Origin of the sequence: Brevibacterium sp. CCUG 69071 (assembly GCF_021023135.1) — a bacterium.
GTDB lineage: Bacteria > Actinomycetota > Actinomycetes > Actinomycetales > Brevibacteriaceae > Brevibacterium.
On the sequence record NZ_PGFV01000002.1, the window covers coordinates 574764 to 630793 of the forward strand.

Consider the following 56030-nt stretch of genomic DNA (forward strand, 5'->3'; position numbering starts at 1 on the left):
GTGCGAGGAGCCGGAATGGATGTTGTGCTCATGTCAGCCTCCGAACGTGTGCATCATCTGGCGGGGGATGAACGCGAGCATGATGATGAGCCAGATGATCATGACTCCCCAGAACAGCTTCTTCTGGTTCTTCGGGCCACTCTTCGAGAAGTCGACGAGAATGACGCGCAGACCGTTGAACGCGTGGAATGCGATCGCGGCGACGAGGGCGATCTCGCCGAATGCCATGACCGGTGTCTTATAGGTGCCGATCACGGCGTTGTAGGCCTCGGGCGAGACGCGGACGAGTGCAGTATCGAGCACGTGGACCAGAAGGAAGAAGAAGATTCCGACGCCTGTGACGCGATGCGCGACCCAGGACCACATTCCTTCGTTTCCTCGGTACAGAGTGCCCGTAGACGCTTTGGCCACGGAGCATCCTCCATCTTGGGTAATTCGACTGTGTACGTCTAGAAGCTACGCTCAACACCGCCTCGGTGCCAGTCGAGACACCGCCGAGAGCCGCGGATCACACCACAACCCTGGCAGTTCCCTCAAAATTGGGATTTGCGGTCTCATGGAATTTCATTTAGGGCACAGTCGTATTCGCTAATTCCGGGGTTCACGTGTGTGACCTGGGAGGTCGAAACGCCCGCCGAGGCGGGGGATCGTCGGGGGTCGTGGTTCGTCGACGATGTCGGGAAGTGGAGTTCCCCGTGACCGGAGTTCCGGTTCTCCCCACTCCGACACGGCGGACAACATCGGTGAACCCCTGCCCGAACTCTGAGACACTGATTTCGTGAACACCCACTTCCACGCCATCATCCCTGCCGGCGGATCCGGAACCCGGCTCTGGCCGCTCTCGCGCAAGGCATCCCCGAAGTTCCTCCACGATGTGCTCGGCACCGGACGCAGCCTGATCCAGTCCACCTGGGACCGCGTGGCACCCATCGTCGGTGACGAGAACGTCTGGGTCGTGACCGGACAGAGCCACCTCGAACAGGTCGCCGAACAGCTGCCGGAGATCTCGCCGACGAAGATCCTCGCCGAACCCTCACCCAAGGACTCCGCGGCAGCGATCGGCCTGGCCACCATGCTCATCGCACAGGAGGACCCCGAGGCGATCGTCGGCTCGTTCTCCGCCGATCACTCGATCACGAACGTCGACGAGTTCCGCCTCGTCATCGACCAGGCCTGCGTTGCCGCCGAGACCGGCGACATCGTCACCGTGGGCATCATGCCCCGCAATCCGGCCACCGCCTATGGCTACATCGAGACCGGTGAGCTGCTCGGCCTCGACGGTGCGCCGACGGCCAGGCGGGCCAGGGCCTTCGCCGAGAAGCCCGCCGCGAGCACCGCCCGCAAGTACGTCAACTCCGGCCGCTACCGGTGGAACGCCGGCATGTTCATCGCCAAGGCCTCGGCACTGCTCGACGTACTCGCCACCGAAGACCCCACCCTGTTCGCCGGGCTGAGCCGGATCGCCCGGGCCTGGGGCACCGAGTCTCATGAGGACACCCTCGCCGAGGTGTGGCCCGGCCTGGAGAAGCGAGCCATCGACTACGTCGTGGCCGAACCGGCTGCCGCAGCCGGCCGCGTCATCGTCATCCCCGGCGACTTCGGCTGGGACGACGTCGGCGACTTCGACTCCGTGGCCCGCCTGCGCCAGCCGGTGCCCGGCGAACCCCGCGGGGTCATCTCCATCGGCGGCAACTGCGACCTCCTCGAGGTCGACTCCTCCGGAGTCGTCTTCTCCGAACAGCCGCGCACCGTGGCCATCGTCGGGCTCGATGACCTCGTCGTCGTCGACACCGAGGATGTCCTGCTCATCACCTCCCGCTCGCACGCGCAGGACGTGAAGAAGGCCGTGTCTCTGGCCGGGGAGCGCGGACTCGACGACCTCCTCTGAGACGGAGCCTGCGGCTGGGCCTGAGTCGGAGCCAGCGGCGGGACGCGGTGTCTGTGTGTCGAATTTGGTCGCATTGCGCCCAAATATGACGGTGAGTGCCTAGCATGGCTACCAATGTTTGAGAAGACCGACCCTCGCCCCGACGGCGTTGCGCTCACCGAAGGACAAGACGTGATCAGCTCGAGAATTGCTGAGATCGGTGCAGAGCTCATCGATTTCCGCCGCGACATCCATGCTCACCCGGAACTGTCCTTCCAGGAGTACGAGACGACCGACAAGATCGTCTCCCGTCTCGAAGCCGCGGGGCTGAACCCGAAGCGCCTCGAGGGCACCGGAGTCGTCTGCGAGATCGGCGAGGGCCCCGTCGCGGTGGGACTGCGCGCCGACATCGACGCCCTGCCCATCGACGACCTCATCGACGAGGAGTTCCGGTCGACCGTGCCCGGGGTCGCCCACGCCTGCGGCCATGATGTGCACCTGACCGGCCTCGTCGGGGCCGGCATCGCGCTGCAGCAGATCCACGAGACCACCCCCGGCGGCCTCGGCGGCCGGGTGCGTCTGATCTTCCAGCCCGGCGAGGAAGTCACCCCGGGAGGCGCCCTGCGCGTGATCTCCCAAGGCGTCCTCGACGAAGTGCCCGAGGTCTACGCCGTCCACTGCGATCCGAACGTCGACGTCGGCAGGATCGGCTCGCGCATCGGCGCCATCACCGCAGCCGGAGACACCGTCATCATCCGCCTCTCCGGTCACGGCGGACACACCTCCCGGCCGCACCTGACCGAAGACCTCGTCTACGCCCTGGGCAAACTCGCCACCGATCTGCCCTCGACCCTGGGGCGTCTCATCGACCCCCGGCATGCGATCTCCCTGGTCTGGGGTGAGATCAGCGCCGGACACGCCGCGAACGTCGTGCCCAGCGAGGGGATCCTGCGGGGCACTCTGCGCTGTCTCGACGTGGACGGCTGGAATCAGGTCGCCGAGGTGCTGCCCGAGCTGGTCGAGCGCATCGCCGGCCCGTACGGGGTCGAGGTCGATCTCGAACACCGCCGCGGCGTGCCACCGGTCGTCAACACCGAGGACCAGGTGGCGCTCATCGAGACCGCCGTGCGCGAGGAGCTGGGCGAGAACTCGGTCCAGCTGACCCCGCAGTCCATGGGCGGGGAGGACTTCGCCTGGTACCTCACCCACTGTCCCGGCGCGCTGGTGCGGATGGGCACCCGCACCCCCGGCGGCCACACCTACGACATCCATCAGGGCGATCTGCTCATCGACGAGAGAAGCGTCGAGATCGCGGCCCGCATCTTCACTGCCACCGCCCTCAAGGTCCTCGACCGCTCGTGAGACACCCCCGCACCGCCCACTCAGGCTGAGCCGATAATCTTGGACGCATGAGAAGGAAGGTCACGTCGCCGGTACTCGGCGCCAAGCTCGGCGCGGGCCTCGGCGGGGGACTCGGCGCTGGCCTCGGTGCAGGTCTCAGCGCCCTGAGCCTGTTGGCCCTGGCCGGCTGTTCGGTGGCCGCCCCAGAGCCCGTCGAGGAGACGACCACCGGCTGCATGATCTCGGCACCGGCCGGATTCGACGATCACTCGGCCGGAGCACTCACCCTCGAGGAGACCGAACTGGCCCGCTCGGCCGGACTGTTCTCCGCGACCTCGAGTCAGCGCGTCTCGAACTCCTCGGCCACCTCGGCGGCCCTCAAACGGATGAACGGGCAGGACTGCGCGCTGACCACGGTCATCGGACCCGGCGGCGCCGATGAGCTCGGCGCCCATGCCAAGGCCCACCCCGACGCCGTGTTCCTCGGCGTCGCCAGCGGGCATGAGGATTTTCCGGACAATGTGCTCAGCATCGACTTCGACCTCGTCCCGCCGGCCTATATCGCCGGATACATCGCCGCCACGGCCAGCGAATCCGGGAAGGTTGGTGCCGTCGTCTCCCGCGGATTCCCACAGGCCGAGAAGATCCTCGCCGCCTTCGACGCCGGGGTCGAGCTCTACAACAAGGAGTCCGAGGACGACGCCGAGGAAGTGAAGTCCTACCGTGGCTCCTCGACGCTCGACCGGACGGTCGACGACACCGAAGGCGCCGGCCGGGACTTCTTCGACGCCGCCCACGATGACGATGTCGACGTACTCGTGCCCTTCGGTTCGGCGGCGGCCATGGGCGTGGTGAACTCCGCGACCGAGACCCGCCTCGAGCAGACGACGGCCGAGCCGGACGAGGACGAGGGCGAAGACGCGGACCCGATCCTGCCGAAGATCATCTGGTACGGCACTCCGGGCGCGTTCAGCAAGACGATCATCGCGACGATCGAGCCCAACGTCCGGCGCGGCCTGCGCAGCATGTTCCCCGAATGGCCGCAGAGCAAGAACCCCGACGAGGTGGCCGAGGCGTCGAAGGAGACTCCCGAAGATCTGGGCGGATTCCTCGTCGCTGACCGCCACTACGAAGGCACGATCGACAACGGCGGGATCCGGATCGCGGCCGAGGACGGATTCCTCAGCAGGGTCTCCGACGCCGGTCGCAGCATCACCGATCTGCGCGAGCGGATCAAGAGCGGAGACATCGACCCGGAGAAGTCCTGAGGATTGCATGGGCGCGGGGAAGTCAGCGCTGTCATGTCCCGGCGATCCGATAAGCTGGGGCGGTGATGAATACTCCCGCCGGCGTCGCATCGGACGACCCGATTCTGCAGCTGCCCAAAGTCTCCCTCCATGATCACCTCGACGGCGGTCTGCGCCCGGCGACGATGATCGAACTGGCCGAGCAGATCGGCCATGAACTGCCCGCCGGTGATGCCGAGTCGCTGGGACGCTGGTTCTCCGAATCGGCGAACTCCGGTGACCTCGTCCGCTACCTTGAGACCTTCTCCCACACGGTCGCGCTCATGCAGACCCGCGAGGGCCTGGCCCGGGTGGCCAAGGAATGGGTCCTCGACCAGGTGGCCGACGGCGTGTTCTACGCCGAGGCCCGGTGGGCACCCGAACAGCACCTCGAAGGCGGACTCGACCTCGATGCGGCCGTCGACGCCGTCCAGGAGGGACTCGAAGCCGGAGTCATCGAGGCGTCCGCAGACGGCAAGTTCATCCGCGTCGGCCAGATCATCACGGCCATGCGCCAGGCCGACAATGCCATGGCGATCGCCGAACTCGCCATCCGCCACCGCGAGAAGGGCGCCGAATCCGGCGTCGTCGGCTTCGACATCGCCGGCCCGGAGAAAGGCTTCCCGCCCTCGGCGCACCTCTCGGCCTTCAACGCCCTGCACCAGGCCTACGTGCCGGTGACGATCCACGCCGGCGAAGCCGACGGCAAGGAATCCATCCACGAGGCGATCACCATCTGCCATGCCCAGCGCATCGGCCACGGGGCCAGGATCGTCGAGGACATGGACATCGTCGAAGGCGAAGGACAGCTGGGCAGCCTGGCCGCCTGGGTCCTCGACCAGCAGATCCCGCTCGAGCTGTGCCCGAGCTCGAACCTGCAGACCGACATCGGCGGCACCATCGCCACCCACCCGATCACCGGGCTGAAGGACCTCGGCTTCGCCGTGACCATCAACCCGGACAACCGACTGATGTCGGGCACCTCGGTAACCCGCGAGATGCGCCTCCTCGTCGACGAGGCCGGATGGACGCAGACCGACCTCGAGTGGGCCACCGTCAACGCGATCACTGCGGCGTTCCTGCCGCTCGATGTGCGTGAGCGTATGCTCGACGAGATCCTCATCCCCGGATTCGCACGGGTGAACATTTGACGCAGAAGGGCAACGGCTCGGCCGATCGCGCTGGGGGAACCGGTGGCTCTGGGGGACCCGGTGGCACCGGGGGCGGCGACCGCGGGGGAGCCGGTCGAGGGCGAGCCGGTTCAGCCGGTCCCGATGATCACGGCGTTCCCGCGCCGCGGGCCATGCTGCTCGTCGTCACGGTCCTCGGTGTGCAGGTCCTCGTGCTCCTCGGCTCGGCCGTGACCTTCGTCGTCACGGCCTTCGGCGCCGGGTCTCTGGCGGGGTCACTGCTGGGCCTGGCCGTCATGTTCCTCATCTTCGCGGCCGGTGTGGCCGCAGCGGCACGCGGATCGTGGCGGTTGCATCGGTGGGCGCGGCCCGCGGCGATCGCCTTCGAACTCCTCGTCATCGTCTTCGGACTCAGCGTCATCGGCGGCTCCCTGTGGTTGGGCCTCGGCTGCCTGCTCACCGCCATCGCCGTGATCATCGGCTACTTCCTGCCCCCGGTCGTCGACGCCTACAACCGAGCCCTGGCCGACTGACCTGCCGCGGGGCAGCGGCGCAGAGAATCAGCACGCAGGGGATCAGCTCTCCGGCGGATCCTAGCGCTGGGTGCGCTCGGCTTCAGCGGCCATGAGCCTCGGTGGGGCGAGGCCGATGAGCGTATTGCGCAGAGCGATCAGCGGTGCGGATTCGAGCTGGAAGAGCGTGCCCAGGAGTCGTGACTTCGCCGCGATGGACTGCGTCCGACGCCGGCGCAGCCTGTCATAGCGCGAGAGCACCTCGGCAAGGTCCTCGTCCGCGGGCTCCGAGTCAGCCTGAGCGGCCAACAGCCGCACGAGCGTCGCCGCATCTTCGAGCGCCTGACCGCCACCCTGTCCGAGGTTCGGCGTCATCGCATGGGCGGCATCGCCGAGGAGGACGATCCGACCGGTGTGGAAGCTCGGCAGGTGCGCCCCGAGGTCGGAGATCGGCGTCCGGCCGATCGCCTCGGCCGCTGTCGCCGCGATGAGTTCGGCGATGGGGGAGTGCCAGCCGGCGAACATCTGCTCGACCGTGGTCTTCTCATCGGCGAACACGGCGCGCTCGGGCATATTCGCCACCGCGAACCAGTACACGCGCCCATCGGCCAGCGGTGCGATCCCGAAGCGGCGGCCGCGTCCGAGGGATTCCCCGGCCGCGCCTTCAAGATCCACCGGCACCGAGGTGATGCCCCGCCAGGCGGAATACCCCGAGTAGCGGATCGGCACCTGCCCGGCGACGGCCTCGCGGATCCGACTGTGGAGTCCGTCGGCACCGATGACGAGGTCGAAGGTCTCGTCGGGTCCAGACCGGAAGGTGAGCGTTCCCTCGGGACTCGCCGAGGTGACCTCCGCCGAGGTGCGTACAGTGCCCTCGGGGAGGTTGTCGAGAAGGATCCTGTGGAGATCGGCGCGGTCGACGATGCGCAGTTCGCCCACGGAGCCACTCGGCAGACGCGCAATCCACGTGCCGTCGGCCTTTCTCTGTCCCGCCGTGAGGGATTCGACCTTCTTGTCGGTGATCGCCTCGAATTCGCCGCGCAGTCCCAGGGCGTCGAGGGCGGTCAGTCCGTTGGCGAAGATCGAGAGCCCCGAGCCTCCTGCACGGACCGCCTCGGCGCGTTCGAACACTCTCACCTCGGCGCCGGCGCGGTGGAGTCCGACGGCCACGGAGAGACCTCCGATGCCGGCTCCGACGATGCCGATCCTCATGCCCTCACCTCCGGTGCTGTGGTGTCTCGGTCCGCGACTGCGCCATGTCGCCTGCTCGCAGCCGATGCCAGAGCTACTGCTGCAGGTATTCTCCGCAGGCTTCGGTGAGGAAGTCGCCGGCGACTTCGCCCTCTTCGCCGAGGCTGATCGCCGTCATCTGAATGCCCCACCAGACCTGGGGCGATCCGCCCCACTGTGCCCGGAAGTCTTCGCGCTTGTCGGGATCATCGGCGAGGTCGTCGGCGGCCAAGGAGATCCGGTCTTGGGCGTCATCGGCCGTGCACCGCGCCTCGTCATCGGGGCTCTGCGGGTCGAGTTCGGAAATGTCCTCGTCGTCGACGGTGGTCAGCGTGTATGCCGAGCCGCCGATCTCTTCGACCTCGAAGGTGCCGTGGATGAGCAGGAACGGGGATTTGTCCGCGTCGACGTTCTCGGCATCGACGGTGACGCTGACGCTGTCGGGGGAGTCTGCGGTCACGGTCATCTGACCGGAGTCGGGAACCTCGGGGTTGCCCGAGTGGACGTAGACCTTGAGGTAGGCCTCGGTCTTCTTCTCGGCCGCCTCGGCGAGGCCCTGCCAAAGCGGATCGGTCTCCTTCGCACCGCCGGGGGAGGAGTCGACGACGGAGACTTCGGGGGCGTCGTCCGGAGTGGCGATCGGGGTGACCTCTTCCTCGCTCACGGACGGCCGCGGCTGGGGGCGGGTGTCCTCGCCGGTCGACACACAGGCCGTCGTCGTGGCCAGCAGCGCGGCGGCGGACAGAAGGGCAAAGGGGCGAAGTCGCATGGTTCCTCGAGTGATCGTCGGGGGCGGTGACCGGGATCCGCGGATCCTCTTCTCAGACTAAAGGTCGCGAGCCCTCGGGCCTCGGCGGACGCGCTGAGACGGGGCTGATCCGATGCGCTTGGACCACAGCGATCGGACGCGCTGACCCCGGAACGGCCAGTGGCGTGGGCGGATCCGACGCGCTGACCCCGGCCCGACCGATGCGTGGGCGGGACCGAGGCGGTTCAGGAGTCGCGGTGCGCGGCGATGAGTTCGCGCAGACCCGCCTTCTGCACTCCGGCCTCGTCGAAGTTCGCCTCGTCGAGCCACTCAAGATAGGCGGCACGCAGGGCAGGCCATTCGGAGTCGATGATCGAAAACCACGCGGTGTCCCGGTTGCGGCCTTTGACGATCATGTGCCGGCGGAAGAGTCCTTCGAAGGTGAAGCCGAAGCGTTCGGCGGCGCGCTTCGAGGGGACGTTCTCATCGTTGCACTTCCACTCGAAGCGTCGATAACCGGCGGAGAAGGCGAGAGCGGCGAAGAGGAACAGGGCCTCGGTGGCCGCGCGGGTCCGCGACAGGGCCGGACCCCACAGGATGTTGCCGATCTCGATGACCCCGTTGACCGCGTCGATGCGCATGAGCGCCTGGCGTCCCTCAGCGCGTCCGGTGGCACGGTCGACGACGGCGAAGAACAGGGGATCGGGGGAGGCGGCCGCCTCGGCGATCCAGGGATCGAAATCCTCACGCCGCGTCTGCGGCTCTTCGGGCAGGTAGCGGAATCGGTCTTCGACGCCTTCGGCGGAGGTCGCGGCGAACAGGGTGTCGCCGTGTCGGGCCGGGTCGAGAGGTTCGAGGTCGATATAGCGACCGTGGATCGTCTCGCGCCGAGGTGGCTGAACCCCGGTCCAGGTGCCGAGCTCGCCGTCCTTGCTGGTGTCGGTCATCGTCCGTCCTTTCGTCGAAGGTGCAGTCTTTCGTCCGTGGTGTGGAAGCGGTGCCCCGCTGCCACGGCAGCGGCTCGTGCCGTCAGTCCTCAGGCCGTCAGTCCTCGTCGCTGTCGAAGCCGGTGGAGAGCTCGCGCAGCAGGGACGCGAGCTTGCGTCGACCGGCCGGGGTCAGACCGTCGAGGATCTCGCGCTCCTTGACGAGCAGATCGGCCAGAGCCGAATCGACCGTGGCGCGACCCGATGCGGTCAGCCGGACCAGCACGCCTCGGCGATCACCCGGATCGGGCAGACGTTCGACCCAGTCGCGAGTGACGAGTCGGTCGATGCGGTTGGTCATGGTGCCGCTGGTCACGAGAGTCTCCTGGAGCAGCGTCGACGGCGAGAGCTGGTAGGGCTCCCCGGAGCGACGGAGAGCGGAGAGCACGTCGAAGGCCCACCCCTCGATGCCGTAATCGGTGAAGCTCGTCTTCCGGGCCAGATCCAGTTGCCGGGACAGACGCGAGACCCGGGAGAGGATCTCCATCGGTGAGACATCGAGATCGGGGCGCTCGTGACGCCACGCTGCGACTATTCGATCGACCTCGTCCATGATCCGATTTTACGTCCAGATCAAGAATCTTGACGCCAAAGATACTTATTGACGAGAGATTCCTTACTCCTTCCAGGATTTGATCAGCACATTTGGAAGCTCGGGTGCCTTTGGGAATAAGGTGGTGCGTGGTTGTTGCATCCGTCAACGAACCTGCGGGGCCAAAAGACCCGGCAGCAGAAACGAAGGAATACACGTGGATCTTTTCGAGTATCAAGCACGTGACCTGTTCGAGAAGCACGGAGTGCCCGTGCTCAAGGCCCAGGTCGCGACGACACCAGAAGAAGCGAAGAAGGCAGCCGAAGAACTTGGCGGCGGAGTCGTCGTCGTCAAGTCTCAGGTCAAGATCGGCGGCCGCGGCAAGGCCGGCGGCGTCAAGGTCGCGAAGAACCCCGATGAGGCAGAAGCCCGCGCCAAGGACATCCTCGGCCTCGACATCAAGGGCCACATCACCGAGAAGGTGATGATCGCCGAAGGTGCGGACATCGCCGAAGAGTACTACTTCTCCGTCCTGCTCGACCGTTCCAACCGCACCTACCTGGCCATGTGCTCCAAGGAAGGCGGAATGGAGATCGAGCAGCTCGCCGTGGAACGCCCGGAAGCGCTCGCCAAGATCCCCGTCTCAGCCATCGATGGAATCGACGCCGCGAAGGCCGAAGAGATCGCCGAGGCCGCCGGCTTCGATGCCGACACCGCTGCGAAGGTCGCCCCCGTGCTGTCGAGCCTGTGGACCGTCTTCGAGTCCGAGGACGCCACCCTCGTCGAGGTCAACCCGCTGGTCAAGACCGGTGCCGGTGACATCCTCGCCCTCGACGGAAAGGTCTCTCTCGATGAGAACGCCGACTTCCGTCACCCCGAGCACGAGGAGCTGCGCGACATCAGCGCGGAGAACCCCCTCGAACTCAAGGCCAAGAAGCTCGACCTCAACTACGTCAAGCTCGACGGTGAGGTCGGAATCATCGGCAACGGTGCAGGACTCGTCATGTCGACCCTCGACGTCGTCGCCTACGCCGGTGAGAACCACGACAACGTCAAGCCCGCGAACTTCCTCGACATCGGCGGCGGCGCCTCGGCCGAGGTCATGGCCAACGGACTCGACGTCATCCTCGGCGATGACCAGGTGAAGTCCGTCTTCGTCAACGTCTTCGGCGGCATCACCGCGTGTGACGCAGTGGCCGACGGCATCGTCAAGGCCCTCGAGATCCTCGGTGATCAGGCCACGAAGCCGCTCGTCGTCCGCCTCGACGGCAACAACGTCGAAGAGGGCCGGGCCATCCTCGAGAAGGCCGCTCACCCGCTCGTCACCCTGACCGACACCATGGACGGTGGAGCCGACAAGGCCGCCGAACTGGCTGCTGCCAAGTAAGGAAAGGTCTTTACACCAATGTCTATCTTCCTGAATTCCGATTCGAAGATCATCGTCCAGGGCATCACCGGCGGCGAGGGAACCAAGCACACTGCGCGCATGCTCGCAGCCGGCTCGAACGTCGTCGGCGGTGTCAACGCCCGCAAGGCCGGCACCACCGTGACGCACACCGACAAGGACGGCAACGAGGTCGAGCTGCCTGTCTTCGGTTCGGTCTCCGAAGCGATGGAAGCCACCGGCGCCGATGTGTCCGTGGCCTTCGTGCCGCCGGCCTTCTCCAAGGACGCGGCCATCGAAGCCATCGACGCGGGTATCGGTCTGCTCGTCATCATCACCGAGGGCATTCCGGTCCAGGACGCCGCCGAGGTGTGGGCCCGTGCGCAGGCCGCAGACAATGCGACCCGCATCATCGGACCCAACTGCCCGGGCATCATCTCGCCCGAGGCTTCGCTGGCCGGCATCATCCCCGCCAACATCACGAAGAAGGGCAAGCTCGGACTGGTCTCCAGGTCCGGCACGTTGACCTACCAGATGATGTACGAGCTGCGTGACCTCGGCTTCTCCACCGCCATCGGCATCGGCGGCGACCCGGTCATCGGCACCACGCACATCGATGCCCTCGAGGCCTTCGAGAACGATCCCGAGACCGAAGCCATCGTGATGATCGGCGAGATCGGCGGAGACGCCGAAGAGCGTGCCGCCGCCTACATCAAGGACAATGTGTCGAAGCCCGTCGTCGGCTACGTCGCAGGCTTCACCGCTCCCGAAGGCAAGACCATGGGCCACGCCGGCGCCATCGTCTCCGGCTCCTCGGGAACCGCAGCGGCGAAGAAGGAAGCGCTCGAAGCTGCAGGCGTCAAGGTCGGCAAGACCCCGACCGAGACCGCCGAGCTCATGCGCGAACTCCTCGCCTGAGGTAAGCCCTCACCGTATAGCGGCGCGCTCGGCATCAGACGAGCGTTCGCGATAACAGCGCGGTCAGAGTGTCAATGTGCAGAACTGGTTCTGGACAATTGCACTTTGACCGCGCTGTTGCATGTCCAGAGGCTTCGCCCGGGACTGCCACTCGAGATTCGCCAGGTTCTCAGCACAGCTGAATCTTCCAGCGCAGCTGACCGACCCCTGACCGTGGTGACCGGCGAGAGGTGAAGTGGCGCTACGCTGTAGCTGTGAATGAGGACACACAGACAACAGCGCAGCCCAGCGGCGGCGAACCCGTGACCACGACACCGGCCGTCGACCCGAACTCGGAGGCGCACCCCCGCAACTTCGGCTCGGACAATTGGGCCGGGGCCCATCCCGAAGTCATCGCCGCGATCGCCGAGGCCAATGTCGGCCACACCCCCGGCTACGGCGGGGACCCCTGGACGGCGCGGTTCCACGAGGTGATGAAGGGCCACTTCGGCCCGGAGGCGCAGGCGTTCCCCGTCTTCAACGGCACCGGCGCCAATGTGCTCGCCCTGCAGTCGGCGCTGCCCAGGTGGGCGGCCGTCATCACCGCCGAATCCGCGCACATCAACTACGACGAGACCGGGGCCCCGGAGAAGGTCGGCGGGCTCAAGATCATCGGCGCGCCCACTCCCGACGGCAAGCTCACTCCCGAGATCATCGAGGGCGCAGTCCTCGGCCGCGGCAACGAGCACAACGCGCAGCCCCTGGCCGTGAGCATCTCCGAATCGACCGAGTGGGGCACGAGCTACACGCCGGCGGAGATCGCGCAGATCGCGGACTTCGCCCACGACCAAGGCATGATCGTCCACGTCGACGGCTCCCGGCTGGGCAATGCCGCCGCTTACCTCGATACGGAGCTCGGATCGCTGACCACGGCGACCGGCGTCGACATCATCAGCCTCGGCGGGACGAAGAACGGACTCCTCGGCGCCGAGGCGATCGTCGTCCTCAATCCCCAGATCGGCCAGGGTATGCGCTTCCTGCGGAAGATGAACCTGCAGCTGGCCTCGAAGATGCGCTTCCTCTCCGCCCAGCTCAATGCCCTCTACGATGGTGACTTGTGGCGGACCTCGGCGAACCACGCCAACGCCATGGCCCAGAGACTGGCCGAATCCCTCGCCGAGGTGGAGGCCGCCGGCCGTATCCCCGGACTGTCGGTGGTGCAGAAGGTCGAGTCGAACGTCGTCTTCGTCCGTATGCCCGCCGAGGTGGCGGCGCGGGCGCGGCAGCGGTTCGCCTTCGCGGACTGGCCCATGGAACGCGGCATCGTGCGCCTCATGTGCGCCTTCGACACGACCGACGAGGACGTCGCCGCCCTCGTCGCGGCGATCGCCGGGTCTACTTCTTCTTTCGGTCGGCCTTGACCGAGACGACGGGGACTTCGGAGTCGAGGATGATGCGCTGAGCGGTCGAGCCCATGATGAGTTTGCCGACGGGGGAGCGGCGACGCGATCCGATGACGATCATACGGGTGTCATCGGCCGCCTCGGCGAGGGCCAGAAGCTCTTCGACGGGATCATTTCCGCGGAGGAACTGGAGGATCTCGTGGGAGACCTCGGAGGCCTGCAGGGTCGACTTGAGCTCGTCGATGTCCTTGTTCGTCGCCACACCGCGTTCGTCAGGGGTCTCGCCGATTCCGGCATTGAGCACGATCACGGTGTCATCGAAGGCGCGAGCCTGTTCGATGCCGAACGCGACTGCGGCCTTGCCTTCGGGCGAGGGGGAATAACCGACGAGAATTGTCATGATCTCTCCTGGTACGACATCGGACGAAGCACTCTCAATTAGTAGCACATCACCCGGGTCGCAGGTGGCATCGGTGCACCTCCGAGACGAAGGATCCGCGCGTCGCTGACCGCTTACTGAACGATTGGTCGGCACTGGCTGAGAAGGAGTATGGTTACCTCCGGCACAAACTCAACTTGTCGTAGGGAAAGAAGAACAGCGCGTGGCTGAGAACAGACAGACATCCGGCGCCGGAACCGGCTCCACGGGGGCTCCGAAATCCGAATGGCAGACGGTGAAGTCGATCATCGCGGCCTCCTCGGGCAACCTCGTCGAGTGGTTCGACTTCTACATCTACGCCTTCTTCAGCGTCTACTTCGCCGACCAGTTCTTCGTCGCCGACAACCAGGCGCTCTCCCTCATGCAGGCGGCCGGTGTCTTCTTCGTCGGCTTCCTCATGCGCCCCATCGGCGGTTACGTCTTCGGCCGTGCCGCGGACCGCCTCGGGCGCAAGAACTCCATGCTCATCTCGATTCTGCTCATGTGCGCCGGATCCCTGTGCATGGCGATCCTCCCGACGAGCGACCAGGTCGGTTCGTTCGCGGCCATCCTGCTCCTCATCGTCCGCATGATCCAGGGCCTGGCCGTCGGCGGCGAATACGGTGCCACCGCCACCTACATGTCCGAGGTCGCCACCGAAGGAAAGCGCGGCTTCTACTCCTCCTTCCAGTACGTCACCCTCATCGGCGGACAGCTGCTGGCCAGCCTCCTCGCTGTCATCATGACCCACACGCTGGGCACCGAGGACATCGAGGCCGGCTGGTGGCGACTGCCGTTCGTCATCGGCGCCGCTGCCGCCGTCGTCTCACTCTGGCTGCGCCGCGGACTCGCGGAGACCACCTCGGCGGACACCCGGAAGAACGAGAACTCGGGCAGCTTCCGCGAGGTGCTGCGCCACCCGCGGGCGTTCTTCGTCGTCCTCGGCATCACCTGCGTCGGCTCGCTCGTCTTCTACGTCTTCACCACCTACATGCAGAAGTACCTGCTGCTGCAGAACGAAGGCACCCCCGGCGAAGAGATCTTCAACAAGGGCTCGATCGCCGACCTGATGACCATCTGCCTGCTCATCTTCATCGTCATGCAGCCCATCGCCGGTAAGATCTCCGACAAGATCGGGCGCAAGAACAACATGCTCATCTTCGTCATCGGCATGATCGCCCTGCCGATCCCGCTGCTGAACATGATCGGCAAGGCCGAGTCCATCGTCACCGCCGGCATCCTCATCGTCGTCGCGATGGCGTTCATCAGCATGTACACCTCGATCTCCGGCATCGTCAAAGCCGAGATGTTCCCCGCCCACATCCGCGGCATCGGCGTCGGCTTCACCTACGCGATCGGCAACTCCCTCTTCGGCGGATCGGCCGAGTACGTCGCCCTGTGGTTCCGCAACGCCGGCATCGGCCCCTGGTTCGCCTTCTACGTCGTCATCATCGCGATCGGCAGCTTCGTCGCCGTGCTCTACATGCATGACAACCGCAAACACTCGACGATCGACAACGCCGGCTCCTCGGCCTACCAGCGCATCAAGGGCTGAACCCGGGAGATCCGAACGCGCCGAACGATGACATCGGCACTGTGGAGGCAGGCATCCGGCCAGTCCGATTAGACTGTTCGGATGCCTGCCTCTCTGCTGCCTCCTGGTTCCCCCGCCGCCGAACGCAGCCGCGAGCTGACGGCAGATCTCGCCGACCGTCCCGGCCTGCCTCAGGCGCGGCTGCTGGCCGAATACGTGCTCGGCCGCCGCAGCGGTGACCTCGATGTCTCGGGTCGGGACACGGAAGGGATGTTCATCGACGCCGAGGCGGCCGCCGAGGTCCCGCACGAGATCATCGTCGTCGATGACGCCCAGGGCCTGCAAGCGGCGCTGCTGAGTGAATTCGTCGAGCTGAGGACGTACAACGACCGCATCGATGAAGCGCGCAGGGTCGCCGAGGTCGCCCCCAACGCCGAGGGGGTCGAGCGACTCTCGGACCTCGGTGCGCGAGTGACCGCGGCTGCACCGACAGACCGCGAGACCTGGGCGGTCGTCAACGCTCCGAAGGCGATGAACTCCCTGGCCGAGACCCTCGCCGCCCTCCAACCGCACGTGTCCACGCTCATCGTCATCGGCCGCAGCGAGACGATGAGCAGAGCGATCAACAAGGAACTTGCGCGCGGCTTCGCCCGGGTCGACGTCTCACCCGGAGTCGGCAAGCATCGGATGATCATCGGCAGCCGGCCTCTGTCCTCACCGAGCCTGTCCCGTTTCCCCAAGGCCGGGCGCATCGACCACCCGGCCACCGGGCCGCTCGAGGTGTGCGCCCATGGTGCCTGCTTCTCCGGGGTGAAGAACGACGAGGGTTCGGCGCTGCTGCTCGAGGCCCTGGCCGCCGAGGTGGCCGCCGGCGGGTTGACCCCCGACTCGGTGCTCGATCTCGGCTGCGGCAACGGCTGGCTGCTCAGTGCGGCCCTGCAGGTCACCGGGGCGGACACGGGAGTCGGGGTGGATGTGTCCAGGGCGGCGGTCGCCTCGGCGCGGGCGACAGCGGAAGCCAACGGTGCTGTGGAGCCGCAGGCGACCGCAGAGGTCGCTGCCGCGGCGGAGCCGAACACCGTTGATATCGCCCTCGGGGACGCCGCGGGCGACTCCGATCCGGCCGTGACCGGTCTGGGTCCCTTCGACCTCATCCTCCTCAACCCGCCCTTCCACCAGGGAACGACGATCGAGACGGACACCGCCGAAGACCTCATGCGCACCGCGTCCGCCCACCTAGCCGCGGGCGGACGCGTGCTCACGGTGTTCAACACCCACCTGCGCTACCGGGACCGACTCGACACACTCATCGGCCCCAGCGAGCAGTTGGCCCGGAATTCGAAGTTCACGGTCATCGCCAGCCGGCGGGGATAGCCGGCGGCCCTGAGCACTCTGCGCGGAGACCGACCGAACGGTGGGCACCGGCGACACTGCCCTCACACCTCCGGTTCGGCAGCCCCCGGCACGACCAGCCCCGATTCGTAGGCGAGGACGACCAGCTGCGAGCGATCACGGGCATCGAGCTTGCCGAGCAGTCGGCTCACGTAGGTCCGCGCGGTCTCCGGGCTGATGAACAGTCGGGCGCCGATCTCCTGATTCGACTCCCCGAGCCCGACCCTGGCGAGGACCTCCCGTTCGCGCTGTGTGAGAGTCTCGAGGAGCTCGGGGCGCAGGGTATGTTCCTGCATCCGGCTCAGCCGTTTCAGAACGGTGTTCGTCACCGCTGGTGAGAGCAGCGAATTTCCGGCGGCGACGGTGCGGATCGCCCGGCGCAGCTCGGTCGGCGAGATGTCCTTGAGCAGGTAGCCGCTGGCGCCGGCGGCAATCGCCGAGACGATGTCATCATCATCGTCGAAGGTGGTGAGCACGATGACACTGACCCCGGACAGAGCCGGGTCCGCCGTGATCTCCCTGGTCGCGGTGATTCCGTCCATGACCGGCATGCGGATGTCCATGAGCACGACGTCGGGACGATGCTGGCGGATGTGGCTGAGTCCGGCTCTGCCCTCGGCCGCCTCGGCGAGGACGTCGATATCGCCGTCGTGGACGGCCAGCTGACGCAGGCCTGTGCGCACGAGCTCCTGATCGTCGACGAGGATGATCCCGGTCATTCCGGCAGCCTCCTCGGCACTCGGGCTTCGAGTCTGAATCCCTGCCCCGGCCGCGCCGAGGTGGTCAGGCGGCCGCCCATCAGCCTGACCCTCTCGCGCATGCCCGGCAGACCGTACCCGCGGGATTGCGGTTCCCGGCCGTCACCATTCCCGCCGTCACCGTCACCAACACCAACACCGTCACCAACACCGTCGCCGTCGTCGACGACGGTGACGAGCACGTCGTTCCCGTTGACGCTGACGGCGACGTCGACCGCTCCTGCCCTCGCGTGTCTGAGTACGTTCGTGATGCCCTCCTGAATGATGCGGACGATGACGGTTTCGACCGGAGCGGGGACCTCACCGGTCTTCACGTCGATACGGGAATCGACCCGGAGACCCGCGGTGCGAGCGCGTTGAAGGAGGACGTCGATGCCGCCGAGGTCGAGCGCCATCGTGGTGTCCTCGCCCTCGGTGCGCAGCAGCCTGACCATCGACCGCAGTTCGGTCAGCGATGCGGCGGCCTCGGTGCGAACCCGCTCAAGCGCCTCGGACGCATCCCTCTGACGCACCTCGTCGGCAAGCGGTGCGTGAGTCGCGACGGCGTCGCCGCCGCTCTCGAGCGCCTCGATGCCAACATTGGCATGGAGGGAGAGCACGGACAGACGATGGCCGATGGTGTCGTGGAGGTCCCGCGAGATCTCCACGCGTTCGCGCTGCCGGCGGACGTCGGCCTGATGGGTCAGCCGCTCGTCCTGGAGTCGGAGCACCTCGGTCTGCCCCGCGACGAATCGGCGGTGCGTGGCCACGGCATAGCCGAGCGCGACGGCGGCGGAGAGGAGGGCGATCGTCGACAGCGATTCGGCCCCGAGCAGCCTGCCCAGCGGCAGGGAATCATCGCGGATCCGGAAGGCGGTGGCGACAACGACGACGATGATGCCCGAGATGATCGCAAACCGGGTCAGCCCCACCTCGGCGAGGGAATACAGGGCGGCGACCACGGGCAGGGCCACCCCGATGGGGGTGAGATCGAGACTGTAGTAGGCGAAGGTGCCGAGCACGCTGAGGACGGCCACGGTCCGGGGCATGCTGCCTCGCAGCAGCAGGATCGCTCCGAAGCCTGCGGCGAAGACAAAGGACAGCGGTCGGATCGCGGCGTCCGCATCGGTCTGGGCGAGGGCGATGATGAGGCTGAGCGCGACCGCGACCGCCACGCCCAGGATGATGTCGGTTCTCCGCGGTGCCATCCCACCAGCTTAGGGATCGGAGACCGGCTTGGGCAGGCCCCGAGGCGGATGGCGATGTCGCTTCTCGACGTAGCCGCAGACTCAGGCCGGGCCGAATCGCGCCTTGAGCACCTCGGCCGTCGCACCGATCCCGGCCGCGGCCACCTCGTGTGGGGTGCCGGCGGCGACGATCCGACCGCCCTCGGGGCCTGGCCCGGGGCCGATGTCGATGAGCCGGTCGGACCCGGCGGCGAGCTCCATATTGTGATCGGCGATGAGGATCGTATCGCCCTCGTCGACGATCTGACGGAACAGCTGCCCGAGCACCCGAGCATCGTCGGGATGGAGACCGTTGGCCGGTTCGTCGAGGATGAACAGGGTCGACTCGCGTGTCTTCCGCGCCCGCATCACAGCGGCCAGGCGCAGGCGCTGGGCCTCACCTCCGGACAGCGTCGCCGAGGTCTGGCCGAGCAGGAGCCCGCCGAGGCCGACCCGCCGCAGGATCTCGAAATGCGCTTCCAGGCCGAGCCGATCGGCGAACACGGCGGCGGCTGCGTCGATGGAGAGACCGAGCACATCGGCGATCGTCAGGTCATCGACTCTCACCTCGAGGGTCTCCGGGGTGAAGCGCTGACCTTCGCACTCCGGGCAGGTGCCGCTAGCCGCGGGCAGGTGGACGAGGTCGATGGTGATGATCCCCAGTCCCTCGCAGCGCGGGCAGCGACCGCGCGCCGTGTTGAAGGAGAACTGGGAGGAGGTGAAGCCGCGCGCCCGGGCGAGGTCGGTCTTGGCGAAGAGGCTGCGGACCTTGTCGAAGATGCCCAGATACGTGCCGATGACCGACCGGGGCGAACGGCCGATCGTCGACTGGTCGAAGCTGACCACCCGGTCGAAGGCCTCGAGCCCGCTCGCGCTCGCCCCGGCCAGACCGTGGCGTGCCTCGGCGTGGGCGTCGGCCTGCCCGTCTTCGTCGCCGTCGAGCGGGGCCGCCCCGGACCGGCGCGCCAGCGCGGCGACCGAGCGCAGGATCGAACTCTTTCCGGCCCCGGAGACGCCGGTCAGCGTCGTCAGCGCGCCGACTGGGAAGGCCACGTTCAGATCGTCGAGGGTGTTCGCCGAGAGGCCCTCGCAGCGCACCCAGGTCTCGAAGTCCTGCGGCGGCCGCCACGGATCGGTCGGGGCGGCATTGCGCAGCCGCACCGCCGTCGAGCTCTCACCCTCCAGTGCCTTCGCGACGGGACCGGAGAACATCAGCTGCCCGCCCTGTGCCCCGCCGCCGGGACCGAGTTCGATCACCCAGTCGCAGCGGCGGACGATCTCCATGTCGTGTTCGACGAGGATGACGGTGTTGCCCGCATCGCGCAGGGCTTCGATGTGAGTGAAGAGGTGATCGGTGTCCTGGGGGTGGAGACCGGTCGAGAGCTCGTCGAAGACGTAGACCATGCCGTGCAGGCCGCTGTGCAGGTGGGCGGCCAGGCGCAGACGCTGGAGCTCCCCGGGGGACAGGGTCGCCGCCGAGCGGCTGGGCGGCAGGTAGCCGACGCCGAGGCGCTCGATGACGTCTGTGCGCTTGTCGAGTTCGTCGAGGAGGACCTGGGCGGCCTCATCGGCGGCGCCGGTGAATCGTTTCGCACCGCTGGGCCCGGCCGCGAGATCGGCGGTGATCGAACGGTGGACCGTCCGGGCCAGATCGGTGAGGCTGCGCGCGGCCACCTCGGCGATGTTCGCGCCGTCGATGGTCACCGCCAGAGCCGCGGGGTTGATGCGGCTGCCGTGGCAGTCGGGGCAGGTCTCGTTGCTGAGGAATTCCTCGGTGCGTTCGCGCACCGTCGCACTGCCGGTGGTGACCATGGTGTCGAGGAGGTAGCGGCGGGCGCTGCGGAACTTGCCCGTGTATTCGCGGGCGACGTGGTCGGCGATGTCTTCGGGCTTGACCGTCACCGACGGCGTGTCCTCGGTGGTCAGCAGCCAGGTTCGGGTCTCTTCGGGCAGGCGGTCGAAGGGGATGTCGACATCGATGCCCATGGCTTCGACGAGGTGTCGGAAGTTCCGGCCCAGCCAGCCTCCCGGCCAGGCGGCGATCGCGCCCTCGCGGATGCTCAGTGAGCCGTCGGGCACCGCCGCGGCGAGGTCGATGTCGTGGATGCTGCCTTTGGCCGCGCAGGTCGAGCACGCCCCTTCCACGGTGTTCGGGGAGAACGCCGAGGCGAGCAGTCGTCCCTGCCCTTCGGGGTAGTCGCCGAAGCGGGAGAAGAGCACCCGCAGCAGGTCCGAGACCTGGGAGAGGGTGCCGACGCTCGAGTTCTCCGGTGGGGTCGTCACCAGCTGTTTGACCGCGATCGCCGCCGGCAGGCCGGTGATCCGGTCGACCTGTGGGGCGGCTACCGCCCCGAGCAGGTGGCGGGTGAAGGGGGAGACGGATTCGAGGTAGCGGCGCTGCGCCTCGGCGTAGATGGTGTCGAAGGCCAGCGACGACTTTCCCGAGCCCGACACTCCGCAGATGCCGATGAGCTTCCGGTGGGGGAGGGAGACGGAGAAGCCGGTCAGATTGTGCTCATGGGCACCGACGATGCCGATCTGCTCGGTCATGCCTGACCCCTTCCTGTGGTCCGGGTGCGGCGGTGGGACGCACCCGGTCCAGGGTACCGGCCTCAGGGGTGTCTGCGGTGGGCCCGCCACGTGCTGATCTGATCCCAGATGACGATGGCCCAGATCGCGATCACGGTGATGATCTGCTGCACCTCGGCGCCGGCGGGGTTTGTCAGGTCCGGGTGGAGGACCTGCTGCGTGAGCAGAGCGACGGTGAGGAAGATCGCCATCGCCACGTCGAGGACGCTGCCGGTGATGAGCAGTCCGGTTCCCGCCGCGGCGCGGACCAGCTTGATCACTTCGATCACGGCCAGGAGGGCGAGGAGACCCCAGTAGCCCAGCAGCCACCCGGTGCCGAGGTCCGGATTGACGAACGTCTCACCGCCGTTGAGGTGGCCGATGTAGACCAAGGAGGTCGGGATGAGGGGGATGAGTGCAAGCAGGACCATGAAGATCAGGTTGAGGACCGCCTCGGCGCGGGTCTGGGAGGCTGCGGCGTCCCTGCGGTGCAGATCGTCGACGGTCCACGGGGTCGCTCGTCCTCCGGGCAGCTTCTAGGTGGCACCGCCGTCCATGTTGCGCTCGCCGAGTCCGATGAGGATGGTGATCACGGCGAAGGCGGTGAGGAGGGCGGTGACTGTGTTGCCGATGGTCTGGCCCAGCAGCGCGCCGAGGTGGACCTCGGGAGTGGTGGCGATGTGGACGACGACGTTGGCGAGGATCGTCAGCACCGCCACCGCCGGCAGCACCCACCGCAGCGACCAGATGAAGATCGGATAGGACTTCGGTCCGATGAGGAACTGCGGAGCGTTGCTGTACTCCCGGGACAGCAGGGCCGGATCGCCGAGTTCTTCGAGGACTTCCCGTTCGACGGTTGCGGCTCGGTCGTCGCTGGAGGGGTCTGCCTCGCCGAGGCGGTCCTCGACCATGTCGGTGATCGTAGCCGTGATCTCGGCGGCGATGTCGTCGCGGGACTTCTCGGGCAGGTGGGCGATGACGTTGTCGACGTAGGTTTCGGTGAGTGCACTCATGGGGTGCCGTCCTTCCAGAGTTCCGTGATGCTCGTGTTCAGGTCCAACCACCTGGCATGGAGTGCGGCGGCGACTTCGGCGCCGCTGTCGGTGACCGTGTAGTACTTGCGGGGGCGTGCCTGCTCGGTATTCCATTCGGCCGTGAGCAGGCCCTGCTTCTCGAGCCTGCGCAGGAGGGGGTAGAGGGTGTTCGCCTCGGTGGCGATCCCCGCCTCGGTCAGCGTGGTCAGCAGCGAATACCCGTACTGCGGACGACGACAGGCGACGAGGCTGGCGAAGACGACGGTGCCTCGCCGCAGCTCCTGTTCGTGGGTCGCCAGTGCCTGCTCTTCGTCCTCGTTCATACGTCACACGATAGTGTGTGTCACACACTATTACAAGAGGCGGGGTATGGCTCGATTCGGAAGGTGCTCCGGCTTGGGTGAGTGCCCGCACGGCGATAGGTTGGTGCTGAACGTGTTCATGTGTGAAGCGCCGACGGCCGTGGTTGGCGGTTTCGGCTCAGAGTGAGGTCGATATGTCCAAGCCCTATGCCCGCGCCGGACTCGTGCTTGGTCTTGCTGTGTTTGCGGGAATCTTCATCCTGCTGCTTCCGGGCTTGTTCGAGCATGTTTCATCCGGCCGGGTCTGGGTCACTTGGGTGATATTCGGTATTGCTGTGGCGTTCGGGGCAGGTTTGATCCTGGCCCGTTTTCGGGGGCGGCGAGATTCTGGAACTCAGGTCTGATGGTCGAACAGGTCTGATGGTCGAACCTGCCGTCCGAAAGGGCGGTCCGAGCATCAGATTCTCAGCGGCCTTGTGTGACGTCTCGGTTGTGGTGCAGCGACTACGGTGATTCAACCGGGGTCCATGGTTCGCTCCAGTCCCATCAGGGCCTGCCGAGGGCCGGCCGCATTCTCCATGATTGGGTGGCCAATGGTCGCTTTACCAGTTGATGTCTACCTGAGGATGCCGACCGGTTCCTCTGAAGGCGACACTATCGAGTAGTTTGCTCGTCGTCCGGACCACTGGATTGTGGTTCGCGGGCATGGTGTTCACCTGACTTCCACAACTGATCGAGAACTTGGCGGAACTACTTGAAGAAACGAAGCAAACGACAGATAGCGACGAGCAACGAGGCAATGAGGAACCCGCCCGCGAGAATGAACAGGAAGAGAGCGGGGGCGATCCAGTGGGTTTCGACCTGGTCGAAAGTGGCGGTTGCACTACTCACCATTTGATGGCAAGCGGCTGCTGGGGGAAACGGATTCATCGTGACTCCATATGAGGCGACTTCGGTTCCCGGTGGAGGCGTTGCGCAGCCCCGCCCTCCTGCAATCCCATTCAGAATGTGAGTCTGTAGGTATCTAGCGACGTACGAACAGACGACGAACGCGAGTCCGACTCCAGCCAGAGGCCACGGGGAGAACAGTCGTTTCCATCTCGCCGCTTGTCGCCCCAATGCTTTGATCACTTCAGTGCTTTCGGTCGCTTGGCGGCATGCTCGCCCCAAGAGCTATGGGTCGGAGTGCGCCAATTCCGGTCATCTCCCAACAAGAGTACATAGAACCATTTGTTTATCGTCGGTGACGCTCCTCGGCCCCGTCTCCGGTGATCATCACCGCGGTCGTGCCTACTCCGCCAGGTCGAGTGAAGGAGTCGGGCGGCGGAAGCCGCGGGTGACGAACGCGAGATAGCCGGTGCCGAGGATCAGCCAGATCAGGCCGAGCAGCAATGTCCGCGGGGACAGACTCGTCCACAGCCACAGGGTGAGGCAGAAGCCGATGCCAGGCAGAACGACGAAGCTGAGGACGGCAGAGGTTCCACGCCGTCCTTTGTCGATGATGAAGTGTTTGATGACCGAGAGGTTGACCGCGGAGAACGCGATGAGCGCACCGAAGCTGACCATCTCCGAGATGAACCCGAGGTCGACGGCCAGCGCGAGGAGGGAGACCACGCCGACCGAGAGAGTGGCGAGCACCGGGGTGTGGAAGCGCGGTGAGAGGCGACCGAAGAAGCCCTTCGGGAGCACGCCGTCGCGACCCATGGCGAAGAGGATGCGCGAGACCGAGGCCTGGGAGGTCAGCGCGGAGCCGCAGGCGCCGGCGACATAGGCGGCGGTGAAGAAGATCGTGAGGAACTGCCCGCCCGCGGCGGCCATGACATCGAGGGCACCGGAATCGACGTCGGCGAAGTCGTTCGAGGGGTAGACGAGCTGGGCGAGGAAGGAGAGGAGAATGTAGATCAGCCCGCCGGTGATGGTGGCGATGACGATCGCCCGCGGCACGGAGGTCTTCGGGTCCTTCGCTTCTTCGGACAGGGTGGACACGGCATCGAAGCCGAGGAACGACAGGCACAGCACGGCGGCTCCGGCCATCACATTGCCGAAGCCATCGGCGGTTCCGTCGCCGGTGAACGGGGCGGCGAGGTCGACGGTGCCGGTCCCGGCCATCGCGGAGATCCCGAGGGCGGCGAAGGTGAGGATGAAGATCGCCTGGGCGGCGATGATGACGATGTTCGCCCGCGCCACGGACACGATGCCGATGATGTTGAGCACGGTGACGAGGATGATCGCGGTGAGGACGAAGACCCAGCTGGGAATCGCGGGGAATGCTGCGGAGAGGTAAATGCCGATGACGAGGTAGTTGATCATCGGCAGGAACAGGTAGTCCAGCAGCAGCGCCCACCCGGCGACGAAGCCGATCCCCGCACCGAAGCTCTTCTGCGTGTACGTGTACGCCGATCCCGCGAAGGGCATCTCGCCGGCCATCTTCGCGTAGGAGCGTGCGGTGAAGACCATCGCGAGCAGCGTGATGACATAGGCCAGCGGCACCCGCCCGCCCGTGATCTCGGTGACGATCCCGTAGGTCGTGAAGACCGTCAGCGGCACCATGTAGACGAGCCCGAAGAAGACCAGGGACGGCACGCCGAGGGCTCGTCGCAGCTGTCCCTGACCTGCGGAATCGGGGTCGGGGTCAGTGGTGGGGTGGGAACGGGGCATGATGGTCCTTCCGATCAGGCCGATGCAGACACGGCGACGCCGCCGAGGTAGGTGCTGAGAACAGGGGCCGCCGCGAGTTCGCGGGGACTGAGAGTGCGCGGATCGTGCGCGAAGACGACGAGGTCCGCGCTTGCTCCGACCGTGATCCGACCCCACGGCGCGGGGGAGGCGTCCGCGAAGCCCTGGTGGGCCACGGCCGTGGAATAGGCGTCGAGGGCGTCTGCGATGTCGAAGATCTCGGCAGGGATCCACCCGTCGGCGGGGTCGCCGTCCTCGGTCTGTCGGCTGATCGCGATCGCCAGGCCCTCGACCGGCGTGCCCGAGGTGCATGGCCAGTCCGAACCGAAGGCCAGTGTGCCTCCGTCAGCGAGGATGCTGTGCATCCGGTACTGCTGCGCGGCCCGATCCTCGCCGAGGCGGGGCACCGTGAGAACGGTCATGAGATCGTCGAGCTGTGCCCACAGGGGCTGCATATTCGCAATCACTCCGAGTTCCGCGAAACGGGAGAGGTCTGCGGCGTCGACGAGTTGGGCGTGAGCGATGACGGGGCGACGATCGCGCGGACCGTTGGCGACGATGGCCGACTCGATCGCATCAAGGGCCTGTCGCACCGCGGCGTCGCCGATCGCATGGATGTGGACCTGGAAGCCGGCGGCGTCGACCGCGCCCACCGCCTCGGCGAGGGTCTCGCCCTCCCAAACCCGCAGGCCGTGGTTGTGCAGGGATGAACAATAGGGTTCGAGCAGGGCACCGGTCTCGTTCTCGACGACGCCGTCGGCGAAGAACTTCACGGTGTGGGCGGTGAGCATCGGATCGGCCAGGGCCTGCACGCGCTCCCGGGCGGCGATCATCGCCGGCAGCTGCCGTGCGAAATGCCGTGGATCGGCATAGAGGGCGAGGTTGAAGCGGGTGGAGAGTCGTCCCTGCTGCGATGCCGTGACGTAGGTGTCGACGTCGGCCGGTTCGACCCAGGCGTCCTGGACCCAGGTGACCCCGCGTTGCAGGTAGTAGGCGCTCGCCCGTTCGAGGGAGCGCAGGCGCACCGATTCGTCCTGCGGCGGACGGACCGCATCGACGAGGTCGACGGCACCCCACTCCCGCAGTGTTCCGAGCGGGGAGCCGTCAGCGCGGCGGGGGATCTCGCCGAGTTCCGGTTCCGGAGTCTCGGCGGTGATGCCGGCGAGTTCGAGGGCTCGGGAGTTGCACCACACCGTGTGGTAGTCCCAGGCGCGCAACACGACGGGACGGTCGGCAACCGCTGCATCGAGCCAGCGGGCGTCGAAGAGCCCGCCTTCGACGAGGCTGCCGTCGTAGGAGGCGCCGGTGATCCACTCGACCTCTGGGTTGCCCTCGGCGAAGCGACGCACCTCGGCGACGATCTCCTCGACGCTCGCGCACGAGCGCACCTGCGGGCCTTCGGCCTCGAGGCCGCCGAAGATCGGGTGGGCATGTCCGTCGGCGAAGGACGGCATGAGGAACCCGCCGGAGAGATCCACGTGCTCGACGGAGGTCCGATCCGACTCGGCCATCTCGGCGAGAGCCGACTCGCAGTCCGCCTGTCCGACGGCCGCGATGACACCCTCGCGGACGAGGAGAGCTTCGCTCGGCTCCGCCTCGGCGCCGAGCCAGATGGTGCCGTTGTCGAAAAGGGTGGTGGGCACGTCTTGTCCTCCAGGGCTGAGGTCGGCGATGTGTACGAACAGTGTTCGTGTTGTGACCTACAGCACGATACACTCCAGGTGGGGTCTGCGGGAAGAGGTGATGAGATTTCATGAGGCTCAATCGTGAACGACTGGTGGCGGCCGCGTTCGACCTCGTCGATGAGGAGGGCGCCGAGGCGCTGTCGATGCGCATGCTCGCCGCCCGGGTCGATCGGCAGGTGTCGTCGCTGTACAACCATGTTGCCGGCAGAGGAGAGCTCATCGAGGCCATGCGTGCTCGGATCGTCGAGGGCATCGACATCGTTCCGTTCGCCGACGCCGACGCCGACGGGGGCACTGACGGGGGAGAGGCGAGCTCCTGGGATATCGCCCTCGAGCGGTGGGCGCGGTCTTACCTGCGTGCCTTCGCCGCGCATCCGAATCTCATCCGACTGCTCGCAACGACATCGATTCGGGATCGATCGACCTATGCGATGTACGACTCGATCGTCGCCGGTCTCGAGCGCGGAGGATGGCCGGAGGGCCAGGTGATCGCGGTGATCAGAACCGTCGAGGCGCATGTGCTCGGTTCCGCGCTCGACATCCTCGCCCCCGGTGACATGCTCGACCAGACCTCCGTCGACCCGCGCTTCAGCTATGTGCGCAGCGCACTCGACCCGCGCAATGCCACCGCTTACGGGGCGACCGCCGCCTTCGAACTCGGACTGACCGCGCTCATCGACGGTCTGCGGCTGCGGTTGGAGGCGGCTAATCCAAGCGATCGCACAGGTGGATCCGATGGGTGATGCCGAGCACTGGACGCTGATCCATACTGAGCGCGCGCGACTTGCGGAACTGCTCGACCGGCTCGATGCCGAACAGTGGCATGCACCGACGCTGTGTGCCGACTGGAGTGTCGAGGAGGTGGTGGCGCACCTGAGTGCTGCGGCGAACACCGGTCGCTGGGCGTGGATTCGCAGCATCCTCGCCGCCGGGTTCGATCCGGCCAAACACAATGCTCGCCTGCTCTCTCGCTACCGGGGCCGCAGTCCGTACGAGACACTCGCGACCTTCCGCGTATCGATCACCGCGACCATCGCCCCGACAAAGGACTATCCCGCCTTTCTCGGCGAGGTCATCGTCCACGGCCAGGACATCGCGCGACCACTCGGGCTGAAGCTGATGCCAAGTCGTGAGGCGTTGGTGGAGGTGGCGCGCTACTTCGCCAGCAAAGACTTCGCCGTCAACAGCAGAACTCTCATCAAAGGACTGACCCTTGAGGCTGACGATGCCGACTTCTCCGCAGGTGATGGGCCGCAGGTGACCAGCAGTGTCCTTGCCCTCGTCATGGCGATGGCCGGACGGCCGAGTTTCGCAGCCGACCTCACCGGTGCAGGCAGCGAGGAACTCCGGCGCCGCATTGCCGGAACTTGAAGGCTCTGGCGGCCCGGCCGCTGGCCGAGTCCCGGCAGCTGGCAGGGTCCTGTCCGCTGGCGTTCGCCGTCGGTGCAGATGAGGTGCGGGCAGAGCCGAGCCACTGACGATGATGCCGAGGATCGTCGCCACCGTCATGCCGATCGGCATCACCCTGCCGAATGTTCTGAGCAGGCCCCTCTCGAAGGTGAGCTGATCGTGAGGATGGAGCCTGCGGTGGACCGGATGGACGAGCGCAGCGGTCCCGAACTCTGCGCAGCCGACGATCAAGCACGGCCTGCGGGAGGGCCTGCTGCAGCCGGGCAGGCGGACGAGCGCAAACCAGGTGGTCTGCGACACCGATCACCTCGAGCGACTTCGCCTCATCCCAGCCTCGGCGACCGTCGCGGGACTTCCCCTGGCCAAGGTCCGCCTGGTCATCGATACTGTCGACCGAGGATCATCCGTCCTCGACGCGATGGCGGTGGTTCCGGACACGCTGGTGGGAGAGTCGGGCGAAGGCGAATTCCCCGGGGGAGGCGGTGGCACTCCTCGCCCGCATCGTCGCCGAGCGAGGTTGGGCCAGCGCGAAGAATTCTCCTGCCTACGCGATTGCCGTGCGTGCGGATCGGTGAGCTGGAGAAGGAACAGCTCGAGTTCATCCTCGCTCGCATCGATGAGTACGCCGAGGCGACGGATGCCGTGGCGCGCACCGATCTCGATGCCCTCGTCCTGCTGGCCCAGCAGCACCATGCGGGGGCCCTGGGTCCGGAAACGTGACCTGCGGGCTCAGAGCTTCGGTTCGCCCCAGACTCCCACGGCAAGGAACACCAGTCCGACCATCAGCGTCAGCCCGGTCGACCACGGGCGGGTATCGACCCCTGCGAGACGGGAGAAGAATCTCGTGATTCTCGTCGAGACGGACGGGAACCGTCTCCATGCCCATGCGAGGAGCACATAGGGCGCGAGCATCGCGAGGACGAACACAGCGTAGGAGAACACCCGGAGGGCATCATCCTCGCTGACCGCTCGCATCACCCGTGCCGCGAGGTACATCGTGGCGAATCCGCTGAAGCCGAGGAGGGTGTTCGTGGCACCGATGAGCGTCATCTCCCAGGCTCTGCCGCTGGGTCGACTGCGGGGCCGTCTCGGCGTGGGTGACCGTCGCAGACGCAGTCCCATGATGATCGCCGCGATGACGAAGACGGCACCGGCTGCGAGGTCGACGCTGCGGTGGACGAGGAGTCGCTCGACATCGCCTCTGAGCAACGCTTCGAAGGTCCGCGGATCAACGACCTGGAGAAGAAGCAGGATGAGGGTGGCACCGATGGTCAGGCCCAGCAGCATGAACGCAATCGCGCGATAGGCGCGGGTGACGCCGGTGAGCACACGCAGGGTCTCGGCGACGAGAGTGGGGCTGATCCCCATCACCACCCCGAGACCGGCGAGACTGGCTCCGGCGCCGAGGAATCGGAGGATTTCGCTTTCGATCATGGTCGAGGGGTCAGGCGATCACTCCGGTGGCGCATCGTAGGTGACCCAGTTCGTCTTCGTCGCCACCTGATCGTAGAGCACCTGCGCCTGCGCATTGTCTGCGGCGGTGATCCAGCGGACCACCGAGCGCCCTTCTTCCGCGGCGATCTCCTGGAGTCGGGCGATGAGCGCCCGGCCGGCCCCGCTTCCACGTGCCTCGGGATCGGTGAAGAGGTCGTCGAGCCAGATGCCGACACTGCCGGTCGAAGGACGTGAGAAGCGGCGGTAGTCGGCGATCGCTACGATGCGGCCATCCGCCTCGGCGACGAGGCCATTGCACTCATGTTCGCTGTCCGTGAGCCACCCCCACACCCGGGAGACGACGTCTTCGGATTCGGGAAGATGATAGAACTCGCGGTAACCACGGAAGAGCTCACGCCACCGGGCTTCGTCGGCAGGGACGACGGGACGGATGGTCAGCGGCAGATCGGATGCCATTGCGGTGGGGTCCTTCCTCGGGTCGAAGCACAGCGACGTGCAGGGCAACACTACGCGAATAGGCCCCCGACCGGGAAGATGCTTCCCGGCCAGAGGCCGATTTCGCTGTGTACGCGAGGGGGGACTTGAACCCCCACGTCCGCAGACACTGGAACCTAAATCCAGCGCGTCTACCAATTCCGCCACTCGCGCGCGACGCCCTCAAGATTAGCAGGGCGGGCACGTGATGCTGAAAACGCGGATGCCGCGTCTCCCGGTGCAAAGGAGGCTCTCAGGCTGCGTCGATGCCCAGTGCCTTGCAGACTCGTGCGACGTGTCCGGTGGCCTTGACGTTGTACTGAGCCAGTTCGACCGCACCCTCGGCGTCGACGACGACCGTCGAGCGGATGACGCCCTGGACGACCTTGCCGTAGCTCTTCTTCTCGCCGAAGGCGCCCCACTCTTCCATCATGGTCTTGTCCTCGTCGGAGAGCAGGTCGAAGTTGAGACCCTCCTTCTCCGCGAACTTCTTCAGCTTCTCCGGCTTGTCCGGGGAGATGCCGAGGACGACGAGACCGGCGGCCCCCAAGGCCGAAAGCGAATCGCGGAAGTCGCAGGCCTCGGTGGTGCAGCCGGGAGTCATCGCGGCGGGGTAGAAGTAGACGACGACGCGCTGGCCCTTGAACTCGCTGAGCGTGACGGACTTCCCGTCCTGGTTGACCAGGGTGAAGTCAGGGGCGGTGTCGCCGACCGAAAGGCGTGGCATGTGTTCTCCTCTTCTCGAGCTGATGTATCTCGTCACCGTCCACTTTAATGCGAGTGCCGGACACGATCTCATCGGTCCGAGGCACGGCCCCACTCGTCCCTGGCCACAGTCTCACCCGACCCTGGCCATAGTCATCCGACCCGGGCCACGGCCTCACCCGACCCGAGCCACGACCTCACCGACGGCGATGGCGTCGCCGACCTTCGCCACGTGCTTGAGTGTCCCCGAGGCGCTCGCCTGCACCCGGGTCTCCATCTTCATCGCCGAGAGCACGGCGATATCGTCACCCGCGGCCACCTCGGCGCCGTCATCGACGAGATAGTCGACGAGGCTGCCGGGAACAGGAGCCGTCACGGCACCGGCGTCGGCCGCCTCGCTGCCCGAACCGCTATCACCAGAGGCTGCGGACCCGCCCCCGACCGATCCGAGTGCGGCGATCAGCCGACCCGGCAGACCGATCGTGGTCAGCTTCCCGCTGATCTCGATGTTCATGCGCTCCAAGCTCGAATCTTCGACCGGAGCGGGCCGGTCCTGAGCTTCGAAGCGGGGTAGGAGCTCCGCCTCGATCCACTGGGTGTGGATGCCCAGGTCCTCGGCGGTGAAGGCGGGGTCGGTGAGGATCTCCAGCGAGCACGGCAGCACGGTGGCCGGGCCGTCGACCGTCAGCTCCCTCGCCGCGGTCACGGTCCGCGCGATCGCGGTCGGCCGATCCGGTCCGTAGACGATGAGTTTGGCGAAGAGCGAATCGAAGGCCGGCTGCACGGTGTCACCGGCCCGGACTCCGGCATCCCAGCGCACTCCCGGACCGCCGGGAACGGCCAGCGCGTCGATGCGTCCCGGGGTGGGCAGGAAGCCGCGGCCTGGATCTTCGGCGTTGATGCGCAGTTCGATGGCATGCCCGACCGGTTCGGGAGTGGCCGACAGGGACAGACCCTCACCGAAGGCGATGGCGAACTGTTCGCCGACGAGATCGACGCCCGAGGTCACCTCGGTCACGGGGTGTTCGACCTGCAGGCGGGTGTTGACCTCGAGGAACGTCATGGTTCCGTCGGCGGCGAGAAGGAACTCCACAGTCCCGGCTCCCCGGTAGTCCACCTCGGCGCAGATCGCCTCTGCCGACCGGTGGAGACGTTCGCGCTGCTCGACGCTCAGCCCCGGGGCGGGGGCCTCCTCGATGAGCTTCTGGTTCCGGCGCTGGGCGGAGCAGTCCCGATCGCCGACGGCCACGACTCTGCCCTGTCCGTCGCCGATGACCTGGACCTCGACGTGACGGGGGCGTTCGAGGTAGCGCTCGACGAAGCATTCGCCGCGGCCGAAGGCCTCCGTGGCCTCGCGGGTCGCCGATTCGAAGGCCCCGGCGATCTCGCCGAGCTCCCTCACGATCTTCATTCCGCGGCCGCCGCCGCCGTGGGCGGCCTTGATGATGATCGGCAGTCCGTGCTGCTCGGCGAAGTCCTCGACCTCGCTCGCGCTCTCGAGCGGGCGGTCGATTCCCGGCGCCAGCGGCGCCCCGACTTTCTGCGCCAGCTGACGGGCCGTGACCTTGTCGCCGAGGGCGGTGATCGTCTGGGCCGTGGGCCCGATCCAGATCATTCCGGCGCCCTCGACCGCGGCGGCGAAGTCCGCGTTCTCGGACAGGAACCCGTACCCGGGATGGACCGCCTCGGCGCCGGATTCCTTCGCCGCGGCGATGATGGCATCGATGTTGAGGTAGGTCTCCGCGGCGCTGGTACCCGGCAGTCCGTAGGCTTCGTCAGCGAGCTGGGCGTGCATGGCCTCGGCGTCCTGGTCGGCGTAGACGGCGATGGAGGTGTGCCCGTGGTGGGCGCAGGCGCGGATGACTCGGACGGCGATTTCGCCGCGGTTGGCGATGAGGATTCTCGACATGATTCAGCTTCCGTCGTTCGATGAGCGGGTGGTCTCTGATGGGGCGGCGGTGGGGCCGGTGGTGAATCGCAGCTTCACGCCGGGCGCCAGCTGCCCGGCGAGGTCGATGTCGTCGACGCTGGCGATGATCGGATAGCCGCCGGTCAGTGGGTGATCGGGCCCGAAGAGGACGGGCTGCCCATCGGGTGGGACCTGCAGTGCCCCGGTCACCGCGCCCTCGCTCGGCAGCTCCCCGGTGCGGGAGCGTTCGAGGGGAGTCTCGCCGGCCAGGCGCAGGCCCACTCGGTCGGATTCCTGAGTCACCGTCCACTCCTGCCCCAGCAGGGTCTCGATGCCAGCCGAGGTGAACCAGTCGTCCCGTGGCCCCAGGGTGATGCTCAGCGTCACGGTCTCCCCGGCCTGCGGCAGATCGCGTTCAGTGCTTCTCGGCGCTCCCGGATCGACGGGGTGGGGTGCCGTTTTCGGGTCGCCGAACGCAACGATGTCCCTGGACTCGAGGGCGGCCGGGCCGAGGTGGGCCAGCGTGTCGGCAGACCGACTGCCCAGGGCGGGAGCGGTGTCGATGCCGCCGCGGAAGGCGAGGTACCGGCGGATGCCCCGTTCGGGGGAGCCGAGTTCGAGTTCGTCGCCGTCCTCGAGGCCGAAGGGCTCGCCGAGGCGGGGGTGATGTGTGGTGCCGTCGACGGCGGTCACGGTGATCGGTCCCTGGGCGCCGGTGACCGCGGCGACTCCGGTTCCGGTGATGCGCAGGAGGGCTCCGCCGCCGAAGCTCTCGAGCCCGGCCGCGGTCTCGTCATTGCCGACGAGGCGGTGGGCGAGGCGCAGCGCCGAACGGTCCGCGGCACCAGCGCTCGAGACGCCCATACCGGCGAAACCGGGTCGTCCGAGATCCTCGACGAGCAGTTGCAGACCGGGCCGGAGGACCTCGAAGCGGTGGGCGGAGGCTGGGGTCTCCTCGCTAGCCGAGCCAGCCGACGGAGCGTCCGTCGCTGCGACGCTGCCGACACTCACCGTCTCACGTTCGGCCTCCTGGAAGGTCACGATCGTGCCGGGAACGAACAGGGCCGGGGGATCCCTGTCGAGATCCCACAAGGTGGCATCGGTGCTGCCGATGAGCTGCCAGCCGCCGGGGGAGGAACGGGGGTAGACCCCGGTGAACTCCCCGGCCAGAGCGACCGCGCCCACCGGCACGCGGGTCCGAGGTGAGGACCGGCGCGGGACGTCGAAGATCGGATCGTCGCCGGCCAGATAACCGAACCCGGGGGCGAAACCGGCGAACGCGACCTCCCAGCTGGCCTGCTGGTGCCGGGCGACCACCTCGGCGGGGGAGAGGGAGAGCAGTTCGGCCACCTCGGCGAGGTCCTCCCCGTCGTAGCGGACGTCGATGGTGACATGTCGGGCCTGACCGGAATCGGTCTCGGTCCGGTCGAGGCCTCTGATCTGCTCTTCGAGGGCCGCCGCGCTGGTATAGGCGGGGTCGAAGCGGATGAGCACGGTGCGGGCGGCGGGGATGAGTTCGTCGACGCCGGTCGGATCGGCGGCCTCGAGCGCGTGGTGCAGGCGCATGGTGGCGCCGAGGTCGGGGCATTCGACGAGGAGGTGGCGCCGGGAGGCGGTGTGGAAGACGAGGTCAGCGGTCATCGGCGAAAGGCCCCTTCTTCAGTGTCGGTGACGAACATCTTCCCCGGTGAGTGGGTGATGGCGAACGGGGGAGCGGACTCGGCGATCGCGACCTGCGGGGTGACGCCGCAGGCCCAGAAGACGGGGACGTCGCCGGGCTGGATAGAGGGGGCGTCCCCGAAGTCGGGGTGGTCGAGGTCGGTGATGCCGATCTGCTCAGGGTCGCCGATGTGGACGGGGGCACCGTGGACGGCGGGGAATCGATCGGTGATCCGCACCGCCTCGGCGACCTGGTGGGCGGGAATCGGGCGCATGGAGACGACCATGTCCCCGCGGACGCGACCGGCCGGGAAGCAGGCGGTGGTCGTCCGGTACATCGGCACGTTCCGACCGGCCTCCTGGTGGCGGATCGGGATGCCCGCCGCGGACAGGCCCGATTCGAAGGTGAAGCTGCAGCCGATGAGGAAGGACACGAGGTCGGGATGGTCGGTCCAGGCCTCGGCGGCGTCGGCGACCTCGTCGACGAGGACCCCGTTCTCCCAGATCCGGTAGCCGGGAATGTCGGTGCGGATGTCGCTGCCCGCGGCGAGTGCGGATTCGACCTGTCCGGGTTCGAGGACGTCGATGACCGGGCACGGCTTCGGATTGCGCTGCGCGAAGAGGAGGACGTCGAAGGCCCAGTCGGCGGGCACGGCGATGAGGTTCGCCTGGACGAGTCCGGGTGCCAGCCCCGAGGTGGGGCCATCGAATCCGGCGCGGACGCGGGCGCGCGCTTCGGCCCCGGCCCCTGCGTCGGCGCCGCCGAATCCGGCGCCGGTTCCGGCCCTAGCCCGCGCCTCGGCGTCGGTCGTCGCACTCATCGGCCCGACCCGGCGAAGGCGGCGATGCGTACACCCGAGGATTCGAGGAGCTTGCGGGCGGCGCGGGCCATGTCGATCGAGCCCTGGGAGTCGCCGTGGAAGCAGATCGACTGAGCGTCGACGTCGACGAGGCTGCCGTCGATCGCCTCGACCTGCCCGGTCTCGACGAGGCGCAGGACGCGGGCGGCGACCGCCTCGGCGTCGTGGAGAACCGCATTGGACTCGGAACGGGAGACCAGGGATCCGTCCGGATTGTAGGAGCGGTCGGCGAAAGCTTCGGCGGCGACCTGCAGTCCCGCCTCGGCGGCGACCCGGTTGGCCACGCTGCCGGCCAACCCGAGGAAGACGAGCGAATCGTCGACGGCCTTGACCGCGTCGACGACGACCTTGGCCTGGGCCTCATCACGAACGATCGCGTTGTAGAGGCCGCCGTGGGGTTTGACGTAGGCGACGGTTCCGCTGACCGCGGCCGTCAGCCCCAGCAGGGCGCCGATCTGGTATTCGACCTGAGCCTGCAGGGTGGCGGGAGGCACGTCGAGGGCGCGGCGACCGAAGCCTTCGTAGTCGTCGTATCCGGGGTGAGCGCCGATGACGACTCCGCCCTTCGTCGCCGCTGCCAGAGTGGTGCGGATGCCTTCGGGACTGCCCGCATGGAAGCCGCAGGAGACGTTGGCACTGGTCACGAGGCCGAGCATGGCTTCGTCGTCGCTGACGATGCGGTCGGGGACGTTCTCCCCGAGGTCGGAGTTGAGATCGATGCGTGCTGAGGTGGTGCGATTCATTGTCAGGCTCCTATTCCGATCATGGCGAAGATGGGTCCGATGGACTGGATCGCGGTGTAGAAGGTCACGAGGGTGGCGGCCGTGCCGATGACCAGCAGCCATTTCGGGTACGACGTTACCCGCAGCAGTCGTGGTCTGAACCAGCCGATGTACATGAAGATCGACAGGCCGATGGGCAGGATGAGGCCGTTGAAGCCGCCGACGAAGACGAGCAGGGTCGCCGGTGCCGTGCCGAGGATGACGTAGACGATGAGCGAGACGGCGATGAAGGCGACCGTGGCCAGCTGGAGCGGCCAGCCTCCGTTGAGGCGTTTGGAGAACGCGGAGAGGAAGGTCGCCGAGGTGTAGGCCGCGCCGATCACCGAGCTCAGCGCCGCGGCCCAGAAGATCGCGCCGAAGATGCGGATGCCGGCGTCGCCGAGGACGGCGGCGAAGGCCTGACCGGCGGGGTTGGCCACCTGGCTCTGCAGGTCGAGTGCGACACCGGAGGCGACGACGCCGAGGATGGCGAGGAAGAGCACGTAGCGCATGATGCCGGTGACGATGATGCCGGTCAGTGCCGAGCGCATGACTCCGGCGGCATGTTCGGGACCGCTGTGTCCGGAGTCGAGGTAGCGGTGGGCACCCGAGTAGGTGATGTAGCCGCCGACGGTTCCGCCGACGATCGTCGTGATCGTGGCGAAGTTGATGGTGTCGGGCAGGAAGGACTGCTTGATCGCCTCACCCACCGGAGGGGAGGAGACGATGGCGACGAAGACGGTGAGGATGATCATTCCCACGCCGAGGATCATGACGACTGTGTCGACGACCTTGCCCGCGCGTTTGAAGAGGAAGATCGCAATGGCGAGGATTCCGGTGACGATGCCGCCGAACTTCGGGTCGATGCCGAGCAGCGCATTGAGTCCGAGGCCGCCGCCGGCGATGTTGCCGATGTTGAAGGCGAGACCGCCTATGACGATGAGGACGGAGAGGAGGATGCCCGATCCCGGCACCGCGGAGGAGGCCAGCTGTGCGGCACGTTTGCCCGAGGAGGTGATCATGCGCCAGATGTTGAGCTGAATGGCGATGTCGATGAGGATCGAGATGAGGATGGCGAAGGCGAACGCCGCCCCCATCTGCGCGGTGAAGGTGGCGGTCTGGGTGATGAATCCCGGCCCGATCGCCGAAGTGGCCATGAGGAAGATGGCCCCGACGACGGCACTGCGACTGACCTTTCCGGCGGTCTTCTCTGCAAAGCCGGAGCTCGTCGAGGTCTCTCGCGACTCGTTGGGCGATTCTGACATGGCGTCTCCCACTGTGGATGATGTCGGGGGTGGTTATTTCGCTTCCGGCGGTCGGGGGCGACCGCTGTGTCTCAGCTCACCGCCGTGGCGAATTTGTAGTGAACAATCTAGCATCGATTGTTCTACAAAACTAGATCCACTTCACATTTCCCGCCTGCTTCCGTCAGCAGAATATGGTCCCGGTCACTAGACTGGGGCTCATGACTCACGAATCGTCCCTGGTCAATCGGCTCACCGAGCTTCTCACTGCCGGAGAGCTGCGGCCCGGGGAGAAACTTTCTGAGGCCTCGCTCGTCGAGCGTTTCGATGTCTCCCGCAATACCCTGCGTGAGGCCTTTCGCGTTCTGGGTGAGCAGGGTCTGCTCCAGCACATTCCACATCGCGGGGTGTCCGTGGCTTCGCCGAATACGGCCGATGTCGTCGACATCTATCGGGTGCGCCGGGCGATCGAGTGCTCGGTGCTCGAACGTGCTCCGCGCAATCACCCCCATGCCGTGCATATGGCCGAGGCCGTCGAACAGGCGAAGGCGGCAGCCGCTGCCGAGGATTGGCTGCTCGTGGGAACCGCGAACATGAGCTTTCACAACGCCCTCGTGTCCATGTCAGACAGTGTGCGCCTGATGCGCTCGTTCGGCAATGTCCTCGCCGAACTGCGTCTGGCGTTCCTCAAGGTCGAAGTCCTCGACTTCCTCCACGCCCCGTTCGTCGATCGCAACCAGGGAGTCCTCGATGCCTACCTGGGGGAGAGCCCCGCGGAGGCAGCGAGGCTGCTCGAGGGCTACCTCGGCGATTCGGAGCGCCAAGTGCTCGGAGCTTACGCTCGCGCCGGCCAGGCCTGAGGCGTTTCGGCGGTCAACGCCCAATCCGCGCCAATTTCGGCTCGATCAACGCGAAACTCGATCCAGCTGGGCTCGATCAACGCGAAGCCTGAATATGTCGTCACCAGTGACGACTTATTCAGACTTCGCGATGCGGTCTGCAGCGAATGTGGATGAATGCAGAAAACCGCCGTCCGGATGATCCGAACGGCGGTTCTGCTGCTGCTGCTGTGCACCCCCCGGGACTTGAACCCGGAACCCACTGATTAAGAGTCAGTTGCTCTGCCAATTGAGCTAGAGGTGCGTGCTGCGCACGTGGCGCAACGAGAATTAATATTACTCAGGTTCCCAGCCTCCATGCAAACCGAGAGCGAACCATCTGGGTATTTGTGACCGATGTCGCATACCTGCAGGTCGCGGTCGTCCATCGCCCGCTCTTTGCGATCCGGAACCCACTGATGACGAGTCTGAACTGGCGGGTTTCGGGGAGGTGCAACCGACCCGACGTTACAGATACATTCCCGAACTCGACTGCTCGGCCGGTTCGGAGATCGCGTGCACGTCGCGCTCTCGCAGGAGCACATACGCTGTGCCTTCGAGCTCCACCTCGGCGAGGTCCTCCGGGTCGTAGAGGACGGTGTCGCCGAGGTTGGCCTGCCGCACGTGTGGGCCGGCCGCAACGACCTTGCCCCACACGAGCCGCTTGCCCATGCTTGCGGTCGCCGGAATGACGATCCCGGCCGAGGATTTGCGTTCCCCGGCCTCCTCGCCCGGATCGAGCAGGATCCGGTCGTGGAGCATGCGGATGGGCAGAGCGGAATCAGCCACGCTTGTTCCGGCCGGACAGTCCGACGACGAGGGCTGCCACACCGAGGACGAGGCCGGCGCCGAGGGCCACAGCTTCGGTCTTGGGGGATCCGTCTTCCTCGACGACGCCGGACTTGGCCTTGTTGACCGCGCGGGTCGCGATGACCTTCGGGCGGATGCGGCCGACGAGCTCGTCGATGTTGTCCGCGATCCGCTCCTCGCGCAGGCGGATCGATTCCGCGAGCTGTGCGGGTGTTGCCTTATCGACGGTCACATCTGAGGTGTAGACGTTGTCAGTCATCGGGTCGCGTCCTCCGGGTCGAGAATACATCGGTGCCTGCGACGGGGGTGCCGCAGTGGTTCGCTGTCAAGCTTAACCGCTGAAATCTCTCGGTGTCAGATATTGCCCGGGGTGATCCGGAAAGTCACGATCTCCACGACCGCCTCATCGGGCATCGTCGGGTAGTGCTCGTGCAGATTCGCAATATAGGAGGTCACGTCCGAGTTCTGCGACAGGTGCAGATCGGCGGCGGTCAGCTCGCCGAGGCGGCGCGACGTCACCGAGGTGACCTCGACCGGCGTTGTCCCGTGTGCGGTGCTCTCGAAGTAGGCGAGGGCCGGGCCGGTCTGATGGGCTTCGTTCCAGCGGACGGTCAGTGTCTTCCTCGCCGAGGTGACCGCCTCGAAGTAGCGGGCGTGGAATCTCAGGAGGCGTACGGGTGCGGCGTCCGGGTGGCGGTAGGAATGGGGGAGGAGGGCGGAGACCGGGGAGATGTCCGGCGCGGCCCCCTCCGTTCCGGGAAGGACGATGAGAGCGTCCGGATGCAGGTCGCGGATGACCTGCCGGCATCGGCCGCAGGGCGGGAGCACACCTCGACCGTGATCGCCGACGGCCGCAATCGTGACCAGTGGGCCGGCTCCGGCGGCAGCGGCAGTGCCGATGGCGACGAGTTCCGCGCAGGGCCCACCGGTGAAGTGGAAGACGTTGACGCCGGTGTGGATGCGGCTGTTCGTGTCCATGGCCGCAGCGGCGACGGTGTGGTTCGAGTCTGTGCCCAGGGAATCGGCCAGCGCGGCGGCGGCTTCGATGACGCGCAGTTCTGCGTCGAAGAGGTCCATGGCTGCGAGTCTATGCCAGGGGATGGAAGGCAGAGGCCGAACTTACTCCTGCTTGTTGCGTCGTCCCATGATGTAGATGATGAATCCGACGGCGGCCATGCCGGAGGCGGCAAGGACGAAGACCGGCCAGGAGCTCACGATCGTTGAGACGATGGATTCGCCGAACGAGGTCGAGGGCTGACTGTTGCCGCGCGGTGAGGGCTGATCGCCGCCGGTGATGAGGTCAGTATCGTCATCGGGGGCCGGAGAATCCGGATTCCGCGGCACCGGGTCGGAATAGTCCGGGGGAGGTGCTGATTCGTCGTTGCCAGGCAGCCAGTCGTCGCCGGTGTCGCCGGGGATCTCATCGCGTTCGTCCTGCGAGCCGTTGCCGGTCGAGGGATCCGGCGTGTTGTCGTCACCTTCGCGTCCGTCGGGGCCCGTGGCAGTCCCCGAACCGTTCTTGTCATCGGAGTCCGCGTCATCGGAACCGTCGTCGTCGGAGTTCCCGGAGTCTGAGCCGTCTGAGCTGCTCAGGCCTTCCGAGCTGCTCGACGAATCGGAGTTGCGAGAGGAGCTCGAATCGGAGTCTCGCCCATTGCGATCGGCGTCCGCCGAATCTGCGTCTGCATTGGCCGAGGCGCGGTCGCGGTCATTGCTGTTCGCGGAGGAGCCGCTGTTCGACCCACTGTCGTTGCCGTTGGAGGAGCTGTTGGAGTCCGAGCTCGACGCGGCAGCGGACTCGTTGCCGTCGGCTTGGCTGCCGCCGCTGTCGGAGTCGGAACCGTCGGCATCGGCCGTTCCTTCGTCTCCGGCGGACATGTCGGCATCATTGTTCGAGCCTTGCGAAGAACCGTCCTGGGAGCCGCCGTTGTCATCGGAGCTCGCGCTGGAAGAGGCATTGCTTCCGTCGTCGCTGTCCGAGTCGTCGTAGGGATCACCAATGACTTCGATGTCGGTGCCGTCAGAGGTGAAGCTCCACTCAGGGTCATGTTCAAAAGTCACGTGCTGTGACTGTGAATTCCCATCGACTAGGTAGCCCTCGTCATCGAATGCAAGCTTCTTTGGCACATTTGCGGCAGTTGGGATGCTATTTCCGCTGTCGTCGGTGCTGCCTTCCACGTTGGCGCCGTCCGAGCCTTGGAGTGGAAGGCGGACGAGCTTACGCGGGCTGGAAAATTCTTCCCCGACCCAACTCTTAGGCATATCGCCCTTTCCGCCGTTGGGCGGATCGAGCTTGAGGGTCTTAGCGCTCTTGTCCCACTTGCCGGTCAACTCGCTGGCAGGCTTGCACGGTTTGCCCTCAGGGAGATCTTTCCCATCCGCCGGCGGTGCGCAGGCTTCGTCGAAACTCTCGCTGTTGCCGTCGTCGTCGGCCTCGCCTTCGGCATTGCCGGCGCCGCCCTGTTCGTCGCTCTCGGCCTCTGCACTCTCGGCGCTATCGGAGCCTCCACCGTCGGCCCCTGCCTCGACGGAATCGCTGCCGTCGCTCGAAGAATCGGAACCGGCGACTGCCTCGGCGGCAGCATCGGAACCGCCGGAATCGGCACCATCAGCTGCCGCGGACGAACCGGAATCGGAGCCTGCGTTCGCAGAATCGGCGGAGTCCGCCTCGGCGGCGGGACTGGGCTGGGAAAATGCGGCAGTGGAGGTCAGAGTGTCGGAGAAGGGCAGCATCAGCAGGGCAAGGGCAGTGCCGAGGGCGGCCGCTCGGCGGCTGAACTCGCGGGTGGCTGGCACTGGGTTCCTTCGCGGTGGGGATTCCGACATCATTTACTCAAGGGAACATGGCGCATGGGTACGTCGATCACCATCATAATGGCTAGGCCAGACGTGAAAAAGCCGCGCTTCACTGTTCTTGAGTCTCTGACTTCTTGTCATAGGCGCGGATGGTCGAATCCTCGCCGTCGACGATGACGGTGTTGCCGCCGTCGGTCATGGCGAGCAGTCGCGTGTCCGTACGGTAGGCGTGTTGCCCTGCCAGCAGGCACGATGCTTCGTTGTCGATGGTGCAGGGCACGATCGTTCCGCGCGGTTCGGAGAGATTGATGTCCTTGCTCGAGGTGTCCATGAGCAGCAGACCGTTCTCGAGGTTGAAGAGGTACGGGCCGATGTAGGCGCGTTGGCCGCCTTGGCCGCGGACCCAGGACATTTCGCCGACGATATCGGTCGTTGTCGTCACAGTCGAGAGGATCGAGCCGTCCTCGAGTGAGTGGACGACGAGTTGGATCCGGTGCCCCGAGTTCGTCGAGGCACCCTGTTCGCCCCACAGTGTGATCGCCTTGCCGTGTCCGGCAGAGATCCAATCGATGATCTGCAGATCATCGGCGGGAGGTTCGAGATCGATGCTGCGTTCGTCACCGGACTCGATGTTCTCGGCCTTGACCGGCCCGTTCCAGTCGGAGCTGAAGAGTTCATCGTTCTCGATCGCCATCGGCGTCGACCCGGGTTCCGGGGTGGGGACGTTGACCAGGCCATCGGCGCCGAAGGTCGAGAGCTTGTTGCCCGACTTGATGAGCACGCTCGTGCCCGCCGAGGTGATGCGTGCCTTCTGCGGCAGTTGGTACCGCTTCGGTTCGCTCTCACCGTCGAAGAGCGCCTCGGCGGTGTCGCCCGCCTGCCACAGCAGTGCCGGTTTGCCGTCGATGATCGTGTCCACGGCGAAGGTCGGGGCCTCGTCGACCTCACCGGAATAGCGTTCCTCGCCCGTGGTGGCGTCGAGGACCTGCAGCTTGCCCTTGTTCACCACGAGCACGCCGCGGTCCGAGGCGGTCACGGAGGCGTCCCTGGGGACCTTCGTCTCCCACTTCGGGGAGTTGCTGAAGCTGGGAACGACGTCGTCGGTCGAGTCGACCGAGAGTTCAGAGGCGGGGTTGACCTGCCGCTCGGAACCGATGGTCTGCGGCGAATCGGGGGAGCCGGAGGGGACGATGTTGGGAATGACGAAGGCCCCGATCATGAGGATCGCGATCCCGATGAGGACGAGTCCGGGCACTGTGATCTTCTTCAGCTGCTGCGGCCGGTTCCGGGGAGCGTGCTTGCGCACCCGGGTCTTCTTCACCTGTGGTGCCGCCGGGGTGGCCGGTCCGGAGAACGGGGTGCCGAGCGGATATTCCTCACCGTTGGCCGCCTCGGCGCCGTCATCGGGGGCAGCCGCAGAACTCGCGTCGGAGCCGTCGCCCTTGGTCGCCGAGGTGGTGGCGCTGTCGGTCTCGGGAGCGGAGTCGGAGGAGGTGCTGGCCGAACCGGCGCTGCCGTTCGCGAACGGCGTCGAGTCGGCTGGAGGTGCCGAGGCAGAGGCGGCGGTCGGTGTCGAGTCGGATGTCGGACTCCCGGCCGGGGGTGTGAGCGCCGCCCCGACCTGCCCGGTCTCATCGATGAGGACGTCGACGCCTTGGTCGCCATTGTCGATAGTCACCGACACCCGTGTCGCGGTCTCTCGCGCATAGTCCCCAAGGTACGTCATGGCCTGCCCGGTGTCGGAGTAGCGACTCGTCGCCCCGTTGAGGGAGAGGTAGGTGAACCCGTCCTGGGAGACGGAGATCAGCGCTCGAGTCATGTACAGGGTTCCTTGGGCGGTTTCGGGGGCAGGGCCGTGACAATCCTATTGAATATGATGGAGTGCTCCTACCGCTTTTCCGAAACCGTTATACATCGCTACTGAATCGTTGCACGTCAGGAGATCTGTGTCTCATTGTGCACCATGGGCGGTTCTGGTTTGCCCGGCCGAGGTCCTGAGGTTAAGATGTATCTTGCTGCCTGAACCTGGTTGCAGGCATTGTGGTGGGTATAGCTCAGCTGGTAGAGCGCCGCGTTGTGGTCGCGGATGTCGCGGGTTCAAGTCCCGTTACTCACCCTGACGAGGAAGCCCCGAGAACTGCTGGAACGAGCGGAACTCGGGGCTTCTTTCATATTCACCACCAGTGTTTGAGCACCGTTTGGGCACACACTAAGACCGAATACTTTGCTTCCGAGACGGCCGCTGGCGTGGCCTGACCATTTCAGTTCCGCGCAGGCTCTCCACAGAACCCGGGGCTTGACACCGCACTCACACATCGGAGTTCACCATCTCGAAGCTTGACTGAGAACGCGTTTAATCCGCTCTCGTCGCGGACCAGTTCGGAATCAGCCTCCTCTTTCGACAGCCGTTTTTCGCTTGCATTACTGTATTCGAAGGCAGGGCGGGGGGCCGCGGCTCAGAGCCAGCAGACCTTTTCGGGGGAGATGGAGACGGCGAGAACAGCTCTGCTCCCAGCCAGCGTATGAGGGTGATGCTGAGCAATATCCCGACGACTACCCACACAAGGTGACCTCCACGTCGACCGTGTCCAGGACTGTAGCCGAAGGAGCCAGGAAGTGGGAGAGGCAGTGACCGACCAGTCCACCACGACCAGTCAGCCACCCGGCGTGAGACTCACACAGTTCATCCGTGGACCGTTGCCTGAATACCAACCAGCGCCTCGAGAGCACCAATATCGGTGAGAGAGGCGACTGTCCGAACACTCAGTTGACCGCACCTCAAAGTGCACTGACGAGAGAATCAAAGATTTCTCAAAGAACGTGCGGAGGATTCAGCACCGAGGGCGTCCTGACGAAGCAACGTTCCGCGGAATGGCAAGGAAAGCTGACGTGGACGCTCGACTGAGAATCGGATCAACGCGAAGGTTGACCTTCCCGAAGACCCCTGCTTGAGGTGAATTCCGTCACACCCCACAGAGAATTGGAAGACCGATGAGAATCCTCAAGTCCGCCCTCGCAGCGACTACCATCACCGGCCTCACTATCGCGGCCGTCGGCATCACACCAGCAACCGCCTCTCCAAGCGAAACAGTTCAAGTTCAGAGCTCCACCCAAAGCTCACAATCGAAGAACCTAGAACTGTCCGAAGAAGAGCTGAAAGAAGTCGGTCTCACCAAAGACGACGCTGCGAACCTAGAATCAGACGTTGCCAAAGCCATCGACGCGGCCGAAAAGGACGGGTCGATCACCTCTGCAGAAGCAAAGAGCCTGCGCTCCAACCTGCTCTCCGAATCCGAAGAAGACGGAGTGGGAACACAGGCTCTACCGGTCTGGGCCGCTGCGGCCATCGTCGGATGTGCTGCATCAGTGGCGACTGGCGAGGGTAAGACCCAGGTCAAGAACGCCTCGAAGAACGGCGGCGTCGACGAAGCCACAGATATTGCGATCGGCATCGGCGTCGACTGCGTGTTCGGCGCAGTCCCCGTGGATTAATCGGAGCAGCCGCTAAGAAGGCGATGACCACTCCGATCAAGAAGGCGCTGAAGCCTCACGTGAAGAAGATCATCGAGAAGCTCAACAAGGGAGACTGACGAATCAATCAGGGAGATCGGCGAAGCTCTTTGAGAGACCGTTGACTCTATGCGGCCCCCATGGACGAGCTACCATGGGGGCCGCTGACTCGAAGGGCCTGCAAACGAATGACTTCAAAGATGTACACGTTGCTGCTTGGCGTCTCCGCGCTCTGCGCGTGGGGTTCTCTTGCGGAAGTCGTCAAAGCTTTCCTTCGACACGAACCCGTGGGAGGAGTCGTCTGGGGGTTACTCGGCGTCTCGGCACTCATCGCCGTAGGGGTCTGGTTGTCTTACCGTTCGAAAAGTACCCGCCCCGAAGTGAAGAGCTTCATTGGCAGCGTGCGCCAGGGAGCCGCACTGCTGTGTGCCTATGTGCTCGCGTTCGTGCTCCCCGGGTTTTTTGCTCGTGGTGCCGACATGTTCGATCTGGTGTTCACGGCAATCGTCGTGGCAGTCATAGTCTGGTTCGTTCTCTTCCTGTTGAGGAGACGCTACTTTACGCCACCTGACAGCGCCGAAGGCCTGTAGATGAGTCGCAGGCGTGACCGGGGGGGCACCGACAATGGCTGCTGACGACCGGCCTGTGCATGGAGACCAGCGACCCCGACGCAGGACGGGAGTACGGGTGGAAGATTGTCGGGGAACCGGGGCCGAGACTGGTGACGTTCTCCGACTAGCTAGGCGAGCCGTCGACTTCACTTTCTGGGAATTTGACGTAGTCCTTCCGTGTGGAACCCTTACGGAACCGAGGGCGACCGCCACGGTTGATCTGATCGACATCATCCCCAAGATGCTCTACGTTGTCTGCCCTCCATCCATTCGCCGCCGCCCAGCCCTTGATGGCTCTGGGATCCATCGCATAACCGGCATCCTGAAGCATGACAACGGCCCCACAGTGTGGTCCTTCTCGAATTCCGCGCCCGAAATAGTGGTGTTGTGGTTGATGAGGCTGGTTATTCCCTCCGGGCCCCGGATGATCGCAGGATCTATTTCGGCTTTCTGTTCGTCCCAGATCGAAGGATCGCCAAGGGGCTCAGCTTTCGAATACTTCACCCAGGGGTAGATGTTCTCGGTCACCCACTCGATAACTTCGATCGAGGAGACCTGAGCCCAACTGCGGCCACCGCCGCAGCGATGTCCTCTGGGTCGTCTCAGGCGATGACCAGGGGATCATTCTCGACTCTTCCGCGGACACCTCGACCGATCACATGATTGACTTCGCGATGTGAGTCAATGAAACGCGCGATGATCGGGTTATTCGACTTGTTCGAGCGCCGGTGAGTGCAGACCGCAATTGCGGAGGCAGACTCATCGCCGTTGTACTCGGCGATTGCCCAGTTGAGCGCTGCTCGAACTCCGTGATCGGGATGCTGGGATCAAAGTTGTACATGCGTCACTCCATTGTTCAAAGGTTCTCAGCATCCTATTCCGGAGAACTACATCCAGCGTCGCGACGCTGGCCTACTGCATGAACGTCTTCCACCGGCCTTGCCTTCGTTCGAAAGCGAACCGTTCCGCCCGCAACCGCCTAACACGCTCCACAACGTCCGGAGCGTAACTGTACGCCGCATCCGTATCCATCAGCCCCTCAAGCACGATCGAATACTTCTCGGCCGGGAGATCGATCCGCCGGCACAAGGAGTCACGGGCAATCTCAGTGTGCGCGGTCTTCTCCAAGTCGAGGATCATCCGGTCATGCGCGGACAGCTCGTTCACGGTGCCAGGGACCATAGGGGCCAGTGTGGCATAGACGGATGAATAGCAATCGTTCACCAACGCCCTCGACACCAGTTGCGATCGCCAGATTGATCGTTAAGTTTTCGCGCAATTCCATACTTTCGTGGGAGGCGGAGAAGCCACGTCGCCGCATATGGTCGCCGTACATCGAGAAAGGACGTGCACATTTTCAAGTCCCGGGTTGGGAGACAAACCGAGGCCGACTTCACGATATGGTTGGCCCGGCGCAGCTCCCGGTTCTCTTTCTCGAGGTCCTTGATCCGCTGGGCATCAGCGGTGGTGGTGCCGGGCCGCAGTGTTTCCGGGTTCACGCCGAGCTGGTCACCGATACGGCGGAGCATGTCGCGGCGGGCACCGGGGTCGGTTTCGAGTGCGTCGAGGACCATGCGGACCGCTCTCTCACGAAGCTCGAGCGGGTATTTCCTCTGGGGCATGACGGGGAAGTCCCTTCCATGGCTTCACTGTCACCATTATTCCCGGGGCGAATCACCATTGCTCGCGTGGTCTTATGAACTCGCGGCATCTAACGGGTCGTTCACCTCTGAGACGGCTTCCGGTCCCTTGACTCCCTGATGGCGACCACCGCACCCGAGATTCCCGCGAGGGCGCCGAGCGCGAGCAGTGTGCTCATGACAAGCAACTGACCGCCGAGGGTCAAGGCGAAGACTGCACCTGCGCACAGGAAGGCCATGGTGACGAAATACCAAACGGCTGTCGAGGAAGGTTGCTTGGCGTTCGGCATGGATTAAGGATAACCGAATGTCGCTTGCTGTCGAATGGCACGCTCGCGTAGCTCAACGGATCACGGTTTGGCGATCCGCCCGGTGATCGTGTCGAACTCCGCCTGTTCAATGACCCCGCGGTCGCGGAGATCCGCGAGTGTTTCGATTTCGGAGAGGTATGGGCGAGTGGGCCTGCTCGGCCGTCGTTTCCTGAGAGCTGCGCTGGCGATCAGAGCGATCACTGCCGAAAGGACGGCGACGATGGCAAGGCCGACGAGGAAGATGATCGTGACGTGTGGCAGCGCGAATCCCATTGCGGGCCTTCCGGAAAGAGTGTGGGCGGCTCGTGCGCGTCCACGGTGAAGCCAAGCCAGCTTACAGCATAAACGCGGTTACTTGAGTCCGTATTCTCGTATATCTTCGACGAAGCTGGACACTGAAGACCGAGCCTATCGGCGCGATCCGATTAGGCCATGTCTCCTTTACTGGCGTAGCCACGTCAGGATCGCGCTGATCACGACCGCCGCCCGATAGGTGATCGCGAACGCAAGTACTCACGATCGGCTCTGGACCCGTAAGCACGATCAGCTCCCTGCCGTCTGCCAAGGTCCCAGGCGGTCACGGACAGGGTCGCGCCAGGCGATGCCAGCCCGATATCGGCAGACGACTTCCTCGACGATCCGGCGATCGTTCTCAAACGGCCGGGCTCTCTTACCGACATTCGAGGGTAGTAAAGGTTCGATCCGTGCCCACCGATCATCGGTGAAGACCTGATGTCGTTGCTGTGTAGCCACTTTCCCACCGTGTCGAGCCATGGGCTCCGAACAGAGGGGACATGCCCTAGCTCAATTGCAGATGCAGCAACGGGTATGGTCGCCCGGCCTCGTCGTATTCACTGCGGCCAATTTGCTGGAAGTCTCGATGTATATAGAACCCAACCGCTTGGACATTCTGCTCGTTGACATCAACCTTATTGACACCGTGTTCATTGATTGCGTGACTCAGAAGTCTGGTACCGATACCACTACCGCGGTGCTCGGCGTCGACGAACAGCATTTCCAAGTTCCCGTCGAGCACTCCCGAGAATCCCGCTGGTTGGCCATCTATCTCGGCGATAGTGAGCGAAACGGCAGGAAAGTAGTCGCTCACTAGCTTGGATTCGATCGCATTCCTGTCCTCATCGGAAAGGAAGTCGTGGGTGGCTTCGACCGCGCTCCGCCAGATTTCTACGAGCGGTGGATAGTCCGTTGGACCTTGGGACGGCCGGACACTGATTTCACTCATATCTTCATTGTGGCAGAGAGTCAGTCGTGCACGTGAACTGCTCGCGCACTTCAGCAATTCGTTCTGCCTGGGTCGCCACCGTGGTTCACACCTGGGCCAAGTCAGATGGTCGCGTTCATCTCTCCGGAAGCGCACTCAAGCGGCAGGCAGTCCTAGACACACTACCCGCCCGAGGCAGCCCTGATCGCACTCAGCTCCGGTTCGCGCTCGCCTCGTGTTGGACTACGTCGGTGATGTGTGGGTCGACGGGACGGCCGCACGGCTCGGGTTCGACGGGGCGAACTTCGGCGAGGCCAAGTAGTCTCGAAGCGATGCCCTCCTATGCGTCGTTCGGTTCCCGTGCCTCCCGAGCGGAAGCGACGTCGTCGACGACAACGACGATGTGTCGCAGACTCGTGATCAAAGCTCCATAGAGCGGCCAGGAGGTTTCGGGCAGCTTTCCATCGCCTGAGAGGTTCTTCGCCAGCGAGTCCAGACGATCATAGACCGGTTCGACATCGGCGTCAGGGTCACTGATGGAGCGCCCGGTGTCCTTGACGATCTCAGCCCACTTGCGACGGAACCGTGTGTCCCATTCCCCCTCGGCATACGAGGCGTCTCTGAGCGTGCGAGCTAAATTCCGCAGGTGTGAGATCCCTTCATCGACGCGAGAGAGAATGTTCGAGTAGTCCTCTTCCCCTGCCTCATGGTGCTCTCTGTTCGCTCGCTGGTTCTTGAGCGTCTTTCGCAGGTCTCCTCTCGGGTTCGCCTTTCTGCTCTCTCGCGCGAAGCGCACGGACTGCCAAGCGGTATTGAGTTCGTCGGTCATCGATTCTGTTTCGCGGAACCAGTCCTCAGCCCGGTCGGTGTCCCAGGAGTCGCTGAATTCGTCTGACATGCTCATCAGGACGTCGCCCATGCGCCGATTGATGCTGTCGACGTAGCGGGAAGCTTGCCGGTCCCGAATCGGCGGGATGATGATGAGGTTGACAGCGAGACCGACCGCGACGCCGAGCGCGATCTCGACGATGCGTTCCACGAGCAGGGGCTGCTGACTGTCGAAGCCGCTCCCAAGGACGAATATCGCTGTGGTGGCAATGGCGATTCCCTCATCGCGGATCCACGTCACGCGAGCTCCGATGAGTCCGACAAACAATGCAAGAGCAAACGTCCACAGGCTGACCCCGAGGAAGCTGCCGATTAGGAACGACAGGCCAACGCCGATCGCCGAGGCCACCGTCGACTGCGCACCTCGAGAGAGCGACCGGTAGACCGTCGCGTGAACGGTGAGGAGAGCGGTCCATGGTGCGAGGAATGGCATGGCCGAGTCGAGGATCGTGATCGACAGCCACCATGCCGCCGTGGCAGCGATGACTGTCTTCACGATCTGAAGGGTGTCGGTGGTGAATTCTGGGCGTTGCAGGGTTTCGATGATCTTCTTAGTTGCCATTGGCAGGGTCTTCTCCGTGTTAAGTGGCAGAAGTGTACTGACTACACCGTAAGCTCAGATGGCTCGAAGGTGAGAATTCGTGTTGGTCGAGCCAGACGTCCATACGGGCCGTCAACAACATGACGATTCGTCCACTTCTTACCCACATCCCACCGTTACCGGGCGAAAATACCGGGGCATCGCGGGGTGTCAGGAGGCCCGAGAATCCGTCGATCATGGCCCCGACCAGCACTTATACACAGGTTCAAGTCCCGTTACTCACCCCGATTGAGAAGCCTCGGGAAGCGGTGGAACAAGCGGAACTCGGGGCTTTCTGTGTATTCGGCGTCGGCCGTGAAGCTCGCCATCTGTCTCCGCCACATTCCGCACCTTCTCGATAGGTGACAGCGCAGGCCCCTCTTCGCTGAGCCCCTACGTCGCGTCTTCTCCCCGGGCCCGCACCCGAGCGGCCGCGCTAGCCTTGTCCCATGAGCATCGATCTTGCCGTCGTCGGCAGCATCAACGTCGACATCACCGCGACCACCCGCCGCCTGCCGGCCGCGGGCGAGACCGTCGGCGGAGGTCGGCTGCTCCACTCGCCCGGTGGGAAGGGTGCGAATCAGGCCACCGCAGCGGCCCGCCTCGGCGCCCGCACCCGGATGATAGGGGCGGTGGGACACGACGCTTCGGGGGAGGCGATGTTGCAGGCACTCGATCGCGCCGGGGTCGACCGCCGCGCGATCGCCGAGGTGGATGTGGCGACGGGAACTGCTCTGGTCATGGTCGATGCGCACGGGGAGAACCAGATCGCCGTGTGCGAAGGAGCGAACGCCCAGGTCAGACTCGACGGCATCGACTTCGGCGAGGACGAAGCCGTGCTCACGCAGCTCGAGATCTCCCTCGACCTCATCAGCGAACTCGCCCGTCGAGTCCCCGGTTACCTCGTCATCAACGCCGCACCCGCCATCGAACTGCCCGCCGAGGTGGTCCAGCGGGCCGATCTCATCATCGTCAACGAGACCGAATACTCGTTGCTCCCGCAGCTGCGGGATGCGAGATGCGTGGCCGTCACCTACGGACCCAAAGGCTCGGCTCTGCTCGAGCACGGACAGCAGATCGCCTTCGTCGAGGCTCTGCCGCGGACCCCGGTGAGCACCGTCGGTGCCGGTGACGCCTTCTGTGCGGCGCTGACCATCGCCCTGCGCTCCGGACTGAGTCCCACACGATCCCTGCGCGCGGCCAACGCCGTCGGCGCAGCTGCGGTGATGGATGCCGCCGCGCAACCACACTTCGACACACTTGAGACTGTCCTCGCCGGACTCGACTGACATGCCAGACTGGCCCCGAGGCCAGCACCAACCGCCGACCAATCGAGGAGGAGACATGACGAGCGCACCCAACTACGACCGCTCACTGTTCACCGGGCTTAGCGCCTTCCCGCTGACGCCGCTCAACGATGAGCGCATCGACGAGGACGCCTACACCGGACTCATCGAACGCCTCGTCCTCGCCGGCGTCGACTCCATCACGGCGCTGGGATCGACCGGATCCTATGCCTATCTCGATACCGCAGAACGCGCCCGCGTGGCCGAGCTGACCGTCGAGAACGCCCTCGACATCCCGGTCTTCGTCGGCATCGGGGCCCTGCGCACCCGCGATGTTCTCGCCAACGTCCGTTCCGCTGAAGCGGCCGGTGCCCAGGGCCTCCTGCTCGCCCCCGTGAGCTACCAGGCACTGCGGGAGACCGATGTGTTCGAACTCTTCCGCACCGTCTCCGAAGCTACCGATCTGCCCATCGTCGTCTACGACAACCCGGGCACCACCCACTTCACCTTCACCACCGAGCTCTACTCCCGCCTGGCCGCACTGCCCACAGTCGCCTCGATCAAGATCCCCGGCATCCCGCTCTCCCCGTCCGGCTGGTGCGATCACATCGCCGAGATCCGCGCCGCAATCGGCGCCGAGGTCACGATCGGCATCTCCGGAGATGTCTTCGGCGCCGCGGGACTGACCGCCGGCTGCGACGCCTGGTACACCGCCGTCGGCGGCACCCTGCCCGGCCCGATGCTCGACATCACCCGTGCCGCACAGTTCGGCAGCGCCGACCACGCACTCGAACTCTCCGCCGAACTCCAACCCCTGTGGGATCTGTTCACCGAATTCGGCGGCAGCCTGCGCGTGAGTGCGGCGATCGCCGAACACCTCGGGCTCGTCGGCCCCGGAAGTCTGCCGCTGCCCATCCTCGGACTCGACGACGAGGAGAAGGCGAAGGTCGCCGAGGTGGTCGACCGCCTCGACCTCGACTGAGCACCCACCTCGGCGGGCTGGGCACCGCCACCGGACTCCCGCCTCGGCGGGGGTGCCGAGCTCACCCGGCGTCCATCTCCAGTTCGGGGCGGGGCCAGACTGACTGCCTATGAATGGATGATTGTGGGCACGCTCGGCCCGCGCCCATTTCTACTCCGGAGACTCGATGACGCACCCCGCCGCCGCGACGACGATCACTGCCTCACTGGCCGCACTGACCTTGGCCGCCGGCCTCACCATCGGCCAGACGATCGCTCTCGGAGGTGCAGCCCACGCCGCCGAGGTCAGCGATCCGATCAGCCACTCCGCACCGGACGCCGCGCTCGAACTCGGGTTCCTCGGCTCCCACGAAACGGGTCAGTTCGACGAGGCCGCCGCCGAGATCACCGCCGTCCACGGCGACACCGTCTTCACCGTCAACGCGCAGTCCGCCACCGTCGACATCATCGACGCCTCCGACCCGAAGAGCCCCGAGAAGGTCGGCGAGATCACGGGCTCCGGCGTGGCGAACTCCGTGGCGATCCGCGAGGACGGGCTCGGCGTCGTCGCCCTCGAAGACGAGGACAAGACGAAGCCGGGATCGCTGATGTTCTTCGACGCCACCGACACCTCGGCGCCGGTGCTGGGAACCGTGCCCGTCGGCTCCCTGCCGGACATGGTCACCGTCACCCCGGACGGCGAACACGCGCTCGTCGCCAACGAAGGGGAGCCCGCCGATGACTTCTCCGCCGACCCGGAGGGCTCGGTGTCCGTGATCGACCTGCCCGCCGAGGTGGCCGCGCCGGAGACCTCGGGCGTGCACACCGCTGACTTCCACGGCTTCGAGGAGGGCGGGGCGAAGACCCTGCCCGAAGGCGTGCGGATCTTCGGACCGAATCCCGAGGGTGACCTGTCGGTCTCGCGCAACCTCGAACCCGAATACATCACGGTGGCCGGGGACAAAGCGTATGCCACCTTGCAGGAGGCCAACGCGATCGCCGTCGTCGATGTCGCCTCGGCCGAGGTGACCGAGATCCTCCCACTCGGGTTCAAGGACCACGGGCGGGCCGGCAACGGACTCGACGCCTCCGACCGGGATCCCGAGGACGCCCCGGAGGTCAACATCACCGAATACGAGGGGCTCAAGGGCGCGTACATGCCCGATACGATCTCGACGTTCTCCGCCGGCGGCACCGACTATCTGGTCACCGCGAACGAAGGCGACTCCCGAGAATGGGGCGATTTCATCGACGCGGCCAGGGTCAAAGACCTCGGCGAGGACGACCTGGCACCCGTGTGCGAGAACTCGCCGTTGGCTGACAAACTCGGCGATGAGGATCTGGGCCGGCTCAACGTCATCACCGATAAGGGCCTGAGCGAGGACGGTGATTGCTACGAGGAGCTCTATGCCTTCGGCACCCGCTCATTCTCCGTGTGGACGACCGACGGGAAGCTCGTCGCCGACTCCGGTGACAGCTTCGAGCAGATGACCGCCGAGGCGATCCCCGACTTCTTCAACTCCAACCACTCCGAGTCGAACCTCGAGGGACGCAGCGATGACAAGGGACCCGAGCCCGAGGCGCTGACCATCGCGGAAGTGGGGGAGAAGACCTACGCCTTCGTCGGCTTCGAACGGGTCGGCGGAATCGCCGCCTTCGATCTCAGCGACCCGGCTTCGCCCGAGTTCGTCACCTACTTCAACAACCGTGACTTCTCCGTCTCGGTCGAGGACGAGATCGAGGATGCTTCGGACCCGAAGGCACTGCTCTCGAGCGCCGGGGACCTCGGGCCGGAGGGAATCACGTTCCTCCCCGCTGATGAGTCGCCTTCGGGTGAGGCCGCGCTGGTCGTGGGCAATGAGGTGTCGGGCACGACGAGCCTGTACTCGGTGGCGAACCTCGCCGATGACGATGATGGGGACGAGGGCGCCGAGGCCTCGTCCGAGGCGAATGGCGATGAGGAAGCCGGCGCGGATAGCGAAGGTACCGCGGACGATGAAGGCGGCGCGGATGAGGCTGCCGGCGCGGAAGCCGACAGCGGAGCCGCCGAGGGTGCAGAAGCAGGCAGCGACGACGCGGCCGACGCCGATTCCGCCAGTGGCACGCAGGACGCAGACCAGTCAGCCGACTCGGAAGGCTCGAAAGCGTCAGAAGGGGCCGAGGGCTCACAGAACGGCAGCGACTCCTCCGACGACGACAATGCGGGTCCCCTGCCGCGCACGGGTGCCGACCTCGGTCAGTACCTCATCCTCGGCGGGATCGCGCTCGGGCTGATCATTATCGGCGTCGTCGCCTTCCTCCTCACCCGTCGTCGCCGCTGAGCCGGTGGGCTCACTTCGAGAGAAGACACGAGCGACGAGAGCCGACCGCCGCGTGGAGAGCAGACTTCCTGAACTCTGCTCTCGACGCTGCGGTCGGCTCTCGCGGATGATGCCGCTGATTCCGCCGCGGCTGGCCGGCTGTCAGTCCTCGATCTTGCCGATGGGTTCGCGCTTCTCGGCCTGGAACTGGTCCTCAGCGCGGCCGTGGGCCCAATAGGCCGAGATCGACAGTGCCTCGCGGGGCACCTCGTGGTCCTTGAGGACCTTGCGGATCGTCTTGATCGTCTCGCGCTCGCCGTGGGCGAAGACCTGCGGAGTGGTCTCCGGCCAGTCGAGCTCGCGCACCGCGGCGATGAGCGCCTCGTCCGAATCGACCCAGGTGACGTCGAACCCGGCCGGCAGCTCGGGCAGCAGTCGATCCTCGTCGTGTTCGACATTGGCGAGGAGCACACCGGTCGCCTCGGCGGGCATCGCCTCGAGCGCGGAGCTGACGGCCGGGATCGCGGTGTGGTCGGCGATGAGCAGATGCCAGGGGGCATCGGCCTCCGGGGCGTATTTGCCGCCGGCTCCGACGAGGACGATCTGATCGCCGACCTGGGTGCTCTTCGCCCAGGGGCCGGCGATGCCCTCATCGCCGTGGACGACGAAGTCGATCTTCACCCACTTCTCGGCCTCGTTGATCTCGCGCACCGTGTAGGTGCGGTTGCGCGGCAGCTTCTCGGGAACGTTCTCCCGCAGATCGGCCAGATCGTAGGGCGGGGTCAGCCCGTGCTGCGGATCGGCGAACATGATCTTGACGTACTTGTCGGTCGCGTCGTTGTTCGAGATCGCATCGAATCCCTCGCCGCCGGC

57 protein-coding genes and 3 tRNA genes (2 of these 60 cut by a window edge) are annotated in these 56030 nt (G+C 65.7%); 21 read left to right on the forward strand and 39 right to left on the reverse strand.

Annotated elements, in window-relative coordinates; translation table 11 throughout:
- Together CV023_RS07795 and sdhC are read right to left on the reverse strand one after the other, a co-directional pair.
- Window positions 1-32, reverse strand: partial view of a succinate dehydrogenase hydrophobic membrane anchor subunit gene (locus CV023_RS07795; RefSeq protein ID WP_230744904.1) — the 5' end (the start) only. It extends 418 nt beyond the left edge of the window; the window shows 32 of its 450 coding nt (coding positions 1-32); it begins with the start codon at window positions 30-32; the stop codon falls past the left edge of the window.
- Window position 33: 1 nt separating this feature from the next.
- Window positions 34-411 carry a succinate dehydrogenase, cytochrome b556 subunit gene (gene sdhC / locus CV023_RS07800; RefSeq protein WP_230744905.1) on the reverse strand — a complete coding sequence of 126 codons (378 nt, stop codon included), beginning with the start codon at window positions 409-411 and terminating at the stop codon, window positions 34-36.
- Window positions 412-778: 367 nt separating this feature from the next.
- Here sdhC and CV023_RS07805 point away from each other — a divergent pair, with 367 nt between their 5' ends.
- The 5 genes from CV023_RS07805 to CV023_RS07825 all read left to right on the forward strand — a co-directional run bounded on the left by CV023_RS07805 (window position 779) and on the right by CV023_RS07825 (window position 6157).
- Window positions 779-1888: a mannose-1-phosphate guanylyltransferase gene (locus CV023_RS07805; protein WP_230744906.1), complete on the forward strand. Its 1110-nt coding sequence runs from the start codon at window positions 779-781 to the stop codon at window positions 1886-1888.
- A 114-nt stretch (window positions 1889-2002) separates the two neighbouring features.
- Entirely contained in the window at window positions 2003-3229 is a 1227-nt protein-coding gene (locus CV023_RS07810) for an amidohydrolase (protein WP_230744907.1), read from the forward strand.
- 47 nt (window positions 3230-3276) lie between these two features.
- Window positions 3277-4476, forward strand: coding sequence for a BMP family ABC transporter substrate-binding protein (locus tag CV023_RS07815; protein WP_230744908.1), 1200 nt, complete (start codon window positions 3277-3279; stop codon window positions 4474-4476).
- A 65-nt stretch (window positions 4477-4541) separates the two neighbouring features.
- Window positions 4542-5645 (forward strand): adenosine deaminase, encoded by a 1104-nt coding sequence (locus CV023_RS07820; RefSeq protein ID WP_230745180.1) that lies wholly within the window; start codon window positions 4542-4544, stop codon window positions 5643-5645.
- Window positions 5642-6157: a hypothetical protein gene (locus tag CV023_RS07825; protein WP_230744909.1), complete on the forward strand. Its 516-nt coding sequence runs from the start codon at window positions 5642-5644 to the stop codon at window positions 6155-6157. The genes CV023_RS07820 and CV023_RS07825 overlap by 4 nt, the downstream gene beginning before the upstream one ends.
- Window positions 6158-6217: 60 nt before the next feature.
- On the opposite strand, the gene CV023_RS07830 is transcribed toward CV023_RS07825, so the two are convergent.
- The 4 genes from CV023_RS07830 to CV023_RS07845 form a co-directional block, all read right to left on the reverse strand.
- On the reverse strand, window positions 6218-7348 hold the full coding sequence (locus tag CV023_RS07830) for an FAD-dependent monooxygenase (RefSeq protein WP_230744910.1): 1131 nt from the start codon (window positions 7346-7348) through the stop codon (window positions 6218-6220).
- Window positions 7349-7421: 73 nt separating this feature from the next.
- The gene (locus CV023_RS07835; RefSeq protein WP_230744911.1) at window positions 7422-8135 is read right to left on the reverse strand and encodes a hypothetical protein; all 714 of its coding nucleotides are present in this window, start codon (window positions 8133-8135) and stop codon (window positions 7422-7424) included.
- A gap of 224 nt (window positions 8136-8359) precedes the next feature.
- Window positions 8360-9061 carry a GNAT family N-acetyltransferase gene (locus tag CV023_RS07840; RefSeq protein WP_230744912.1) on the reverse strand — a complete coding sequence of 234 codons (702 nt, stop codon included), beginning with the start codon at window positions 9059-9061 and terminating at the stop codon, window positions 8360-8362.
- A 97-nt stretch (window positions 9062-9158) separates the two neighbouring features.
- Window positions 9159-9653: a MarR family winged helix-turn-helix transcriptional regulator gene (locus CV023_RS07845; protein ID WP_269067197.1), complete on the reverse strand. Its 495-nt coding sequence runs from the start codon at window positions 9651-9653 to the stop codon at window positions 9159-9161.
- Window positions 9654-9849: 196 nt separating this feature from the next.
- On the opposite strand from CV023_RS07845, the gene sucC reads away from it, so the two are divergent.
- The 3 genes from sucC to CV023_RS07860 all read left to right on the forward strand — a co-directional run bounded on the left by sucC (window position 9850) and on the right by CV023_RS07860 (window position 13334).
- Window positions 9850-11019, forward strand: coding sequence for an ADP-forming succinate--CoA ligase subunit beta (gene sucC, locus CV023_RS07850; RefSeq protein WP_230744913.1), 1170 nt, complete (start codon window positions 9850-9852; stop codon window positions 11017-11019).
- A gap of 18 nt (window positions 11020-11037) precedes the next feature.
- Window positions 11038-11934 (forward strand): succinate--CoA ligase subunit alpha, encoded by an 897-nt coding sequence (gene sucD, locus CV023_RS07855; protein WP_230744914.1) that lies wholly within the window; start codon window positions 11038-11040, stop codon window positions 11932-11934.
- Between the two features lie 254 nt (window positions 11935-12188).
- Window positions 12189-13334 (forward strand): threonine aldolase family protein, encoded by a 1146-nt coding sequence (locus tag CV023_RS07860; protein WP_442859928.1) that lies wholly within the window; start codon window positions 12189-12191, stop codon window positions 13332-13334.
- Here the strand turns inward: CV023_RS07860 and CV023_RS07865 are convergent.
- On the reverse strand, window positions 13309-13716 hold the full coding sequence (locus tag CV023_RS07865) for a universal stress protein (protein ID WP_230744915.1): 408 nt from the start codon (window positions 13714-13716) through the stop codon (window positions 13309-13311). The two genes, CV023_RS07860 and CV023_RS07865, sit on opposite strands and share 26 nt — an antisense overlap.
- A 202-nt stretch (window positions 13717-13918) precedes the next feature.
- On the opposite strand from CV023_RS07865, the gene CV023_RS07870 reads away from it, so the two are divergent.
- Window positions 13919-15289, forward strand: a complete 1371-nt coding sequence (locus CV023_RS07870) for an MFS transporter (RefSeq protein WP_230744916.1) — start codon at window positions 13919-13921, stop codon at window positions 15287-15289.
- 81 nt (window positions 15290-15370) lie between these two features.
- Window positions 15371-16642 (forward strand): class I SAM-dependent methyltransferase, encoded by a 1272-nt coding sequence (locus tag CV023_RS07875; protein WP_230744917.1) that lies wholly within the window; start codon window positions 15371-15373, stop codon window positions 16640-16642.
- Between the two features lie 62 nt (window positions 16643-16704).
- Here CV023_RS07875 and CV023_RS07880 read toward each other — a convergent pair whose 3' ends face one another.
- The 6 genes from CV023_RS07880 to CV023_RS07905 all read right to left on the reverse strand — a co-directional run bounded on the left by CV023_RS07880 (window position 16705) and on the right by CV023_RS07905 (window position 22548).
- On the reverse strand, window positions 16705-17379 hold the full coding sequence (locus CV023_RS07880; RefSeq protein WP_230744918.1) for a response regulator: 675 nt from the start codon (window positions 17377-17379) through the stop codon (window positions 16705-16707).
- On the reverse strand, window positions 17376-18605 hold the full coding sequence (locus CV023_RS07885; RefSeq protein WP_230744919.1) for a sensor histidine kinase: 1230 nt from the start codon (window positions 18603-18605) through the stop codon (window positions 17376-17378). Before CV023_RS07885 ends, CV023_RS07880 begins: the two co-directional genes overlap by 4 nt.
- A gap of 81 nt (window positions 18606-18686) precedes the next feature.
- A complete protein-coding gene (locus CV023_RS07890; RefSeq protein WP_230744920.1) occupies window positions 18687-21173 on the reverse strand; it encodes an ATP-binding cassette domain-containing protein in 2487 nt (828 codons plus the stop codon).
- 62 nt (window positions 21174-21235) lie between these two features.
- On the reverse strand, window positions 21236-21622 hold the full coding sequence (locus CV023_RS07895) for a hypothetical protein (RefSeq protein WP_230744921.1): 387 nt from the start codon (window positions 21620-21622) through the stop codon (window positions 21236-21238).
- A 105-nt stretch (window positions 21623-21727) separates the two neighbouring features.
- Window positions 21728-22204, reverse strand: coding sequence for an HAAS signaling domain-containing protein (locus CV023_RS07900; protein ID WP_230744922.1), 477 nt, complete (start codon window positions 22202-22204; stop codon window positions 21728-21730).
- A complete protein-coding gene (locus CV023_RS07905) occupies window positions 22201-22548 on the reverse strand; it encodes a PadR family transcriptional regulator (protein ID WP_230744923.1) in 348 nt (115 codons plus the stop codon). Before CV023_RS07905 ends, CV023_RS07900 begins: the two co-directional genes overlap by 4 nt.
- A 173-nt stretch (window positions 22549-22721) precedes the next feature.
- On the opposite strand from CV023_RS07905, the gene CV023_RS07910 reads away from it, so the two are divergent.
- Window positions 22722-22931, forward strand: a complete 210-nt coding sequence (locus CV023_RS07910) for a hypothetical protein (protein ID WP_230744924.1) — start codon at window positions 22722-22724, stop codon at window positions 22929-22931.
- Between the two features lie 346 nt (window positions 22932-23277).
- On the opposite strand, the gene CV023_RS07915 is transcribed toward CV023_RS07910, so the two are convergent.
- The 3 genes from CV023_RS07915 to CV023_RS07925 all read right to left on the reverse strand — a co-directional run bounded on the left by CV023_RS07915 (window position 23278) and on the right by CV023_RS07925 (window position 26846).
- Window positions 23278-23457 (reverse strand): hypothetical protein, encoded by a 180-nt coding sequence (locus CV023_RS07915; protein WP_230744925.1) that lies wholly within the window; start codon window positions 23455-23457, stop codon window positions 23278-23280.
- A 360-nt stretch (window positions 23458-23817) separates the two neighbouring features.
- A complete protein-coding gene (locus tag CV023_RS07920) occupies window positions 23818-25185 on the reverse strand; it encodes an APC family permease (protein WP_230744926.1) in 1368 nt (455 codons plus the stop codon).
- A 14-nt stretch (window positions 25186-25199) separates the two neighbouring features.
- Window positions 25200-26846, reverse strand: coding sequence for an amidohydrolase (locus CV023_RS07925; RefSeq protein ID WP_230744927.1), 1647 nt, complete (start codon window positions 26844-26846; stop codon window positions 25200-25202).
- A 110-nt stretch (window positions 26847-26956) separates the two neighbouring features.
- On the opposite strand from CV023_RS07925, the gene CV023_RS07930 reads away from it, so the two are divergent.
- The 3 genes from CV023_RS07930 (at window position 26957) to CV023_RS07940 (ending at window position 29018) form a co-directional block, all read left to right on the forward strand.
- Window positions 26957-27631, forward strand: coding sequence for a TetR/AcrR family transcriptional regulator (locus CV023_RS07930; protein WP_230744928.1), 675 nt, complete (start codon window positions 26957-26959; stop codon window positions 27629-27631).
- The gene (locus tag CV023_RS07935) at window positions 27624-28259 is read left to right on the forward strand and encodes a maleylpyruvate isomerase family mycothiol-dependent enzyme (RefSeq protein WP_230744929.1); all 636 of its coding nucleotides are present in this window, start codon (window positions 27624-27626) and stop codon (window positions 28257-28259) included. The genes CV023_RS07930 and CV023_RS07935 overlap by 8 nt, the downstream gene beginning before the upstream one ends.
- Window positions 28260-28859: 600 nt before the next feature.
- Complete coding sequence (locus tag CV023_RS07940) at window positions 28860-29018, forward strand: hypothetical protein (RefSeq protein WP_230744930.1); 159 nt, start codon at window positions 28860-28862, stop codon at window positions 29016-29018.
- A gap of 9 nt (window positions 29019-29027) precedes the next feature.
- Here CV023_RS07940 and CV023_RS07945 read toward each other — a convergent pair whose 3' ends face one another.
- The 9 genes from CV023_RS07945 to CV023_RS07985 form a co-directional block, all read right to left on the reverse strand.
- Window positions 29028-29732: a hypothetical protein gene (locus CV023_RS07945; protein ID WP_230744931.1), complete on the reverse strand. Its 705-nt coding sequence runs from the start codon at window positions 29730-29732 to the stop codon at window positions 29028-29030.
- Between the two features lie 18 nt (window positions 29733-29750).
- Window positions 29751-30209: a GNAT family N-acetyltransferase gene (locus CV023_RS07950; protein WP_230744932.1), complete on the reverse strand. Its 459-nt coding sequence runs from the start codon at window positions 30207-30209 to the stop codon at window positions 29751-29753.
- Window positions 30210-30319: 110 nt separating this feature from the next.
- Window positions 30320-30401, reverse strand: a tRNA-Leu gene (locus CV023_RS07955).
- A gap of 79 nt (window positions 30402-30480) precedes the next feature.
- Entirely contained in the window at window positions 30481-30954 is a 474-nt protein-coding gene (gene bcp / locus CV023_RS07960; protein WP_230744933.1) for a thioredoxin-dependent thiol peroxidase, read from the reverse strand.
- A gap of 153 nt (window positions 30955-31107) precedes the next feature.
- Entirely contained in the window at window positions 31108-32841 is a 1734-nt protein-coding gene (locus tag CV023_RS07965) for an acetyl/propionyl/methylcrotonyl-CoA carboxylase subunit alpha (protein WP_230744934.1), read from the reverse strand.
- Window positions 32842-32844: 3 nt separating this feature from the next.
- Entirely contained in the window at window positions 32845-34482 is a 1638-nt protein-coding gene (locus tag CV023_RS07970; protein WP_230744935.1) for an urea amidolyase family protein, read from the reverse strand.
- Window positions 34479-35321 carry a putative hydro-lyase gene (locus tag CV023_RS07975; protein ID WP_230744936.1) on the reverse strand — a complete coding sequence of 281 codons (843 nt, stop codon included), beginning with the start codon at window positions 35319-35321 and terminating at the stop codon, window positions 34479-34481. The genes CV023_RS07970 and CV023_RS07975 overlap by 4 nt, the downstream gene beginning before the upstream one ends.
- Window positions 35318-36103, reverse strand: a complete 786-nt coding sequence (locus CV023_RS07980; protein ID WP_230744937.1) for a LamB/YcsF family protein — start codon at window positions 36101-36103, stop codon at window positions 35318-35320. Before CV023_RS07980 ends, CV023_RS07975 begins: the two co-directional genes overlap by 4 nt.
- A gap of 2 nt (window positions 36104-36105) precedes the next feature.
- Window positions 36106-37386 carry an NRAMP family divalent metal transporter gene (locus tag CV023_RS07985; RefSeq protein WP_230744938.1) on the reverse strand — a complete coding sequence of 427 codons (1281 nt, stop codon included), beginning with the start codon at window positions 37384-37386 and terminating at the stop codon, window positions 36106-36108.
- A 200-nt stretch (window positions 37387-37586) separates the two neighbouring features.
- On the opposite strand from CV023_RS07985, the gene CV023_RS07990 reads away from it, so the two are divergent.
- Window positions 37587-38225, forward strand: coding sequence for a GntR family transcriptional regulator (locus CV023_RS07990; protein WP_230744939.1), 639 nt, complete (start codon window positions 37587-37589; stop codon window positions 38223-38225).
- Between the two features lie 210 nt (window positions 38226-38435).
- Here CV023_RS07990 and CV023_RS07995 read toward each other — a convergent pair.
- From CV023_RS07995 to CV023_RS08020, 6 genes are all read right to left on the reverse strand, one after another.
- Window positions 38436-38508: transfer RNA gene (locus CV023_RS07995), tRNA-Lys, on the reverse strand.
- A gap of 203 nt (window positions 38509-38711) precedes the next feature.
- Window positions 38712-39032, reverse strand: a complete 321-nt coding sequence (locus CV023_RS08000; protein ID WP_230744940.1) for a GroES family chaperonin — start codon at window positions 39030-39032, stop codon at window positions 38712-38714.
- Window positions 39025-39312: a DUF3618 domain-containing protein gene (locus CV023_RS08005; RefSeq protein WP_230744941.1), complete on the reverse strand. Its 288-nt coding sequence runs from the start codon at window positions 39310-39312 to the stop codon at window positions 39025-39027. Before CV023_RS08005 ends, CV023_RS08000 begins: the two co-directional genes overlap by 8 nt.
- 95 nt (window positions 39313-39407) lie before the next feature.
- Window positions 39408-40130 (reverse strand): ASCH domain-containing protein, encoded by a 723-nt coding sequence (locus tag CV023_RS08010; protein ID WP_230744942.1) that lies wholly within the window; start codon window positions 40128-40130, stop codon window positions 39408-39410.
- A 42-nt stretch (window positions 40131-40172) separates the two neighbouring features.
- Entirely contained in the window at window positions 40173-41849 is a 1677-nt protein-coding gene (locus CV023_RS08015; RefSeq protein WP_230744943.1) for a hypothetical protein, read from the reverse strand.
- 109 nt (window positions 41850-41958) lie between these two features.
- Window positions 41959-43668: a hypothetical protein gene (locus CV023_RS08020; RefSeq protein ID WP_230744944.1), complete on the reverse strand. Its 1710-nt coding sequence runs from the start codon at window positions 43666-43668 to the stop codon at window positions 41959-41961.
- Window positions 43669-43892: 224 nt separating this feature from the next.
- Here CV023_RS08020 and CV023_RS08025 point away from each other — a divergent pair.
- The 3 genes from CV023_RS08025 (at window position 43893) to CV023_RS08035 (ending at window position 45949) form a co-directional block, all read left to right on the forward strand.
- Window positions 43893-43965, forward strand: a tRNA-His gene (locus CV023_RS08025).
- 875 nt (window positions 43966-44840) lie between these two features.
- Window positions 44841-45341, forward strand: a complete 501-nt coding sequence (locus CV023_RS08030) for a hypothetical protein (protein ID WP_230744945.1) — start codon at window positions 44841-44843, stop codon at window positions 45339-45341.
- A 218-nt stretch (window positions 45342-45559) separates the two neighbouring features.
- Window positions 45560-45949, forward strand: a complete 390-nt coding sequence (locus tag CV023_RS08035) for a hypothetical protein (RefSeq protein WP_230744946.1) — start codon at window positions 45560-45562, stop codon at window positions 45947-45949.
- 933 nt (window positions 45950-46882) lie between these two features.
- Here the strand turns inward: CV023_RS08035 and CV023_RS08040 are convergent.
- The 7 genes from CV023_RS08040 to CV023_RS08065 form a co-directional block, all read right to left on the reverse strand.
- The gene (locus CV023_RS08040; RefSeq protein WP_230744947.1) at window positions 46883-47137 is read right to left on the reverse strand and encodes a DUF3263 domain-containing protein; all 255 of its coding nucleotides are present in this window, start codon (window positions 47135-47137) and stop codon (window positions 46883-46885) included.
- Between the two features lie 53 nt (window positions 47138-47190).
- Window positions 47191-47544, reverse strand: a complete 354-nt coding sequence (locus CV023_RS08045; RefSeq protein WP_230744948.1) for a hypothetical protein — start codon at window positions 47542-47544, stop codon at window positions 47191-47193.
- A gap of 149 nt (window positions 47545-47693) precedes the next feature.
- Window positions 47694-47900 (reverse strand): hypothetical protein, encoded by a 207-nt coding sequence (locus CV023_RS08050; protein WP_230744949.1) that lies wholly within the window; start codon window positions 47898-47900, stop codon window positions 47694-47696.
- A gap of 60 nt (window positions 47901-47960) precedes the next feature.
- The gene (locus CV023_RS08055; RefSeq protein WP_230744950.1) at window positions 47961-48194 is read right to left on the reverse strand and encodes an SHOCT domain-containing protein; all 234 of its coding nucleotides are present in this window, start codon (window positions 48192-48194) and stop codon (window positions 47961-47963) included.
- A 270-nt stretch (window positions 48195-48464) separates the two neighbouring features.
- Window positions 48465-48695 carry a transposase gene (locus CV023_RS19120; protein ID WP_350309910.1) on the reverse strand — a complete coding sequence of 77 codons (231 nt, stop codon included), beginning with the start codon at window positions 48693-48695 and terminating at the stop codon, window positions 48465-48467.
- A 25-nt stretch (window positions 48696-48720) separates the two neighbouring features.
- Window positions 48721-49164 (reverse strand): acetyltransferase, encoded by a 444-nt coding sequence (locus CV023_RS08060; protein WP_230744951.1) that lies wholly within the window; start codon window positions 49162-49164, stop codon window positions 48721-48723.
- A 319-nt stretch (window positions 49165-49483) separates the two neighbouring features.
- A complete protein-coding gene (locus CV023_RS08065) occupies window positions 49484-50593 on the reverse strand; it encodes an FUSC family protein (protein WP_230744952.1) in 1110 nt (369 codons plus the stop codon).
- A 467-nt stretch (window positions 50594-51060) separates the two neighbouring features.
- Between CV023_RS08065 and CV023_RS08070 the strand changes: the two genes are divergently transcribed.
- The 3 genes from CV023_RS08070 (at window position 51061) to CV023_RS08080 (ending at window position 55178) form a co-directional block, all read left to right on the forward strand.
- Window positions 51061-51900 (forward strand): ribokinase, encoded by an 840-nt coding sequence (locus tag CV023_RS08070; RefSeq protein WP_230744953.1) that lies wholly within the window; start codon window positions 51061-51063, stop codon window positions 51898-51900.
- A 55-nt stretch (window positions 51901-51955) separates the two neighbouring features.
- Window positions 51956-52879 carry a dihydrodipicolinate synthase family protein gene (locus CV023_RS08075; RefSeq protein WP_230744954.1) on the forward strand — a complete coding sequence of 308 codons (924 nt, stop codon included), beginning with the start codon at window positions 51956-51958 and terminating at the stop codon, window positions 52877-52879.
- A 166-nt stretch (window positions 52880-53045) separates the two neighbouring features.
- Window positions 53046-55178 carry a choice-of-anchor I family protein gene (locus CV023_RS08080; protein ID WP_230744955.1) on the forward strand — a complete coding sequence of 711 codons (2133 nt, stop codon included), beginning with the start codon at window positions 53046-53048 and terminating at the stop codon, window positions 55176-55178.
- A gap of 141 nt (window positions 55179-55319) precedes the next feature.
- Here CV023_RS08080 and CV023_RS08085 read toward each other — a convergent pair whose 3' ends face one another.
- A protein-coding gene (locus tag CV023_RS08085; RefSeq protein ID WP_230744956.1) for a siderophore-interacting protein crosses the window boundary here: on the reverse strand, window positions 55320-56030 show its 3' portion. The gene runs 111 nt beyond the window's last position; only the last 711 of its 822 coding nucleotides appear in the window; its start codon lies beyond the right edge, outside the window — the gene reads right to left on this strand; it ends in the stop codon at window positions 55320-55322.

Coding starts and splice junctions, on each gene's coding strand:
- CV023_RS07810 (WP_230744907.1), top strand. CDS start 2,003: ATGTTTGAGAAGACCGACCCTCGCCCCGACGGCGTTGCGCTCACCGAA.
- CV023_RS07985 (WP_230744938.1), bottom strand. CDS start 37,386: ATGTCAGAATCGCCCAACGAGTCGCGAGAGACCTCGACGAGCTCCGGC.
- CV023_RS07980 (WP_230744937.1), bottom strand. CDS start 36,103: ATGAATCGCACCACCTCAGCACGCATCGATCTCAACTCCGACCTCGGG.
- CV023_RS07970 (WP_230744935.1), bottom strand. CDS start 34,482: ATGACCGCTGACCTCGTCTTCCACACCGCCTCCCGGCGCCACCTCCTC.
- CV023_RS08020 (WP_230744944.1), bottom strand. CDS start 43,668: ATGACTCGAGCGCTGATCTCCGTCTCCCAGGACGGGTTCACCTACCTC.
- CV023_RS08050 (WP_230744949.1), bottom strand. CDS start 47,900: ATGCCGAACGCCAAGCAACCTTCCTCGACAGCCGTTTGGTATTTCGTC.
- CV023_RS08030 (WP_230744945.1), top strand. CDS start 44,841: ATGAGAATCCTCAAGTCCGCCCTCGCAGCGACTACCATCACCGGCCTC.
- CV023_RS08010 (WP_230744942.1), bottom strand. CDS start 40,130: ATGGACCTCTTCGACGCAGAACTGCGCGTCATCGAAGCCGCCGCCGCG.
- CV023_RS07815 (WP_230744908.1), top strand. CDS start 3,277: ATGAGAAGGAAGGTCACGTCGCCGGTACTCGGCGCCAAGCTCGGCGCG.
- CV023_RS07935 (WP_230744929.1), top strand. CDS start 27,624: ATGGGTGATGCCGAGCACTGGACGCTGATCCATACTGAGCGCGCGCGA.
- CV023_RS07865 (WP_230744915.1), bottom strand. CDS start 13,716: ATGACAATTCTCGTCGGTTATTCCCCCTCGCCCGAAGGCAAGGCCGCA.
- CV023_RS07890 (WP_230744920.1), bottom strand. CDS start 21,173: ATGACCGAGCAGATCGGCATCGTCGGTGCCCATGAGCACAATCTGACC.
- CV023_RS07990 (WP_230744939.1), top strand. CDS start 37,587: ATGACTCACGAATCGTCCCTGGTCAATCGGCTCACCGAGCTTCTCACT.
- CV023_RS07885 (WP_230744919.1), bottom strand. CDS start 18,605: ATGGCACCGCGGAGAACCGACATCATCCTGGGCGTGGCGGTCGCGGTC.
- CV023_RS08005 (WP_230744941.1), bottom strand. CDS start 39,312: ATGACTGACAACGTCTACACCTCAGATGTGACCGTCGATAAGGCAACA.
- CV023_RS07930 (WP_230744928.1), top strand. CDS start 26,957: ATGAGGCTCAATCGTGAACGACTGGTGGCGGCCGCGTTCGACCTCGTC.
- CV023_RS07880 (WP_230744918.1), bottom strand. CDS start 17,379: ATGACCGGGATCATCCTCGTCGACGATCAGGAGCTCGTGCGCACAGGC.
- CV023_RS07845 (WP_269067197.1), bottom strand. CDS start 9,653: ATGGACGAGGTCGATCGAATAGTCGCAGCGTGGCGTCACGAGCGCCCC.
- sucD (WP_230744914.1), top strand. CDS start 11,038: ATGTCTATCTTCCTGAATTCCGATTCGAAGATCATCGTCCAGGGCATC.
- CV023_RS07895 (WP_230744921.1), bottom strand. CDS start 21,622: ATGGTCCTGCTTGCACTCATCCCCCTCATCCCGACCTCCTTGGTCTAC.
- CV023_RS07950 (WP_230744932.1), bottom strand. CDS start 30,209: ATGGCATCCGATCTGCCGCTGACCATCCGTCCCGTCGTCCCTGCCGAC.
- bcp (WP_230744933.1), bottom strand. CDS start 30,954: ATGCCACGCCTTTCGGTCGGCGACACCGCCCCTGACTTCACCCTGGTC.
- CV023_RS19120 (WP_350309910.1), bottom strand. CDS start 48,695: ATGGCTCGACACGGTGGGAAAGTGGCTACACAGCAACGACATCAGGTC.
- CV023_RS08045 (WP_230744948.1), bottom strand. CDS start 47,544: ATGGTCCTCGACGCACTCGAAACCGACCCCGGTGCCCGCCGCGACATG.
- CV023_RS07905 (WP_230744923.1), bottom strand. CDS start 22,548: ATGAACGAGGACGAAGAGCAGGCACTGGCGACCCACGAACAGGAGCTG.
- CV023_RS07910 (WP_230744924.1), top strand. CDS start 22,722: ATGTCCAAGCCCTATGCCCGCGCCGGACTCGTGCTTGGTCTTGCTGTG.
- CV023_RS08055 (WP_230744950.1), bottom strand. CDS start 48,194: ATGGGATTCGCGCTGCCACACGTCACGATCATCTTCCTCGTCGGCCTT.
- CV023_RS07900 (WP_230744922.1), bottom strand. CDS start 22,204: ATGAGTGCACTCACCGAAACCTACGTCGACAACGTCATCGCCCACCTG.
- CV023_RS07830 (WP_230744910.1), bottom strand. CDS start 7,348: ATGAGGATCGGCATCGTCGGAGCCGGCATCGGAGGTCTCTCCGTGGCC.
- CV023_RS07875 (WP_230744917.1), top strand. CDS start 15,371: ATGCCTGCCTCTCTGCTGCCTCCTGGTTCCCCCGCCGCCGAACGCAGC.
- CV023_RS07915 (WP_230744925.1), bottom strand. CDS start 23,457: ATGAATCCGTTTCCCCCAGCAGCCGCTTGCCATCAAATGGTGAGTAGT.
- CV023_RS07945 (WP_230744931.1), bottom strand. CDS start 29,732: ATGATCGAAAGCGAAATCCTCCGATTCCTCGGCGCCGGAGCCAGTCTC.
- CV023_RS08075 (WP_230744954.1), top strand. CDS start 51,956: ATGACGAGCGCACCCAACTACGACCGCTCACTGTTCACCGGGCTTAGC.
- CV023_RS08070 (WP_230744953.1), top strand. CDS start 51,061: ATGAGCATCGATCTTGCCGTCGTCGGCAGCATCAACGTCGACATCACC.
- CV023_RS08060 (WP_230744951.1), bottom strand. CDS start 49,164: ATGAGTGAAATCAGTGTCCGGCCGTCCCAAGGTCCAACGGACTATCCA.
- CV023_RS08035 (WP_230744946.1), top strand. CDS start 45,560: ATGTACACGTTGCTGCTTGGCGTCTCCGCGCTCTGCGCGTGGGGTTCT.
- CV023_RS07820 (WP_230745180.1), top strand. CDS start 4,542: ATGAATACTCCCGCCGGCGTCGCATCGGACGACCCGATTCTGCAGCTG.
- CV023_RS08065 (WP_230744952.1), bottom strand. CDS start 50,593: ATGGCAACTAAGAAGATCATCGAAACCCTGCAACGCCCAGAATTCACC.
- CV023_RS07975 (WP_230744936.1), bottom strand. CDS start 35,321: ATGAGTGCGACGACCGACGCCGAGGCGCGGGCTAGGGCCGGAACCGGC.
- CV023_RS07840 (WP_230744912.1), bottom strand. CDS start 9,061: ATGACCGACACCAGCAAGGACGGCGAGCTCGGCACCTGGACCGGGGTT.
- CV023_RS07835 (WP_230744911.1), bottom strand. CDS start 8,135: ATGCGACTTCGCCCCTTTGCCCTTCTGTCCGCCGCCGCGCTGCTGGCC.
- CV023_RS08080 (WP_230744955.1), top strand. CDS start 53,046: ATGACGCACCCCGCCGCCGCGACGACGATCACTGCCTCACTGGCCGCA.
- CV023_RS07920 (WP_230744926.1), bottom strand. CDS start 25,185: ATGCCCCGTTCCCACCCCACCACTGACCCCGACCCCGATTCCGCAGGT.
- CV023_RS07965 (WP_230744934.1), bottom strand. CDS start 32,841: ATGTCGAGAATCCTCATCGCCAACCGCGGCGAAATCGCCGTCCGAGTC.